The following is a 44,895-nucleotide window of genomic DNA, read 5'->3' as shown; positions in this document are numbered from 1 at the left end:
GCCGCCGGGGGGGGGGGGGGGCCCGGCCCCGGGACCCGCGCGCGCACGAAAGGCATTGGACAGGGGGCGCTGGCCAGAACTTTCGACGCAAGGGGTGCAATTAACGTGACTACTACTGACGTTACGCGAGTCGCCGCCTACCGGGAGGTGACCGACAGGAACGGACGCGTCTACCGCGTCGGCGAGACCGACGTCGACATCATGGGGCGCAAGCGCAAGTGGATGGTGATCCTGCCCTGGGTCGGCATGATGGGCATCTCCTCCGCCGAGTACGCGTTCGCGTCCGCCGAGGACACGCTCCACACCGCGCACCACTGGGCCAGTGCGCACATCTTCTGGATGATGACGGTCTGGGTGTTCTTCCAGGCCGCGGTGGCCTTCCCCGCGGGCAAGCTGCGCGAGTCCGGCAAGCTGCCGGCCCGTTTCGCAATGATGCTGGGTGCGGCCGGCACCCTGCTCGGCTACCTCTCACTGGCCTACGCGCCACATGTCGTCGTCGCCTACATCGGCTTCAGCATGTTCAGCGGCATGGGCGCGGGCATGGTGTACGCGACCTGCGTCAACATGGTCGGCAAGTGGTATCCGGAGCGCAAGGGCGGCAAGACCGGCTTCGTCAACGGCGGTTTCGCCTACGGTTCGGTGCCCTTCGTCTTCCTCTTCACCGGCTACATGGACCTGACCAACTTCCGCTGGGTGCTGGTCTCGGTCGGCGTCTTCCTCGCCCTGATGGTGGGGACGGCCGGCTTCTTCTTCAAGGACCCGCCGAAGAACTGGTGGCCCGCGGAGATCGACCCGCTCAACCCGCCGAAGGACCCGCGCGCGGCCCGCTCGATGCGGATGAACCCGCCCGCGGTGCGCCAGTACACCCCGATGGAGGCCTGGAAGACCGGCCGGGTCGCGCTGATGTGGTTCTGCCTGGCGTGCACGTCCGGCGTGAACATCTTCGGTATCGCCTTCCAGGTGGACATCGGTGAGGAGGCCGGCTTCGCGGGCGGCATCGTCGCCACGGCCATGTCACTGAAGGCCGTCGTCAACGGCACCGGCCGCGGCGTGATCGGCTGGCTGTCCGACCTGTACGGCCGCAAGCGGTGCCTGCTCGCCGTCTGCGTCATCCTGGGCCTCGCCCAGTACGGCATCCTCTGGGCGGCCGAGAGCAAGCACCTGGCGTTCTTCCTGATCTTCTCGGCGATCTCCGGCTTCGGCGGCGGCGCCATCTTCCCGATGTTCGCGGCACTCACCGCGGACTACTTCGGCGAGAACAACAACGCGTCCAACTACGGCATGGTTTACAGCGCCAAGCTGGTCTCCGGTCTCGGCGCGGGCATGGGCGCCGTGGTCGTGAGCGCCTGGGGGCACTCCGGTGCCTTCATCCTGGCCGGCTCCATCTCCCTGTTCGCCGGCTGCGTGGCCCTGTTCCTGAGCCCGCCGGGACGCGACAAGAACACGCGCGGTATCGCACCCAACCCCCAACCTCTCGGCGAGGACATGGCCTGACATGACGGCAGATCCGTACGCAGCAAACAGCTCGTCCGCACCATCCGACGCCGCACACCGTCCCTACCGCGAGGTGACCGACTCCCGGGGTCGCGTCTACCGCGTCGGCGAGTCCGACCGCGACATCCTCGGCCACTCCCGCAAGATCATGGTGTATCTCCCGTGGATCGCCATGATGGCCATCAGCGTCTTCGAATACGCGTACGGCTCCGCGGAGGACACGCTGTCCCACGCGCACGGCTGGACGCAGAGCAACACCTTCTGGATCCTCAGCGTCTGGGTGTTCTTCCAGGCCGGCATCGCCTTCCCGGCGGGCTGGCTGCGCGAGAAGGGCATCCTGACGGCCCGCTCCGCCATGTACATCGGCTCCGGCATGTGTCTGCTGGGGTTCCTCGCCCTGTCGCACATGGACAACGTCTGGCTGGCGATCCTCGGCTTCGGCGTCATCGGCGGCATCGGCGCCGGCCTGGTCTACGCGACCTGCATCAACATGGTCGGCAAATGGTTCCCCGAGCGGCGCGGCGCCCGGACCGGGTTCGTCAATGGCGGGTTCGCGTACGGATCACTGCCGTTCATCTTCATCTTCAACTACGGGTTCGACACCGCGAACTACCACCGGGTGCTGGACCTGATCGGCTGCTACATCATGATCGTCGTCCTCGGATCCGCGTTCTTCTTCAAGGACCCGCCGAAGAACTGGTGGCCCGCGGACATCGATCCCCTGTCGTACGCGGGCAGCGACAAGAGCGCGGCGAGCCTGGCCAAGAACCCGCCGGCGGTGAAGCAGTACACGCCGCGGGAGGCCGTCAGGACGGGCATGCTCCCGCTGATGTGGCTGTCCGTGGTGCTGACCGCCGGCGTGTCGATCTTCGGTATCTCCTTCCAGGTCGACTACGCCAAGGAGGTGGGTTTCGGCCCGCTGGTCGCGGCGTCGTCGATGGGTGTGATGGCGGTGATCAACGGCGTCGGGCGCGGTGTCGTGGGCTGGCTGTCGGACCGGTGGGGGCGTAAGCCGACCCTGGTGTTCGTGATCGTCGTGCTGGGTCTCGCCCAGTTCGGTGTGATCTGGGCCGGGGACCTCAGGAGCGAGTGGCTGTTCCTGTTCTTCGCGTTCCTCTCCGGATTCGGCGGAGGCGCCTTCTACCCGTTGTTCGCGGCACTCACGCCGGACTACTTCGGGGAGAACTTCAACGCGACCAACTACGGCCTCGTCTACAGCGGCAAACTGATCAGCGGCCTGTTCGGCGGCGGTCTCGGCTCCATGGTCGTCGCGGCCTGGGGCTACGACGGTGCCTACGCACTGGCCGGCGGGGTGTCGATCGTGGCGGCGGCGATCGCGCTGCTGCTGCGCCAGCCGGGGCGCACGGCGGTGCCGAGTCCGGCGCGCTGACGAGTCGTTCCCATGAGGAGGCCCTCCCCGTTTCCGGGGAGGGCCTCCTCATCGTGGTACGGCCGTCAGCACTTCTCGCGCAGCGAGTGCAGGTGCGCGCTGGAGCGGCGGGCGAAGGTGAAGGACTCGGTCGGGTTGTCGTGCTCCGCCTGCCAGTGGTGGTCGGAGCGGTGACCGCGCAGTCGTGTCACGGCGGAGATGAACTTCTTGTAGTCGATGTCGCCGTCGCCGACGTCGACCATGCGGTAGCCGTACGTGTCGGACGGGTCGCTCACGCCGTCCTTCACGTGGAAGAGCGGGTAGCGGTGCGGCTGCTTCAGGACGTAGTTCAGCGGCTCGAAGGGGGCCGGTGAGCCGTCGGGGCGCTTGGAGAAGCGGAACTGCCCCGAGTAGGCCCAGTAGATGTCCATCTCCAGGAAGACGAGGTCGGGGTCGGTCTCGGCGAGCAGCACGTCGTAGAGCCGGACCTTGGGGTTGTCCGTGGCGAAGGAGAACTCCTCGGAGTGGTTGTGCTGGTAGAACTTCATGCCGCGCGCCCTGGCCGCCGCGCCGTAGGTGTTGAACTCCTCGGCGGCGCGCTTCCAGGCGTCGACGGTGGAGCCGTAGCGGAACGGCCCGGACGCGGTGCCTATGTGCTTCAGGCCGAGGGCCTGGGCGTCGTCCAGGACCTTGGTGAGGTTCTGGGCGAAGGTGTAGGCGTTCGGGTCGTCGGAGTAGTAGCCGACGTGGCTGCCGATCGGGTTCAGACCGTGGTTCCTGGCCAGCCGCTTGAGCTGGGCGAGGGTGATCGGGCCGGCCGAGCCCTGGGTGTATCCGGCGAACTCCACCTCGTCGTAGCCGTACTTCTCCAGTTCGGCGAAGACGGGCGCGAATCCGAGGGTGGAGACCTTGTCGCGCAGGCTGTAGAGCTGGATGCCGAGGCGCCCGGGCGGCAGGACGGGACGGCCGCGGCCGTGGGAGGCCGGGGCGGGAGCGGACGCGGCGGTCGCGGGGGGGGTGGCCGCGCCGACCAGAGCGGCGGCGGTGGCGCCCGCCGCCACGCCGAGCATGCCTCGTCTGCTGAGGCGGTGGGTGAGTTCGGGGTCCGTCTGGGAAAAGCGGCTCATGCCTGGAACTCCTTGTGATCGAAGGCCGTTGTCAGTGGTGAGTGCTTCACTGGGGACCAGTCGGAAGTGACGGGCCGGTGGGACCGGCGAGCTGGTGCGCGCCGGTCGTGACCCGTCAGCCGAGACCGGCGAGTTGGAGCAGGAGTGACTTCACGTCGGTGGCCGCGACACGGTCGCCGACAGCGCGGGGGGTGGAGCAGATGAGGAGCGGACCGTCGTCGTCGCTCGCTGGAAGGCGGCCGTGGCTGCCGCGAATAGGTGACGGATCCAGGGGCACGACCGCCATGCGGTAGCGCATGCCGAGTTTCTTGCGCGCGAGCGCGGTCGCGGCCTTGACCTTGACATAGGGGTCGAGGGGATCCATGAAGAGTTCGACCGGGTCGTAGCCGGGTTTGCGGTGGATCTCGACCAGTCGCGCGAAGTCGGGCGCGCGGGCGTCGTCGAGCCAGTAGTAGTACGTGAACCAGGCGTCCGGCTCCGCCACGGCGACGAGTTCGCCGGCGCGCGGATGGTCGAGATGGTGGGCCTTCTTTCCCTCGTCGTCGAGGAGTTGCTCGATGCCGGGCAGTCCGGCGAGCGCTTCCCGCGTCGCGTCGAGGTCTTCCGGCCGGCGCACATAGACATGGGCGATCTGGTGGTCGGCGACCGCGAAGGCCCGTGACGCCATGGGGTCGAGGTACTCCATGCCGTCCTGGGTGTGCACTTCCAGCAGTCCCGCGCGCCGCAGGGCGCGGTTGATGTCGACGGGCCGGTCCGCTCGGGTGATGCCGTACTCGGAGAGCGCCACGACCGTACGGCCCTCCGCACGGGCGTCGTCCAGGAGCGGCGCCATGGCCGCGTCCAGGTCGGCGGCCGCCTTCAGCGAACGCGGGTCGTCGGGACCGAAGCGCTGCAAGTCGTAGTCGAGATGAGGGAGATAACAGAGCGTCAGGTCCGGGCGCCGGGTGCGGTTGATGTGACGGGTGGCGTCGATGATCCAGCGGCTGGAGACGAGGTCCGCGCCGGGGCCCCAGAAGTGGAAGAGAGGGAAGGTGCCGAGTTTCTCGGTGAGTTCGTCGTGCAGGGCGGGCGGCCGGGTGTAGCAGTCGGGTTCCTTGCGGCCGTCGGAGTAGTAGATCGGACGGGGGGTGACGGTGATGTCGGTGTCGGCGCCCATGGCGTACCACCAGCAGATGTTGGCGACGGTGTAGCCGGGGTGGGCGCGTCGGGCGGCGTCCCAGAGTTTGTCGCCGGCGACCAGGCCGTTGTGCTGGCGCCACAGGAGTACGTCACCGAGGTCGCGGAAGTACCAGCCGTTGCCGACGATGCCGTGTTCCGACGGGTGGGTGCCGGTGAGGAAGGTGGACTGGGCGGCGCAGGTGACGGCGGGCAGGACGGTGCCGAGCGGCGCCAGCGACCCGGACTGGGCGAGTGTCTTGAGGTGCGGCATGTGGTCGAGGAGACGGGGGGTGAGGCCGACGACGTCGAGGACCAGGAGCGGGTTGGGCCGGCCGGCGGCGGTGGTGTCCGTCGCGGGGTCGGTGGCCGGGGCTGCCGGTCCTGAGGCTTCGGTCATGGCAGCTCCTTGAGGCCGAGGTCGGTCAACAGATCGCGGGCGAGAGTGAGTTCGGCGGCGATGCCTTCGGCGAGCTGGCTGCGGGCGCGGGGCCGCAGTTCGGCCGGGAGGGCCTGCCAGGTGTAGGTCTCGACCTCCAGGTGCCGGGTGAGCGGGTGCGGGCCGCCGACGAGACGGGCGAGCGCGTCCTTGAGGACGTCGAGTGTGGAGGTGAGAGGTGCGGCGGGGGCCGCGTGGAGCGGGACGTGGAAGTGGGCGCGCCACGGGGAGGCGTCGGGGAGCGCCTCACCGTTGAGGGCCTGGCCGAGGTCGTCGGTGCCGCGCAGAGCGGCGGCGATGGGGGTCCCTCCCGCTCGATCGGAGTTGAGAGCGGGGGAGGTGCGGGTCTGGTGCAGGAAGCGGGGTTCGTCGAAGGCGGCGAGTGCCTCGCGGACATCGGGGAGGTGCGGCTGCTCGGCGTGCAGTGCGGCCGACAGCTGGGATTTGACGACGGGGACGCGGGCTTCGCTGAGGGCGTCCAGGGCGGACAGGGGATCCTCGAAGGAGGTGGCGAGGTGACAGGTGTCGACACAGATACCGATGCGGTCGTGTCCGATCGCGGCGAGCGGGGCGAGGGCGTCGGCGGTGGTCTCGACGATGCAGCCGGGCTCGGGTTCGAGGCCGACGCGGATGTCGCGTCCGGTCAACTCCGCGAGTGCGTCGAGGCGTTCGGCGAGCGTGCGCAGGGCGAGGTGGGCCGTGTCGGCGCGGCGATCGTCGTAGTCGGTGCGCCAGGCAAGCGGCAGGGTGGAAATGCTGCCCTCGGTGACGTCGTCGGGGAGGAGACCGGCGAGGACCCGGGCCAGGGCGGTGGTGTGGTCAAGGCGTTCGGGGTCGGCCCAGTCCGGCTTGTACACGCGGTACTTGACCTCCTCGGCGCCGAACCCTTCGTACGGGAAGCCGTTGAGGGTGACGACCTCGAGGCCGCGCCGGTCGAGTTCGGTGCGCAGGCCGCGCAGGGCGGACGGGTCGGTGACGAGGGCGTGGGCGGCGTCCTTGGCGAGCCACAGGCCGATCCCGAGGCGGTCGCGGCCGAGCCGTCGGCGGACGGGCTCGCAGTGGTCCCGGAGCTGGGCGAGGACGCCGTCGAGGGTCTCGGCGGGGTGGACGTTGGTGCAGTAGGCGAGGTGGACGGTGGAGCCGTCGGGGTGGCGGAAGCGCATGGCTCACGCTCCCGGGGCCGGAGCGGTGGCGGGGTCGCCCCCCTGTCCCGGTGCTCCGCCCGGCTCTTCGTCGGGGTCCTTCGGGGCGCCGCGGAGGATGGAGTTGCCCTCGTGGGTCGCGTCGGGGGCGGCGACGTCGAGATTGAGGCGGCCGCTCAGTCCGTAGAAGGCGACGGGGTTGCGCCACAGCACCAGGTCGACGTCGTCCTCGCCGAAGCCTTCCGCGAGCATCAGGTCGGCGACCTTGCGGGTCTTGAGGGGATCGCTCCTGCCCCAGTCGGCGGCGGAGTTCACCAGCACCTGCTCGGGCCCGTACTCGCGCAGGATCGCGACCATCCGCTCCTCGTCCATCTTGGTGTCGGGATAGACGGAGAAGCCGAGCCAGCAGCCGCTGTCCTTGGCCTCCTTGACGGTGGTCTCGTTGAGATGGTCGACCAGGACGCGGTCCGCGGGCAGCGCGGACTCGCGGACGACGTCGAGGGTGCGGCGCAGGCCCACCAGCTTGTCGCGGTGCGGGGTGTGGACCAGGGCCGGCAGTTCGTGGGCGGCGGCGAGCTGGAGCTGGGCGGCGAGGGCGGTGTCCTCGGCGGGGGTCATCGAGTCGTAGCCGATCTCGCCGACGGCGACGACCTGGTCCTTGAGGAGATAGCGGGGCAGTTCGTCGAGGACGGGGACACAGCGCGGGTCGTTCGCCTCCTTGGGGTTGAGGGCGAGCGTGCAGTGGTGGGCGATGCCGTGCTGCGCGGCACGGAACGGCTCCCAGCCGAGGAGGGAGTCGAAGTAGTCGAGGAAGGAGGCGGGCGAGGTGCGGGGCTGGCCGAGCCAGAAGGAGGGCTCGACGACGGCACGGACGCCGGCGGCGTACATGGCCTCGTAGTCGTCGGTGGTGCGCGAGGTCATGTGGATGTGGGGGTCGAAGAGGCGCATCAGGACTCCTTGCCGTCGGTGCCGCGGCTGCCGCGCTCGGCGGCAGGCGCGGGTGGGGTGGCCGTGGGGTCGGTCAAGGTCAGGACGCGGTACAGGTCTTCGGGCACGGAACGGCCCGCGGCGGTGCGTTCGGCGGCGTAGTCGCCGAGCATGCGGGCGAGTTCGGCGTCGTGGTGGGCGCGGCGGTCCAGGTCGGCCACCGTGTCGACGTGAACACCGGTGAACAGGCACTTCAGGACGGCGTGCCGCCATTGGTGGGAGTCGAGGTGCCGGGCGGCGTAGGGGCCGACGGCGGCGGCGAGGAGCCGGGTGTCGTTGGTGCGCAGGGCGTCCTCGACCAGCGGGAGGCCCTGCGGGCCGGACACGAGGTGGGGCAGTGCGTGCAGGACGGCGCGGCGTTCGGCTCCGGTGCCCTGGAAGTAGACCCGGCTGAGGGCGTCCGCGTCGGCCCGGGCCGCGTGCAGGATGAGGACGCGAGCGGCGTCCGCGTGGTCCGGGCCGCAGCGCCGGCCGGCCTCGGCGATGCGCAGCTCCCAGACGGATATGGGGCCGTGGGTGCCTGGGTGGGCTGCGGCCTCGTCGAGGGCTCGGTGGAGCCAGGTGCGGGCGGCCGAGCCGAGACGGGCGGCGAGCTGGGCACGCAGCTCGGGAGGTGGGGTGAGGGCGAGGTCTGTATCGGCCTCGGGGTCTGTCCGGGCTTCGGCGTCTTTCTGCGCCCCGGCTTCTGTCCGGGCTCCGGCGTCTCTCTGCGCCCCGGCATCTGTCCGGGCTTGGGCGTCTCTCTGCGCCCCGGCGTCTGTCCGGGCTCCGGCGTCTCTCTGCGCCCCGGCGTCTGTCCGGGCTCCGGCGTCTCTCTGCACCTCGGCTTCCGTCCGGGCTCCGGCGTCTCTCTGCACCTCGGCTTCGGCGCGGGGCCTGCCTTCGGCGCGGGACCCGGCCTCGGTACGGGGCCCGCCGTCGGTGCCGGACCTCGCCTCGCTGAGGGACCGTGCCTCGGTGCGGGGCCCGCCTTCTGTGAGGGGCCCGGCCTCGGCGCGAGACCCGGCCTCGGTGCGAGACCCGGCTTCCGCGCGGGACCCTGCCTCCGCGTGAGACCCGGTGTCCGGGGCGCCCGGTTCTCGGTCCGTCTGTCTCTCGTTGGGCGGGCGGCTTTCGGGGCCCGCGCCCGGGGTTGCCGGGCTGGTGCGGGGGTGGGTCATGAGGTGCTCCCTTCGGGGGTGGCGGAGGGATCGCCGAGGGGTGGGACGGGAAGGGGGGCTGCGGTGGCCGCGGCCTCGGCGCTCCGAAGGAACGGGAGGGAGCGTTCGGCGAAGTGGGGGCCCGCGTGGGAGTGGCGGGGCAGTTCGACGACGGTCAGGCCCTGGTAGCCGGCTGCGGAGAGGGCGGCGAGGACGGGCGGGAAGTCGATCTCGCCGTCTCCGAAGGGGAGGTGTTCATGGATGCCACGGCGCATGTCCTCGATCTGGACGTGGCGCAGCCAGGGGGCGGCGGCGCGGACGCAGTCGGCGGGAGAGAGGGGTTCGAGGCACTGGCAGTGGCCGATGTCGAGGGTGAGCCCGAGGTGTTCGGGGTCGCCGAGTGCACGGCGGAGGCGGTCGAAGTCGGCGAGGGTGGCGAGGAGATGACCGGGTTCGGGCTCGACGGCGAGGTGGACGCCGGAGGCGGTGGCAGCCTCCAGGACCGGGGTGAGTGCGTCGGTCAGGCGGTGCCAGGCGGTGCTCGGGTCCGTTCCCGGCGGTGTGATGCCGCTGAAGCAGTGGACGGCGTGAGCGTCGAGGTCGGCGGCGACCCGGACGGCGCGGATCAGCAGGTCGACGCGGCGTGCTCGGTCGTCCGGGTCGGGGTCCAGGAGGGAGGGGCCGTGCTTGCGGCGCGGGTCGAGCACATAGCGGGCGCCCGTCTCCACCGTGACGCTCAGGCCGAGCGCGTCCAGCCGCTGCGCGAGGCGTGCGGTGCGGGCCGCCAGGTCGGGGGCGAGCGGGTCGAGGTGCATGTGGTCGAGGGTCAGGCCGACGCCGTCGTATCCGAGGTCGGCGAGCAGGGCGAGGGCGTCGTCGAGACGCAGGTCGGCGAGGCCGTTGGTGCCGTAGCCGAAGCGGAGGGGGATGGTCGGGGCAGGTACGTCGGCGACGGGCGCGGGTTCGGCGCTGGTGCCGTGAACGGCGCCCTCGGCTCGCGGGACCCCGGCGGAGTGGCCCGGGACGGTCGTCGTCCTGCTCATGTGACGCTCACTTTTCTTCCGAACCGTCGGCCGAGTGGGGCGAGTCCCGCGATGACCAGGGCCGTGAGGCTCGCTCCGGATCGGGCGGACAGCGCCGCCTGGAGCGGGATGGTGGCGCGGATGCCGCCGCCGACGGCTCGTTGGGTGAGCTGGGGTGACGGATTGAGGGTGGCGTGGAAGTAGGGGCGGGCGGCGGTCGCGGCGTAGGCGGCGGCGAGGGCCGTCGTCAGCGCGCGGGCGGGCGGCCAGGAGGATTCGGCCGACCATGCCTGCGCAGCACGCGAGGCGGTGCCGGTCGGCCAGGCCAGCGCGGCACGCCAAGCGGCGGCGGTCGGCCAGGCCTGCGCAGCACCCCAGGCGGTGCCGGTCGGCCGGGCCTGCGCAGTTCGCGCGGTGCCGGTCGGCCGGGCCTGCGGAGCACGCGGGGCAGAGTCGGCAGGCCGGGCTCGGGGAGCATGCCAGGCGGTGGAGCCGGACGACCGCGTTCGGGTGGTCCCCGATGTGGCGCCGGGTCCGAGTCGCCGTCGGCGCGTGGCAGCGGCAGGCTCGCGGACAGCCATGCCCGGCCGGCTGGAGGCGGCTGCTCCCGGCGGGACGTCGTCCGAAGCGGTGGCCGTGGTCCCGTGCGGCGGGGTGCCGGTGGGGTGGTGCGTCAGCAGGCGGCTCAGGAGGGCCGTCGCGGTCAGGGCGGCGAGCGGTGCCAGGGGTGAACCGCCCTTCGTCTCCTGGCGGGACACCACGGTGACGGCGAGGGTGTGGGTGCCGAGCAGGGCGGCCGACGGGAGTGCGGCGCGGGTGCGGCCGGTCGTGGCCGCGGCGCCGAGGAGGAGGTCCAGGGCACGGGCCGTGGCCATGGCCGCGGGGCCGCACGGGGTGTGCTTGAGGGAGAGGTCGTAGGCCCAGACGGTGGCCGCGAGGGGCGCGGCGACGGTGAGGGCGGGGCGGCCGGCGCGGGCGGCGAGGGCCAGCCCGGCACCGGTGAGGGCGCAGGCCGCGGTGAGGGCGGCCGCGGGGCGGATCCGGCCGGACGGGAGGGGGCGGTGGGGGCGTTCGGCGGCGTCCTCCGCGCGGTCCGCCCAGTCGTTGAGGGCCATGCCGGCCTCGTAGAGACAGAGGGAGGAGCCGATGGCGAGCAGGGTGCGGGGGCTGGGCCGGGACCCGGCGGCGACGGCACCGCTCAGGGCGTCGCCGGGGACGGTGAACAGGGCGGGGAGCCGGAGCAGTTCGGCCCAGGCACGGCTACGACTCACGGCCACTCCCGGCAGCGGGCTCACGCGGATCGGCGTCCCGGACGGCGGCCTCCGTTCGGGCCCCGTGGTCACCCGTGGCCCCGGCCGTCGGCGGGTCCCCGTCACCCCCCGCCCGCCTGAGCCGCGCCCCCAACCCGAGCAGCCCCGCGTACTGCTCCCCCAGGCTCGACGGCCCCTCCCCCACCGGATCCTTGAAGTAGAAGCCGAGTTCGGAGAGCGGGCCGGTCAGGCCGGCCTCGTGGGCGCGGGCCGTGAGGCGGGCCAGGTCCAGTACGAGGGGGGCCGCGAGGGCGGAGTCGCAGCCCTGCCAGATGGTCTGGAGGATCATGCGGGTGCCGAGGAAGCCGTCGAAGGCGATGTGGTCCCAGGCGGTCTTCCAGTCGCCGAGTGCGGGGACGTCGTCGATGTGCACCTCGCCCTCGGGGACGGAGCCGAGGGTGTCGGCGAGGACGCGTTCCTTGCCGGCGTTCTTCGCGGCCGCGGCGGCCGGGTCGGCGAGGGCGGCACCGTCGCCGCCGCCCAGCAGGTTCGTACCGGACCAGGCCCGCACGTTCAGCGCGCGCTGCGCGAACATCGGGCCCAGTACGGCCCGCAGCAGGGTCTGGCCTGTCTTGCCGTCCCGGCCGGCGTAGGGCAGGCCGCTCCGTTCGGCCTCGCGGGCGGCGACCGGGTGGTGCATGCCCTCGGACGGCGTGAAGTTGACGTACGGGCAGCCCGCTCGCAAGGCCGCCAGTGCGTACAGGGTGCTGGCGGGCAGCGGGGTGCCGGGCCCGGCGGACGCGGGTTCCGTCGAGGCGACGTTGACCACGACCGTCCGCTCCAGCTCATGGCGTTGCGCGAAGTCGCGTATGTCGTCGGCGAAGGCCGTGATCAGTTCGGCCTCGCTCCTGGTGTCTCCCGGGGTGGGGCCGCCGGGCCTGATCTCCTGGTCGGCGGCGCCGAGTTCCGCCGCTACGGCGGTGGCGACGCCCGGCGGGAGGACACCGCCGGCGGTCAGGGTCTCGGCACGTTTGGGCAGGGGGCAGTCGAGGGTGTCGTGGCCGCCGAAGACGAGGTCGGTCAGGGCGGGCAGGCCGCTGTCGGCGAAGGCCGGGGTCTCGGTCACCATGCCGGTGGGCGGATGCAGCCCCGCGGTGACGGCGGCGCACCCCGTGACGACGGTGGTGGCGACGGAACCTCGGGCTCCGATCAGCCACACTCCCACACGCGGTCGGGAGAGGGACGCGGACATGGGCAGCCTCCTGGTCGTACGCGAGCCTCAAGGGGAGGGGTGGAGACGGCGGGCGGGGGTCCGGCGTCCCCCGCCCGCCGCCGTTCAGTCGCCCTGGACGGGCAGTTCCTTCAACTGGATGTTGCGGAAGGAGACCTGGTCGTCGGCGCCGTGGTTCTGCAGGCCGATGTAGCCGTCGGTCAGGCTCCGCTCGGGGTCCTTGTTGGTGAAGTCGTTGATCCTGACTCCGTTGAGGAACACCTGGAGGCGTTCGCCCTGGACCTTGATCTCGTAGGAGTTCCACTGGCCGGGCGGCCGCAGAACCTGGTCACGGGCCTTGATGTTCGCCGACTTGAACGAGTAGACGGAACCCGTGGTGCGGTCGGGCGCGTCGGTCGCGTCGATCTGGATCTCGTAGCCCTTGTTCACCGCGGACCAGGGGTCGTCGGAGGCCGGGAAGCCCACGAAGATCCCGGAGTTGTCGTCGCCCTGCATCTTCCAGTCGAGCTTGAGCGAGTACGACTTCAGCTCCTTGGCCTGGTACCAGAGCAGGCCCATGCCGCCCTCGGTCTCCAGGGCGCCGTCCTTGACGTTGAACTTGCCGGGACCGGCCTGCTTCCAGCCTTCCAGGGTCTGGCCGTTGAAGATCTTCCGGTAGTCCTTGCTCGGCTTGCAGTCCGCCTTGACCTGGCCGGTGGCGTACTGCAGGCCGCCGAGCAGATGGGCCCGGAAGGCCTCGTCGGCGTAGGACTCCTTGGTGTGGCCGCCGCCGGTGTAGAAGGACCGGCCGCCGCCGTAGCTCTGGCACCAGGCGATCGGGTGGTCGCCCTTCATGTTCCCGCCCTGGTAGGTGGTCTCGTCCAGGGTGGCGAGGACCTTGGCCTGCTCACGCGGGTTGGTGCGGTAGTTGTACCACTCGTCGGTGCGCTCCCAGGCGTCGCCGAGGTGCGCGGTGGACGGGTGGTCGTGGTCCTCGACGCGGACCGTGGCCTTCTGGATCGCCGGGTGCGAGTCGAAGTAGGCGCCGACCAGGCCGCCGTAGAACGACCAGTCGTACTCGGTGTCGGCGGCCGCGTGGATGCCCATGTATCCGCCGCCGCCGGCCACGTAGTTCTCGAACGCCTTCTGCTGCTCGGCGTTCAGCACGTCACCGGTGGTGGACAGGAAGGCCACCGCGTCGTACTTGGCGAGGTTGGCGGTGGTGAACTGCTTGGCCTCCTCGGTCGCGTCGACCGTGATGCCGGCCGGGCCGCCGAGCTCCTTCAGGGCCGCGACGCCGGCCGGGATGGAGTCGTGCCGGAAGCCTGCCGTCTTGGAGAAGACCAGGACCTTCTTGCCGCCCTTGAACGGCTCCTTGGAAAACTCGAAGTCGTCCACGTCGTACAGGGCGCCCCCGCCGCCCTTGAAGACCAGGTAGACCTCCGTGGTCTTCTTCGGCAGGGACCGCAGCGGCACGTCGACGTTCTGGAAGGTCTCCCAGCCGCCGGTGGGCGGGATGTACGCCGAGCCGTGCAGCGGTCCCTCGGGCGACCCGGTGCGCACCTCGATGAAGCCGCCCGCGCCGCCGGAGGAGGCCCGCACCGTCATCTTCTTCTGTCCGTCGAACCGGTAGGGGGTGAAGGCGATCCAGTCGCCGTCGTCGATGTTTCCGACGGTCTTGCCCCCGTTGGCGCCGGTCTTGTCGATCACCGACACGCCCGACTGGGTGGTGAAGTGCTCGCCCTGGCGGTGCAGCGGCTGGAGCACGGCGCGTGCGGTGCCGGTCAGGGCCTCCTGGCCGTTCGCCCCGCCGTCGGTGTAGCCGGCGCCGACCACGCCGTAGATGTTGGCGTTGGGGTCGTGGCCGCCGTCACCGGCGGGCGGCGTCAGGGTGCCCTCGCAGCCCATCTCGCTGGTCAGCTCGTGTGCGTGGGAGTCGTGGCCGAGGCTGTAGGCGACCTTGACCTTGGAGCAGTCGATCGTCTCCTCGGGGTCGGTGACGGTCACCTTGAAGGGCACGGGCTTGCCGAACTCGGCGAGAGCGCCGTTGCCCGGGATGTCGATCCTCACCTTGGGCTCGGTGTTGCCGACCACGATCCGGGCACTGGCGTTGCCGGTGTTGCCCTCGGGGTCCTTGGCGGTGAAGGTCGCGGTGTAGGTGCCGACCTTCTTGTACTGGTGGGTGGGGGTGAGCCCCTCGCCCTTCGTGCCGTCGCCGAAGTCCCAGCTGTAGGTGAGGTCCGGGGAGTCGGCGTCCTTGGCGGATGCGGTGAACTTGACCTTCAGGCCGGCCGCTCCGGACGTCTTGTCGGCGCTGACCTCGGCGATCGGGGAGAAGCCGTCCTCGGCGTTCTCGATCCGGTACAGCGCGGAGTGCTCGTCGCCCTGGAACCAGGAGATGCCGTAGTCGAGGACGTAGAGCGCGCCGTCGGGGCCGAACTCCATGTCCATGATCTGGGTGCCGGTCCAGGGGAAGTCGTTGATCTTCGCGACGGAGCCGTCCTCGTTCTGCTCGATCCGCTTGATCCAGCGGCGGCCGAACTCGCCGGCGAAGAAGTCGCCGTCGTAGGCCTCGGGGAACTTCACGCTGGAGTCGAGGTCGGGGTCGTAGCGGTAGACCGGGCCGCCCATCGGGGACTCGGAGCCGCTGCCGAACTCGGGCACGGAGCCGCCGTCGTAGGGGATCCAGGCGGCCTGCGCGGGCGGCAGGTCGGTGAGGCCCGTGTTGTACGGCGAGGTGTTCTTCGGGGCGGCGCAGTCGAACTTCGCGCCGGAGGTGCCCGTGGCGAAGTCGTAGTCGACGTAGGCGTCGTTGTTGCCCGTGCAGAACGGCCAGCCGAAGTTCGCGGCCTTGGTGACCTTGGCGAACTCGACCTGTCCGGCCGGGCCGCGCGTCGGCGAGGCGGCACCCGCGTCGGGGCCGTAGTCACCCACGTACACGATGCCGGTCTTGTCGTCGACGCTCATCCGGAACGGGTTGCGGAAGCCCATCGCGTAGATCTCGGGGCGGGTCTTCTCGGTGCCCGGGGCGAAGAGGTTGCCGTCCGGGACGGTGTACGAGCCGTCCTCGGCGACCTTGATGCGCAGGATCTTGCCGCGCAGGTCGTTGGTGTTGCCGGAGCTGCGGCGGGCGTCGAAGGCGGGGTTGCGGCCCTCGCGGACGTCGATCGGCGTGTAGCCGTCGGAGGCGAAGGGGTTGGTGTCGTCGCCGGTCGACAGGTAGAGGTTGCCGGCCGCGTCGAAGTCGATGTCGCCGCCGACGTGGCAGCAGGTGCCGCGGGACGCCGCGACGTCGATGACCTTCTTCTCGCTGGCCAGGTTCAGCGTTCCGTTGGCGTTGAGGACGAAGCGGGAGAGCCGGTTGACGCCGTCGAACTTCTTGAAGTCGTCGGCGGTGCCGGTCTCCGGGGCGTCACCAGCGGGGGTGTCCAGCGGCGGGGCGTAGTAGAGGTAGATCACCCGGTTGTTCTCGAAGTCCGGGTCGATGCCGACGCCCTGCAGGCCCTCCTCGTCGTGGCTGTAGACGTCGAGCTTGCCGGCGACCTTCGTGACGCCGCCCTGGTCGGTCAGGCGCAGCGTGCCGTCGCGCGAGGTGTGCAGGACGCTGCGGTCCGGGAGCACGGCGAGCGACATCGGCTCGCCCATCTCGGGTTCGCCCTTGGCGAGCGGGACCTGCTGGAACTGGCCCTCGGCGGCTGCCGGTTCGTCGTGTTCCGGGTGGCCGGGGTGGGCGCCGGCGACGGTCGCCGGGGTGCCCACCGCGAGGAGCAGGCCGGTGAACAGGGCGACGGCGGTGCGAAGGCTCGGGCGCCTCGGGGTGCGGGTGCTTCGGGATCTGCTTCTGTGCACGAAGTCCCTCCGGGAACGGGTGGGCCGTACGGGGTGGGTCGAAGACGTGCGGTGCGGGCGCCGGGGTGCGCCGTCACCCCGGAGGTGGCTGTGCCGTAAAGCGCTTGCGTGGGTCCTGAACACGTCCGTGTGTCCTGAACACTTCAGGGACGGTAACCGCGTCCGTCCGGGGCGAACACCCCTTGCGTCAGGATCGGTTGAACTTTTTCCCATCGCAGGACAAAGCAGGATTCGGGCAGGTCGGAGGGGGGACCGGCGGTGTGTCCGGTCCCCGTCCCCGACCTGCGCCGGGTGCGTGGTTCAGCTGTTGAACGCGGCGTCGAAGGACGCGCTGGGCGGCTCGAAGTCGAAGGCCTTCAACCGGGTCAGAGCCTCGGGAGCGCCCTGGAGCCGGTCCATGCCGGCGTCCTCCCACTCCACGGAGATCGGCCCCTGGTAGTCGATGGAACGCAGCATCCTGAAGACGTCCTCCCAGGGGACGTCACCGTGCCCGGCCGACACGAAGTCCCAGCCGCGACGCGGGTCGCCCCACGGCAGATGCGAGCCGAGCCGGCCGTTGCGGCCGTCGAGGCGCTTGCGGGCCTCCTTGCAGTCGACGTGGTAGATCCGGTCGCGGAAGTCCCACAGGAACCCGACCGGGTCGAGGTCCTGCCACACGAAGTGCGAGGGGTCGAAGTTGAGGCCGAAGGCGGGCCGGTGGCCGACGGCCTCCAGGGCGCGCTGGGTCGTCCAGTAGTCGTAGGCGATCTCACTGGGGTGGACCTCGTGCGCGAACCGCACGCCCTGCGCGTCGAAGACGTCCAGGATCGGGTTCCAGCGGGCCGCGAAGTCCTCGTAGCCACGCTCGATCATCGACTCCGGCGCGGGCGGGAACATCGCGACCAGATGCCAGATGGCGGAGCCGGTGAAGCCGATCACCGTGTCGACGCCGAAGGCGGCCGCGGCCCGCGCCGTGTCCTGCATACGGGCCGCGGCCCGCCGGCGGACACCCTCCGGGTCGCCGTCGCCCCACACCTCGCCCGGCAGAATGGCCTGGTGGCGTTCGTCGATGATGGCGTCACAGACGGCCTGTCCGACCAGGTGGTTGGAGATCGCCCAGCACTTGAGACCGTACTTGTCGAGGAGCTGATGCCTCGACTCCACATAGGACGGGTCGCTCAGGGCCTTGTCGACCTCGAAGTGGTCGCCCCAGCAGGCGAGTTCGAGCCCGTCGTAGCCGAAGTCGCGGGCGAGCCGGCAGACCTCCTCCAGCGGCAGGTCGGCCCACTGGCCGGTGAACAGCGTGAACGTACGCGGCATTGCGCGTCAGCCTCCTCAGGCCGCTATCGGGGTGGTTCAGACGGCGATCGGGGTGTAGACGGAGTTCTTCTCGGCGCTCTCCTCCACCGCCGCGAGCACGCGCTGCACCTGCAGCCCGTCGGCGAAGGACGGCTGCGGCCGGCGGCCCTCGGCGACGGCGAGCACCAGGTCGCGGGCCTGGTGGACGAAGGTGTGCTCGTAGCCGAGACCGTGGCCCGGCGGCCACCAGGCGTCCAGGTAGGGGTGGTCGGGCTCGGTGACGAGGATCCGGCGGAAGCCGCCGTGCGTGCCCGCTTCCCTGCCGTCGTGATAGGAGAGCTCGTTCAGCCGCTCCAGGTCGAACGCGAGGGAACCGAGCTCGCCGTTGAGCTCGATGCGCAGGGCGTTCTTGCGGCCGGTGGCGTAGCGGGTGGCCTCGAAGGAGGCGAGGGCGCCGGAGGGGAAGCGGCCGGTGAACACGGCGGCGTCGTCGACGGTGACCTGGCCGGTGCCGTGCGCGGAGACGGCGGACAGGCCGCTCGTGGGGCCGCCGGGCAGCGGCCGTTCCTTGACGAAGGTCTCCGTCAGCGCGGACACACCGCCGAGCTGCTCCCCCACCAGGTACTGCGCCAGGTCGATGATGTGCGCGCCCAGGTCGCCGAGCGCTCCCGAACCGGCGAGCTCCTTGCGCAGCCGCCAGGTCAGCGGGAACTCGGGGTCCACGAGCCAGTCCTGGAGGTAGGTCACCCGCACATGGCGCAGGGTGCCCAGGCGGCCCTCGGCGACCATGCTGCGGGCCAGCGCGGTGGCGGGCACGCGCCGGTAGTTGAAGCCGACCATCGCCAACTGGCCGCGCCCGTACGCCTCTTCGGCTGCCGCGGCCATGGCCTCGGCCTCCTCTACGGTGTTCGCGAGGGGCTTCTCGCACAGCACGTGCTTGCCGGCGGCCAGCGCGGCGAGGGCGATCTCGGCGTGGCTGTCGCCCGGTGTGCAGATGTCGACGAGGTCGATGTCGTCCCGCGCGATGAGCGCGCGCCAGTCGGTCTCCACCGACTCCCAGCCGTGCCGCTCCGCGGCCGCCTGCACGGCCGTGGCGTCCCGTCCGCAGATCGCGGTCATGACCGGGGTGCGGGGGAGGTCGAAGACACGGCCCGCGGTGCGCCAGCCCTGCGAGTGGGCGGCGCCCATGAAGGCGTAGCCGACCATGCCGACGCGCAGCGGTGGCCTGTGGGTCCCCGTGACCGGCGCTCCCGCTCCGCCGGTCGTGGCCCGTGCCTCCGCCTCGGCCTCTTCGGGCTGCTGCGGCTGTCCCATGCGATGGTCCTCCTCGTCGTCGTGCCGCGGTGGGGGGTTGCGGGGCGTCCTGCGCGGACGTGCCGGCACCTGGCGGGCTCCCGGCGGAGCCGGGGCAGTGGCCCGTCGCGGTACGGCGGGCGTCTCCCGCGCTCGCCGCCGGACGGTTCGCCGTGCCTGGGCCGTGCCGGCCTCCCGGGCCCGGCGGCCGCCCCCGTGTCCCGGCGCACCAGGGCTCCGGGCACGCGGCCCGAGTCCTGACGCGCGTGGGCTCCGGGCACGCGGCCCGCCTCCCTGCGCACATGGGCTCCGGGCACGCGGCCCGACTCCCGGCGCCGGGACCGGCCCGCTCCGCCGGACGCTCCCGGCCCTGCCCGACGGGCCCCTCAACCGCGTCGGGCAGGGAGCACCTCACTTGAAGCCGGTGGACATGTACTGGTCGACGTTCTCCTTGTCGACGACCGCCGAGTAGAGGGTGATCGAGGCGGGGATCTCGAACTCGGCCATCCCGCCGACGCCCTTGCCCTGGCCCAGCGCACGGGCCAGGTCGATGGCGGAGGCGGCCATGGTCGGCGGGTACAGCACCGTGGCCTTGAGGACACCGTCGTCCTGCTTGATGGCCTGGAAGGCGGACAGCGCGCCCGCGCCGCCGACCATCAGGAAGTCGTCGCGCCCGGCCTGCTCGATGGCGCGCAGGGCGCCCACGCCCTGGTCGTCGTCGTGGTTCCACAGGGCGTCGAACTTCGACTGGGCCTGCAGCAGTTGCGCCATCTTGGCCTGGCCGGACTCGACCGTGAACTCGGCGGCCTGGCGGGCCACCTTCTTGATGTTGGGGTAGTTCTTCAGCGCGTCGTCGAAGCCCTGGGTGCGCTGCTTGGTCAGCTCCAGGTTGTCCAGGCCGGCCAGCTCGATGACCTTGGCGTCGGCCTTGTCCTTGAGCTTCTCGCCGATGTAGTGCCCGGCGTTGAGGCCCATGCCGTAGTTGTCGCCGCCGATCCAGCAGCGGTACGCCTGCGGGGTGTTGAAGATCCGGTCGAGGTTGATGACGGGGATGCCCGCGCGCATCGCCTTGAGACCGACCTGGGTGAGCGCCTTGCCGTCGGCGGGCAGCACCACCAGGACGTCGACCTTCTTGTTGATCAGCGTCTCGATCTGGCCGATCTGCGCGGCGGTGTCGTTCGACCCCTCGGTGATCTCCAGGGTGACGTCGGAGTACTTCTTCGCCCGGCTCTTGGCGTTGTCGTTGATCGCGTTGAGCCAGCCGTGGTCGGCCTGCGGACCGGCGAAGCCGATCGTGACCTCCTTGCCGGGCTTGTCGTCGGCGGCCGGCTGGTCGTTCGCGGCCGGCTCGTCGCCGGACTCGTTGCTCGTGCAACCCACGAGGAGGGCGCCGGCACCTATGGCGGCGGTCCCGAACAGCAGCCCTCTGCGACTGGTGAGCTCTGGCATGGCGGTGAACCCTTTCCTCAGGTCGTGCTCGGGGTGGCGGTACGACCCTCAGGTCGTGCTCGCGGTACGGCGCTGGACCAGCACGGCGGCGACGATGATCGCGCCCTTGGCGATCTGCTGGACGTCGCTCTGCAGGTTGTTCAGGGCGAAGATGTTGGTGATCGTGGTGAAGATCAGGACGCCGAGCACGGAGCCGACGATGGTGCCTCGGCCGCCGGTGAGCAGGGTGCCGCCGATGATCGCGGCCGCGATGGCGTCGAGTTCGTAGAGGTTGCCGTTGGTGTTCTGGCCGGAGCCGGACAGGATGATCAGCAGGAAGGCCGCGATGCCGCAGCACAGTCCGGACAGCAGGTAGAGGTAGAGCCGCTGGCGGCGGACGTCGATGCCGGCGAGACGGGCCGCCTCCGCGTTCCCGCCGACGGCGACCGAGCGCCGTCCGAAGGTCGTGCGGTTCAGAACCAGCCAGCCGATGATCGTCACGACCGCGAACACCATGACCAGCGGCGGGATACCGAGCACATAGGCGTCGCGCTCACCGAGGTCGAGCACCGAGGGAATGGTGACGATCTGCGTCTTGCCGTCGGTGATCTGCAGGGCGAGACCACGGGCGGACGCCAGCATGGCGAGCGTCGCGATGAACGGCACCATCGAGCCGTACGCGATCAGGACTCCGTTGACCAGCCCGCATCCCACACCGACGATCACCGCCGTGAAGAGGATGCCGGCGAAGCCGTACTCCTGGGTCGCGACCGTCGTCGCCCACACCGAGGCCAGCGCGACGATCGCGCCGACGGACAGGTCGATGCCGCCGGAGATGATGACGAACGTCATGCCGACGGTGACGACACCGATCACGGAGGCCTGGGTGAGGACCAGTTGGAGGTTGCGGGTGTCCAGGAACTCGTCCGGCTTGGTGATGCCGCCGATGACGATCAGCGCGGCGAGGACGCCGAGCAGGGAGAGCGTGCGCACGTCGGCGCGGGCCATCAGGCCGCGCCAGGCGGGCGGTCCGTCGGCCGACTGCACCTTGCCGGTGCTGTCCCGCGGCGGAGAGGCGTGCTGCGTCATGACGCCGGGCTTCCTTCCATGACGAGGTCGAGTACGCGGTGTTCGTCGAGTTCTCGCGCGGGAGCCGTGTGCACGACACGGCCCTCGCGCAGCACCAGGACGCGGTCGGCGAGGCCCAGTACCTCGGGCACCTCGCTGGAGACCAGCAGCACGGCGAGGCCTTCGTCGGCCAGCCGGCGTACGACCGCGTACAGTTCCGCGCGGGCGCCGACGTCGACGCCGCGGGTGGGTTCGTCGAGCAGCAGGACCCGGCAGCCGCGCAGCAGCCAACGGGCCAGGACGGCTTTCTGCTGATTGCCGCCGGAGAGGGTGCGCACGGGCACCGACGGGTTGTCGGGCCGCAGCGACAGCTCCCGGGTGGCGGCGCGCGCCGCGCCCAGTTCAGCGGCGCGGTCGATCCAACCGCCGCGTGAGAAGCGGGACATGGAGGACACCGACACATTGCGGGTGACGGACTCCAGCATCAGCAGGGCCTGCGCCTTGCGTTCCTCGGGAGCGAGCCCGAGCCCCGCGCGCACGGCGGCGCGCACGCTGCCGGGCTTCAGCGCCCGCCCGTCGACGAGGACCTGTCCGGCGCTGGGCTTGCGCGCGCCGTAGATCGTCTCCAGGATCTCGGAGCGTCCCGAGCCCACGAGTCCGGCGAGCCCGACGATCTCCCCGGGCCGCACGCTCAGGTCCAGGGACTCGAACTCCCCGTCCCGGGCGAGTCCTCGGACCTCCAGCAGCGGCTCGCCGCCGGTGGCGTCCTTCAGAGGCCGCTCGGGGAAGACGTATTCGACGTTGCGGCCCGTCATCATCGCCACGACGTCACGTGTCGGTGTCGACTTCGCCGGGAGTCCGCCGGCCACGGCCCGCCCGTCCTTCAGCACGGTCACCCGGTCGCCGATCCGGCGGATCTCCTCCAGGCGGTGCGAGATGTAGACGACGGCGACACCCTCGGCGGTCAGATCGCCGACGATGCGGAAGAGGTTGTCGACCTCGTCCGGGTCGAGGGCGGCGGACGGCTCGTCCATCACGATCAGACGTACGTCGTGGGAGAGCGCCCGAGCCATCGAGACGATCTGCTGCTGCGCCGCCGACAGCTCCCCGACCAGCCGGCCGGGGTCGATCTCGGGATGTCCGAGTCGCTTGAGGAGCTGGGCCGTTGACGCCCGCGCGGCCTTTCCGCGTACGACGAAGCCGGCAGCGGTGGGTTCATGGCCGAGGTGGACGTTCTCGGCCACCGACAGGTGCTCGACCAGGTCGAGTTCCTGGTAGATGGTGGCGATGCCGAGACGCATCGCGGCGATCGGCGAGCGGAGGGTGACCTCCTCGCCGCGCCAGCGGATGGTGCCGGTGTCGGGCTGGTGGGCGCCGGCCAGGACCTTGATGAGGGTGGACTTGCCGGCGCCGTTCTGGCCGAGCAGGCAGTGCACTTCACGGGCCTGGACGTCGAGATCGACGCCGTCGAGGGCGCGGACTCCGGGGAACGACTTGGTGATGCCGTTCATGCTGAGCAGCGGTGGTTCTGGTGCCATGAGGTCCCCTTGGCGGGCGTGCGGGCCGGTTTCAGGGCGGGGCGAGGCAGAGCAGGGCTGGGCGGAGCGGGGTCAGGCAGAGCAGGGCAGGGCAGAGCTGAGCGCTGTGCGAGGTGCGGTACCGGTGAGCCGTACGGACTCAGTGGCTCACGCGGGTGAGAACAGGTGGTCGCTGATGAGCCGGGCCGCGCCGATGACTCCGGCGGTGGGACCCAACTCCCCCAGCACGATGGGAAGGTTGCCGGTCGCGAGCGGCAGCGACTGGCGGTAGACCTGGGTGCGGATCGCGGCGAGCAGGTTGTGGCCGAGGCCGGTCACCCCGCCGCCGATCACCACCAGGCCCGGGTTGAAGAAGCTGACGAGTCCGGCGATGACCTGGCCGACGCGGTTGCCGCCCTCGCGGATCAGGTCGAGTGCGGTGGCGTCACCGGCGGCGGCCGCGGCGGCGACGTCGACGGCGGTCAGGGTGCCGTTCGCCTCCAGCCGCGAGGCCAGTTCCTCCGACAGTCCCTGCTGGGCCGCCTCGACGGCGTCCCGGGCGAGGGCCGCCCCGCTGAAGTGGGCCTCCAGACAGCCCCGGTTGCCGCAGGCGCAGGGGCGGCCGTCGGGCACGGCCTGGATGTGCCCGATGTCGCCCGCGCTGCCGGTGACGCCGCGGTGGACGTCACCGCCCGCGACGATGCCGCAGCCGATGCCGGTGCCGATCTTGACGCAGAGGAAGTCGCCCACGGAGCGTGCGACGCCCGCGTGCTGCTCCCCCATCGCCATGAGGTTCACATCGTTGTCGACCATGACCGGGCAGCCGAGTTCCTGGCTGAGCGCCTCCCGCACGGGGAAGCCGTCCCAGCCCGGCATGATCGGCGGAGCCACCGGGACACCCTCGGGGAAGCGGACAGGACCCGGGACGCCGATGCCGGCGCCGTCGAAGCCCTCCGCGAGCCCGGTGGCCCTCAACTTCGCTGCCATGGACAGGACTTGCTCGAAGACCGCGACAGGGCCCTCGCGTACGTCCATGGGCTGGTTGAGGTGTCCGAGGATCTCCAGTTCGGGGTTGGTGACGGCGACGTCGACCGAGGTCGCGCCGATGTCGACGCCGAGGAAGCGCAGGTCGGGGTTGAGCCGGATGTTGTGCGACCGGCGGCCACCGCGCGAGGCGGCGAGTCCGTCGGCCACGGCCAGTCCCGTCTCCAGCAGACGGTCCACCTCCACGGCCAGCTTGGACCGCGAGAGGTCGATCTGATCGCCGAGCTGGGCCCGGGAGTTGGGCCCGCCGTCGCGCAGCAGCCTGAGCAGCTTGGCCTGATGACCGTTAGCGGGTCGCGCCGTCATACGTCTCACGAGCCCCTCCCCGCCTTAATCGGCCTGAGCGCGCCGGGTTTCGGCCACATCCGTGACCTGCTTTCGAGGGGAACGTAGCAGCGACCGCCGGGACTGGGAAGAACTTGAGCGGAGATTGCCGTCAACTTTCTCCACTCACAGGACAAAGGCGGGTCCGGAACCTCCCGGGAAGACACCTAGGGGCGAGTTCCGCCGCTCCCCGGCTGATCGGCGATATACACCAAGGGGCCTGCGGCAGGGCGTGGTTGGCTACTCTTGCCCTGCTGACAGCAGGTGCCTCGGGGGGAGCGCGAATGACTCAGGATTCCTCGGCCGACGAACCGACGACGACACCCCGGTCCGGCGGCTCACCCGAACCCGCAGCCGCCCCCGACCCCGGCCCCGGCCCCGGCTACGCGATGCGCCTGGCGAACGGCTCGTACGACTGGTACCACGGCGCCGCCGTCAGAGCGCGCCGCAACTTCCGGCTCTCCGAGACGCTGCTGCTCCTGGTGTCGGCCGCGATCCCGGTCTCGGCGGTCCTGTGGTCCCGGAACGCCGAGATCCCCGCCGTCCTGGGCGGCGTCGTCGTGGTGATCACCGGTCTGCGCTCGGTCTTCCACTGGCAGGACGACTACCTGCGCTTCACCGAGGCCCGCGAGGCGGTCGAGGCGGAACGCCGCCTGTACCACACGGGGGCGGAGCCGTACGCCGTCCCCGCGACCCGCGACCAGGCCCTGGCCGCCGCCGTCACCCGCATCGAACAGCGGGAGATGGGCACCTGGGTCCAGCTGGCCGGCCCCCGCGCGGACAGCACGGGGACCAATGTGACGCCTTGACCGTGACCGGCGCGATCCTGAACACCGCGCCCGGACACCACGGCGGCTACGACAGCCCGTCCCCGCTCAGGAGTTGCCCCGGGCGTGGTACGACCGTCGCGTGTGCTCCGTGTGCTCGCGCATCAGCTGGGTGGCCTGCTGTTCGTCGCGGGCGGTGATCGCGGCGATCATGCCGCGGTGCTCGATCCAGGACTGATGGCCGCGCTGGCGGGCGACCGGGGTGTAGTACCAGCGGACGCGACGGTCGACCTGGGCCGCGAGTTCGGCGAGGACGGCGTTGCCCGCGAGTTCCATGATCTTGGCGTGGAAGCGGGCGTTGAGGGCGACGGCCGCGTCCACGTCGTCCGCGGCGACGGCCTTCTCACCCTCCGCGCACAGCTGCTCCAGGGCCTTGATGCCGGCGCTGTCCGTGTGGGCCGCGGCGAGCCGGGCCGCCTCGGCCTCCAGGAGCGTGCGGACGGTGAGGAGCTGGTCGGCCTCCTCCTCCGTCGGCTCGTGCACGAACGCGCCCTGCGCGGGCCGCAGGTCCACCCAGCCCTCGGTGTTCAGCCGCTGCAGCGCCTCCCGTACCGGCTGGCGCGACACGCCGAGGTGACCTGCCAGTTCACTCTCGACCAGATGCTGGCCGGGCTGGAGGGCACGGGTCGTGATGAGTTCGAGCAGTGCCTCGTAGACACGGTCGCGCAGCGGGCCGGGCCGTTCGAGCTTGGGCACCGCACCCTGCGGCAGTCCTGTCGACAACATCGGTTCCCCTCCTGGGCGAACGCCGGGCGACTGCATCCCGTGGCCGATCGTCACTGAAAGCCAGTATCGATTGTCTTTCGTCTACAGTCTACGGCGCACAAGGGCCAGGGAAACGGGGAGTTGGCCACATCACACCCGCATCAGGGACAGCGGACGACCTGTCCGGCGTACGAGAGGTTCCCGCCGAAGCCGAACAGCAGCACCGGGTCCCCGCCGGAGATACGTCCCTGCTCCACCAGCTTGGACAGGGCCAGCGGGATGCTCGCCGCCGAGGTGTTCCCGGACTCGGAGACGTCGCGTGCGACCACCGCGTTGACCGCGCCGAGCTTCTCGGCGAGGGGCTCGATGATGCGCAGGTTGGCCTGGTGCAGGACGACCCCGGCGAGGTCCTCGGGCGCGAGGCCCGCCCGCTCGCAGGCCCGGCGGGCGATGGCGGGCAGCTGCGTCGTCGCCCAGCGGTAGACGCTCTGCCCCTCCTGCGCGAACCGCGCGGGCTGCCCCTCGATGCGTACCGCGTGCCCCATCTCGGGCACCGATCCCCACAGCACGGGTCCGATGCCGGCTTCCCGGGACGCCTCCACGACGGCCGCGCCGGCGCCGTCCCCGACCAGCACACAGGTCGTGCGGTCGCTCCAGTCCGTCACGTCGGACATCTTGTCGGCGCCGATCACCAGCGCCCGCGTCGCGGCCCCCGCCCGCACGGCGTGGTCGGCGGTGGCCAGGGCGTGGGTGAAGCCGGCGCACACGACGTTGATGTCCATCGCGGCGGGCGACGGGATGCCGAGCCTGGCGGCGACCCGCGCGGCCATGTTCGGGGACCGGTCGATGGCGGTGGAGGTCGCGACCAGGACCAGGTCGATGTCAGCGGGCGTGAGGCCCGCCGCCGCGAGCGCCTTGGCGGCGGCGTGACCGGCGAGCTCGTCGACGGGTTCGTCGGGCCCGGCGATGTGGCGCGTACGGATGCCCACCCGAGATGTGATCCACTCGTCACTGGTGTCGACCATGCCCGCCAGATCCTCGTTGGTGAGAATCCTGGCGGGCTGATAGTGGCCGACTGCGGCAATGCGCGAGCCGTTCATCGTTGGTGATCCCCTCGAACCTCGGGTAGCGGGATTCACCAGTCTGATCAGTGACTCACGGGTACGACGGCACGTGATGCCACAGGAAACGGGCGCCCGTCTTGTCAGCTTCCATCAGGCCCTCGGACGCCCGAACAACTCCCGAACACCTACCCGGTGAACAGCTGCGTCGCCTTCTGCACGAGTTCGTAGAGCCCGTAGGCGAGGGGCACACCCACCCACACCCAGGCGAAGGCGATCAGTCCGCGCCGGTCGGGCGGCGGGTTACTGCTGTCGCTGGACATCCGCGGCCTCCTTCTCCGTCTGCGCCGGCACGGGGATGTGATGGCGGGGGTCGACGGGCCGCACGAGTTCGTTGGCGACGAAGCCGACGACGAGCAGCCCGATCATGATGAACAGGGACGTCGTGTACAGGGACGAGCCGCTCTTGCCCGCCTCCTCCTGCCGGTCGGCGATCCAGTTCACGATCAGCGGGCCGAGGACGCCGGCCGTGGACCAGGCGGTGAGCAGCCGACCGTGGATGGCGCCGACCTGGTAGGTCCCGAAGAGGTCCTTCAGATAGGCGGGGATCGTCGCGAAGCCGCCGCCGTAGAAGGACAGGATCACCAGCGCGCACAAGATGAACAGCGGCTTGGAGGAGTCGCCGGCCAGCGCGATCAGGCCGTACATCAGCGCGCCCGCGCCCAGGTAGAGCCGGTAGACGTTCTTGCGTCCGATCAGGTCGGAGGTCGAGGACCAGCCGATCCGGCCCGCCATGTTGGCGGCGGACAGCAGCGCGACGAATCCGGCCGCGGCCGACGCGGACACCGGTGTGGAGGTGTTCGCGAAGAAGTCCGTGATCATCGGCGCGGCCTTCTCCAGGATGCCGATGCCCGCGGTCACGTTCATGCAGAGCACGACCCACAGACACCAGAACTGCGGTGTGCGCACGGCGTTGCGGGCGGACACCTGCGGCCCCTCGAAGACGCCGGGCGCGTCGCCGACCGGCTTCTCGGTGCGCGGCACCCGGACCAGCAGCACACCGAGCAGCATGAAGACGGCGTACGACAGCCCGTGCACCAGGAACGCCAGGGCGATCCCGGAGCTGTCGCTGCCGAACGACTCCAGCATCTGCGCCGACCAGGGCGAGGCGATGAGCGCGCCGCCGCCGAAGCCCATGATCGCGATGCCGGTGGCCATGCCGGGCCGGTCGGGGAACCACTTGATCAGCGTGGAGACCGGTGAGATGTAGCCGATGCCGAGGCCGATGCCGCCGACGAAGCCGTAGCCGAGGACGATCAGCCAGTACTGCTCGGTGGCCGCGCCCAGCGCGGAGAGCAGGAAGCCGGAGGAGAAGCAGATCAGCGCGACCGTCATGGCCCAGCGCGGGCCGTTGCGCTCCACCAGCGTGCCGCCGAAGGCGGCGGACAGGCCGAGCATGACGATGCCGAGCTGAAACGGCAGGGCGCTCTGGGTGCCGCTGAGGCCGAGCGCGGATTCGAGCGGTGGCTTGAACACGCTCCAGGCGTAGGCCTGGCCGATGGACAGATGTACCGAGAGAGCGGCGGGCGGAACCAGCCAGCGGCTCCATCCCGGGGGCGCGAGCGGTGGACTCATGATCCCGAACGGTAGGGACGGGCAAGTCCGTTGAGAAGTCGGCACGTCGACCGTATGCGGTGAGCGGTATGCAGGGCGCGACGAACGGTCGAACACTGTCCGGAAGGTCGCGACGGGGGCCGGGCGCAAAGCCTTGGCGAAGGCCGTGCGCGACCCCTTGCTGACCCCTTATCCATACTGTAGACAATATTCCGTCGACAGGATTCGGCCCCCAGTACCTCCGGCCGGTCCGAGAACTTCCCAGCCACCTCCGCGGTACTCCCTCGACCGAACGGAGCGTTCCGAAGTGAAAGTTGCAGTCCTCGGCGCCGGTGCCATCGGCGCCTACGTCGGAGCCGCGCTGCATCGCGCGGGTGCCGACGTGCACCTGATAGCCCGTGGACCGCATCTCGCGGCCATGAGGCAGCACGGAGTGCGCGTGCTCAGCCCGCGCGGTGACTTCACCGCCCGCGCCCACGCCACCGACGACCCGGCCGAGGTCGGCCCGGTCGACTTCGTCTTCCTGGGCCTGAAGGCCAACTCGTACGCGGCGTGCGGGCCGCTGATCGAACCCCTGCTGCACGACACGACGGCCGTCGTGGCCGCGCAGAACGGCATCCCCTGGTGGTACTTCCACCGGCACGGCGGACCTCACGACGGCCACCGCGTCGAGAGCGTGGACCCCGGCGGCGCGGTCAGCGCGGTGCTCGCGCCCGAACGGGCCGTCGGCTGCGTGGTCTACGCCGCGACCGAACTCGAAGGCCCCGGTGTCGTACGGCACCTCGAAGGCACCCGGTTCTCCATCGGCGAGCCGGACCGCAGTGTGTCCAAGCGCTGTCTGGACCTCAGCGAGGCCATGATCGCCGGCGGTCTGAAGTGCCCGGTCGAACCCGACCTGCGCAACGACATCTGGCTCAAGCTGCTCGGCAACATCTCCTTCAACCCGATCAGCGCGCTGGCCCGCGCCACCATGCGGCAGATGTGCCTGCACGGCGGCACCCGCAAGGTCATCGAGATCATGATGACCGAGACGCTCTCGGTCGCCGAGGCCCTCGGCTGCGAGGTCGGCATCTCCATCGAACGCCGGCTCGCGGGCGCCGAGAAGGTCGGCGACCACCGCACCTCCACGCTCCAGGACCTGGAGCGCGGCAAACCGCTCGAACTCGACGTTCTCCTCGCGGCGGTCGTCGAGTTGGCGGAGATCACCGGCGTGGAGGTGCCCACCCTGCGCACCGTGCACGCCATCTCGGACCTGCTCGCGCTGAGGAGCGCCGCATGAGGACGCCGACTGAGAGGCGCCGTATGAGGAGTGTCGTATGAGGAAGCGGCAACCGAAGAACTACACCCGGCTGACCACCCCGCTCGTCCGCGACTCCCGCGACGAGCCGTTCCGGCCGGCCACCTGGGAGGAGGCCCTCGACCGGGCGGCCGCCGGGCTGGCCCGCAACCGGAGCGCCTTCGGCATGTTCTCCTGCGCCCGGGCCACCAACGAGATGAACTACGTGGCGCAGAAGTTCGCCCGCGTGGTCATGGGCACGAACAACGTCGACTCCTGCAACCGGACCTGCCACGCCCCCAGCGTGGCGGGTCTGTCGGCGGCCTTCGGCTCCGGCGGCGGTACCTCCTCCTACGAGGAGATCGAGCACACCGACGTCATCGTGATGTGGGGCTCCAACGCCCGCTTCGCGCACCCGATCTTCTTCCAGCACGTGCTGAAGGGCATCAGGAACGGCGCCCGGATGTACGCCGTCGACCCGCGCCGCACCTCCACCGCCGAGTGGGCGGAGAGCTGGATGGGGCTGAACGTCGGCACCGACATCCCGATGGCGCACGCGATCGGCCGCGAGATCATCCACGCGGGCCTGGCGAACGAGGCGTTCATCGAGCGGGCGACGAGCGGTTTCGAGGAGTACAAGGCGCTGGTCGAGCCCTGGACGCTGTCGCTGGCCGAGAAGGTGACGGGCGTACCGGCCGCCGCCATCAAGGAACTCGCGCACGCCTACGCCCGCGCCGAGCGCGCCCAGCTGTGCTGGACCCTCGGCATCACCGAGCACCACAACGGCACCGACAACGTCCGGGCCCTGATCAACCTGTCCCTGCTGACCGGGCATGTCGGCCGGTTCGGCAGCGGCTTGCAGCCCCTGCGCGGCCAGAACAACGTGCAGGGCGGCGGCGACATGGGCGCGATCCCCAACCGGCTGCCCGGCTTCCAGGACATCCTCGACCCGGACACCCGCCTGAAGTTCGAGTCGGCCTGGGACACCGTCATCCAGCCCCACTACGGCCTCAACCTGACCGAGATGTTCGAAGCGATGGAGGACGGCGACCTCAAGGCCGTCTACTGCATCGGCGAGAACCCGGCGCAGTCGGAGGCGGACAGCGAGCAGGCCGTACGCCGCATGCGGCAGCTGGACTTCCTCGTCGTCCAGGACATCTTCCTGACGAAGACGGCCGAACTCGCCGACGTCGTCCTCCCCGCCACCGCCGGCTGGGCCGAGACCGACGGCACCACCACCAACAGCGAGCGCCGGGTCCAGCGCGTACGCCGGGCGGTCACCCCGCCGGGCGAGGCCCGCGAGGACATCGACATCATCTGCGAGCTGGCGGGCCGGCTCGGCCACGACTGGAAGTACGCCGACTCCGAGGCCGTCTGGAACGAGCTGCGCTCGGTCTCCCCGGACCACTACGGGATGACGTACCACCGCCTGGAGGAGCACCAGGGCATCCAGTGGCCGTGTCCGAGCACCGACCGGCTCGAACCGAGCTATCTGCACGGCCGGTTGTGGGAGACCGACCCGGCGGAGCGCGGCGTGCCGGCGCCGTTCGGGCTCGTCCAGCACGATCCGCCGGTCGACCTGACCGACGAGGAGTACCCGGTGCGGCTCACCACCGGACGGCGGCTCGACTCGTACAACACCGGCGTGCAGAGCGGCAGTTTCGCCTCTCCGCTGCGGCGCGGCGAGTACGTCGAGATCAGCCCCGAGGACGCCGAGCGGTACGGGGTCGTCGTCGGCGAGGAGGTCCAGGTGACCTCGCGGCGCGGCTCGGTCGTCGCGCCGGTGTGGGTCGACACCGCGCTGCGGCCCGGGCTCGCCTTCATGACCATGCACTTTCCCGACGAGGTGGACACCAACCAGCTGACGATCGAGGCGAACTGCCCGATCGCGGGGACGGCGGAGTTCAAGGCGTCGGCGATCCGGATCGAGAAGCTCCCCGTCGCGACCATCGTGAGGTGACGTAAGTGGACCTGCACTTCGGTGACAGCAAACCGACGGACGACGAACGGGCCGCCGTCGACGCCCTGCTCGGACCTCCGGAGTCCTCCTGGGAGGGCGCCGACCGGTCCGACGCCGACCTCAGGTGGGCCAGGGGCGGCCGCGAGGCCCGGGACCGCCGCGACCTGCTGTTGCCGGGGCTGCACGCGATCAACGACCGGATCGGCTGGATCAGCGAGGGTGCCCTCGACTACCTGTGCCGGCGGCTGACGGTGCCGCCGGCGGAGGCGTACGGCGTCGCCACGTTCTACGCCATGTTCTCGGTCAAGCCGCGCCCCGCGACCGTGCTCCACGTGTGCACGGACATCGCCTGCGCGGCGGCCGGCGCGAGCGAGCTGTGCGCCGGGATCGAGGCGCGGCTCGGGCTCGGCAGCGGGGTGTCGGTCGAGCGCAGCCCGTGTCTGGGCCTGTGCGAACGGGCACCGGCGGCGCTCGCGATCAAGGCCGGCGATCCGGTGCGTACGGCGGTGGCGGCGCCGGCGACCGTGCACGACGCGGTCCTCGCCGCGAGCGCCCCGGACTCGGCGCCCGAGGAGCCGGCGGCCGCGATGGCCGTACCGCAGGCGGGCGGCGACGAGCTGGTGCTGCTGCGGCGCGTAGGTGTCGTGGACCCCTTGAGTCTCGACGACTACCGGGCCAACGGCGGGTACAGCGCCCTGCGCCGGGCCTTCGCGCTCGGTCCCGCCGGAGTGATCCGTGAGGTCACCGACTCCGGCCTGGTCGGGCGCGGCGGCGCCGCCTTCCCCACCGGCCGCAAATGGCAGGCCACGGCGTCGCAGCCCGACCACCCGCACTACCTCGTCTGCAACGCCGACGAGTCGGAGCCGGGCACCTTCAAGGACCGCGTGCTCATGGAGGGCGACCCGTACGCGCTGGTCGAGTCGATGACGATCGCGGCGTACGCGACCGGCGCCCACAAGGGCTACCTCTATCTGCGCGGCGAGTACCCGCGTGCCCTGCACCGCATGGAACACGCCATCGCGCAGGCACGCGCGCGGGGCTTCCTCGGCGACGACGTCCTCGGTCAGGGCTACGCCTTCGACATCGAGATCAGGCGGGGCGCCGGGGCGTACATCTGCGGCGAGGAGACGGCCCTGTTCAACTCCATCGAGGGCTACCGGGGCGAGCCGCGCTCGAAGCCGCCGTTCCCGGTGGAGAAGGGCCTGTTCGGCAAGCCGACGGTGGAGAACAACGTCGAGACGCTGGTCAACGTGCTGCCGATCCTGACCATGGGAGCCGAGGCGTACGCGGCGATCGGGACCGAGCGGTCCACCGGGCCGAAGCTGTTCTGCGTGTCCGGGAGCGTCGCGCGGCCCGGGATCTACGAGCTGCCGTTCGGCGCGACGCTCGGTGAGCTGCTGGAGCTGGCCGGGGTCCGCGAGGGGCTGCGGGCGGTGCTGCTGGGCGGCGCCGCGGGCGGCTTCGTACGGCCGGACGAGATGGGCATCCCGCTCACCTTCGAGGGCACGCGGGAGGCCGGCACGACGCTCGGCTCGGGTGTCGTCATGGCCTTCGACGACACCGTTCCGCTGCCCCGGCTGCTGTTGCGCATCGCCGAGTTCTTCCGTGACGAGTCGTGCGGGCAGTGTGTGCCCTGCCGGGTCGGCACGGTCCGGCAGGAGGAGGCGCTGCACCGGATCGTGGAGCGTACGGGTGCGGCGGCCGCCGATGACATCGCCCTGCTCAGGGAGGTCGGCCGCGCCATGCGGGACGCCTCCATCTGCGGTCTGGGACAGACCGCGTGGAACGCCGTGGAATCCGCCATCGACCGACTGGGGGCGTACGAATGACCGTGACACCGCTGGGGATTCCGCGCCGGCTGCTGGAGTTCACCATCGACGGGGAGCCGGTGCGCGCCCCCGAGGGGTCGACCGTCCTGGACGCCTGCCGGGCTGCCGGGAAGGACGTGCCGACGCTGTGCGAAGGGGACACGCTCAGGCCGAAGAACGCCTGCCGGGTCTGTGTCGTCGAGGTCGAGGGCTCGCGCACCCTCGTCCCGGCCTGCTCCCGCAAGGCCGAGCCCGGCATGGAGGTCAGGACCGACACGGAGCGCGCGCGGCACAGCCGCAAGATCGTCCTGGAGCTCCTCGCCTCCTCGGTGGACCTGTCGACGACCCCGCGGGTCGCCGAGTGGCTCAAGGAGTACGAGGCCAAGCCGGACCGCTTCGGCCCGGACGCGGCCCGGCTGAACGAGGAGCCGAGGGTCGACAACGATCTGTACGTGCGGGACTACGACAAGTGCATCCTCTGTTACAAGTGCGTCGACGCGTGCGGGGACCAGTGGCAGAACAGCTTCGCGATCTCGGTCGCCGGTCGCGGCTTCGACGCGCGTATCGCGGTGGAGCACGACGCCCCGCTGACCGATTCGGCGTGTGTGTACTGCGGCAACTGCATCGAGGTCTGCCCCACGGGCGCTCTGTCGTTCAAGTCGGAGTTCGACATGCGGGCGGCGGGTACGTGGGACGAGACCGAACAGACCGAGACGACCACCGTGTGCGCCTACTGCGGTGTGGGCTGCAACCTCACGCTCCACGTGCAGGACAATGAGATCGTGAAGGTCACCTCGCCGCACGACAACCCGGTGACCCACGGCAACCTCTGCATCAAGGGCCGTTTCGGCTATCAGCACGTACAGAACCGGGACTGAGAGACACATGGGACGAGTCACGGAACGACGCAAGGTCATCCGGATCCGGGACGGGGCGGTCTCCAGCCGCCCGGACACGCTCGTGGCCGAGGAACCGCTGGAGATCCGCCTCAACGGCAAGCCGCTGGCGATCACCATGCGCACCCCCGGCGACGACTTCGCGCTGGCGGCCGGCTTCCTGGTGAGCGAGGGCGTGCTGGCCGAGGGCTCCGACCTGCAGAACATCGTGTACTGCGCGGGCGCCACGGTGGACGGCTCGAACACGTACAACGTGGTGGACGTGAGGACCGCGCCGGGGGTGGCCATCCCCGACATCACCCTGGAACGGAACGTGTACACGACGTCGTCCTGCGGGCTGTGCGGAAAGGCGTCCCTGGACGCCGTCCGTACGACGGCCCGCTGGCCGATAGCCGACACTCCCCCGGTCCGGCTCGATCCCGAACTGCTCGCGAGCCTCCCCGACCGGCTGCGCGCGGCCCAGCGGGTCTTCGACCGGACCGGGGGCCTGCACGCGGCGGCCCTGTTCACCGAGGACGGTGAGCTCCTGGACATCCGGGAGGACGTGGGCCGGCACAACGCGGTCGACAAGCTGGTCGGCCGTGCCCTGCAGAACGACGGCCTGCCGCTGTCCCGGACGATCCTGCTGGTCTCGGGGCGGGCCAGTTTCGAGCTGGCGCAGAAGGCGGTGATGGCGGGCATCCCGGTGCTCGCCGCGGTCTCGGCGCCGTCCTCGCTGGCCGTGGATCTGGCCGCGGAGGCCGGGCTGACACTGGTCGGCTTTCTGCGGGGCAGCTCCATGAACGTGTACGCGGGCGAACACCGGCTCGCCCTGCGGACCGCGGCCGCCCAGGCCTGACCGGCTCCCCGCGACACGGCGGCGGGGCCCCGAACCGGCGGGGAGCGCCCCCTGCGCCGTTACTGGGGCCCCGCTGTTTTCATGACCGGGCCGGCGGCTCAGCCGCTCGTGAAGGACACGTCCGCGGCCCGCACCACCGAGCCCAGCCTCGGGAAGTCCAGCCGTACCGATGCCTCGTGCTCGGCCGCCGTGAACGCCGTCATCGCGTCCTCGACGAAGACGAGGTCGTAGCGCAGGTCGGCGGCGGCGCGGGCGGTGGACTCGACGCCGAGGTTGGTGGCGATGCCACCGAACACCAGCGTGCCGATGCCCCGTTCGCGGAGCCGGTCGTGCAGGCCCGTGTCCTGGAAGCCGCCGATCGTCCGCTTCACGATCTCGAGGTCGCCCTCCTGCCGCAGGCCCGCCGCCAGACCGCTGCCGGGCGGCTGCTCGGCGACGCCGGTACGTTCCACGCGGACCAGGACGACGGTCGCTCCCGAGGCGCGGAAGGAGGCCGCCAAGTGCTGGGAGGTGCTGAGGACTTCGGTGCCCTTGCGGGGCTCCAGGGGCAGCGCGACGATGCGGTCCATCAGGTCGACCAGCACGAGTGCGGTGTGTGCGGGCCTGAGATCGAGGGGTGCGGTCATGACGGAACGTTATCCGCCGTCAGCTCTGCGTACCGGAAATCCGGATCAACAGGTCCGTGAATCGTTCCCGTTCGGCGGGTGAGGGCGGGGCGAGAAGCGCGCCGTTGGCCTGGCGGGCGGCCTTTTCGCAGCGGCGCGCGCCCTCGTCCGTGAGGGAGATTGCGTTCTTGCGCCGGTCCCGGCGGGCCCCTGTCCCTCGAAGCGGCCCCCGTCCCGCGGGCCGGCCCCGGCGAGCCGCTCGTCCGCTGCGAGGCGATCGGCGTCACGCTCTCCGTCGTCCGCAAGGTCACCGAGGCGCCCGAGCCGGCCCCGCTGGGCGGCGAGAGCGCCGGCGAGGTCGCGGCCACGGGGCCCGGCGCCGACCGTTTCCGCGTCGGCGATCGTATGACGGGGCTGTGCTTCGGGCACGGGTACGCCGGCTACGCCCTCCTGCACGAGGGCATGACCTCCCCGGTGCCGGACACCGCCGTCGGGCCGGTCACCCTCGTCCGCAGCGGCCTGGTGGCGCTCGGCGTGCTGGCGGCCGCCCGGCCCGAGCGGGGCGAGGCCGCGGCGCCGACGACGTGGTCACGTACGGACAGGAGCACTGGGTCGATCCCGTCGACCACCTCCTCGACGCCGTCGGCGGCGACATGCCGAACCACGCCCTCGCGGCGCTCACGCCCGGCGGGCGACTTGTGGCCTACAGTTCGGATGGTGGGACGATTCGGGCATATGACCTTCTTGTCGGCGCCGAGTCCGTCATCGGATTCCGGCTGGCACGGATCGCTCGCGGAGAGCCGGAGTTGTACGAGCGATGGCGGCAGGAGCTGTGGAGGCTGTTTGAAGAGGGGGCCGTCAAGCCCGTCATGCATGGGGAGTTCGTGCTGGAGGAGGCCGCCGCGGCACATGCGGCCGTCGAGTCACGGGTCAACCGAGGGAAAGTAGTACTCCATCCGTGACGTGACACGTGCACGGTTCTTGTGATGAATGCGATAGCCCAACTAACGTCTGTGATGCGCACTTTGGACGTGGGATGTCCGAATGTTCAGATGCCTGGACGCATGACCAGACGATGAAGGGCGGGCCGCACCATGCCGTCAAGAGTTCGCGCACGTCTCAGAGCTGCCCTCGTCGCGGCCGTCGCCACCTCGGCGACGGCCGCGACGTTAGGTCCCGCACAGTCCCAACCGGCGAAGACCGTCCCGTCGTTCGAGCAACAGGTCCTCTTCAAGGCGTCCCAGGATCCCGGGTACGCCTGCTTCCGCATTCCCGCGATCGTGAAGACCAAGGACGGCACGCTGCTGGCGTTCGCCGAGGGGCGGGTGCTCAACTGCGGGGACGCCGCCGACATCGACATCGTGCTCAAGCGGTCCACCGACGGCGGACGCACCTGGGGCCCGCTCCAGGTCGTCAACGAGGGCAACGGCGACACCCACGGCAACCCGGCACCCATCGTGGACCAGGAGACCGGGCGCATCCTGCTCGCGGAGACGTACAACACGGGGCGTACGGACAGCGGCAGTTGCTCGGTCCCGTGTGACCGCACCCCGCATCTCCAGTACAGCGACGACGACGGGCGGACCTGGTCCCAGCCGCGCGATCTGAGCCCTCAGATACTGCCCGCGAACTGGAACTCCTGGTACGCCACCGGTCCCGTGCACGGCATCCAGCTCACCAAGGGCAAGTACGCGGGCCGGCTCGTGTTCGGCGTCAACACCGAGACCTGGAACGGCAGTCGGGTCACCGACAACCACGCCGCCCTCATCCTCAGCGACGACGGCGGCGACCACTGGCGGGTCGGCGCGACGGACTCCTGGCCCATCTCCGCCGCCGACGGCACCTTCCGCCAGAAGCCGTCCGAGGTGACGCTCACCGAGCGCGCCGACGGCAAGATCCTCATCAGCGGCCGGGAACAGGACGGCACCGACCTCGGCCACCGCTCACAGACCTTCAGCAGCGACGGCGGCGACAGCTTCACGGGGCCCTTCCGCGACCAGCCGGACCTGTACACGCCTCAGGTGCAGGGCGCCACGGTGCGGTTCGGCGACCGGATACTGCTGTCAGCGCCCGGCGACCCGGACCGCCGGCGGACCATGATGATCCGCACTTCCTACGACAACGGCGACACCTGGGAGAGCGTGGACCGCGGCAAGGTCGTCACCACGGACTGGTCCGGGTACTCGGACATGGCGGAGATCGACGCGTCCACGGTGGGCCTGATGTACGAGGGCGGAGCCGTCGACGCGCGGGACGAGATCCGGTTCGCCCGGTTCAACGAGGAGTGGCTCGGGCCCCGGCGCGGCCCCGACCCGACCACCCCCGACCTCGCCATCGGCGCACCCCGTGCGACCGTCCTGGGCGGCCCCGCGAAGACGGACGGCGTGCTCGGCTCAGCCCTGCAGTTCGACGGCCGCGACGACGCCGTACGCCTGCCGTACCGTTCACAACTACCGCTCGGTGACGGTGAGTTCACGGTGTCGCTGTTCTTCCGCTACTCCGCGACGAGCGGCGAGCAGCCGTTCCTGTGGATGGGCGGGATCGGCAGCACCCAGCCGCAGATCTGGCTGCGCGGCGAACCCGACAACGACCGGGTACGCGCCCTGATCACCACGCGGGTGGGGTTCGGGACCGTGCACACCTCGTCGGTGTGGGCGGGCGGTGCCGCCAACGACGGCAAGTGGCACCATCTCGCGCTGCGGCGCGGCGGCGGACGGCTGACGCTGTTCCTCGACGGCCGGGCGGTCAGCACCACGGACGTGCCCGGCTCGGTCAGCCGGAACTCGCCCTTCGGTGTGCACGTCGGTCAGCGCATGGACAGCCGCGCCTTCCTCACCGGCACGCTCGACGACGTACGGGTGTGGAACCGGGCGCTCGGCGAGGAGGAGCTCAGCGCGGCGGCGGCGCAGTCCGCCTCCCGCAAGAAGGTGAACACCCGCGACACCGTCCTGTGGCTGCCCATGGACCAAGCGGGCTGAGGCCACTAACGTCCCGGGCGTGCCCGACGACGCACGAGCACGACAGCGCACCGGAACCGGCCTCGGACTCCTGCTGGCCCTGGTTCTCGGGGCCGTGCTGCTCACCGCCCTCCCGGACGACGGCGATCGGGAGGGCGGTGCCGCGTGCGCGCCGCACTCGGTGGCGTCCTGGTCGGCACACCGGGACCTGACCGCCGAGTTCGCCCGCTACGGCGACGACCCGTCCCGCACCGACGACTGGACCGGCGGCGACGGCACGCACTCGGTGCGGCTGCCCGACGGCCGTGTGCTGTGGCTGTTCTCCGACACCTACCTCGGGCAGGTGCACGCGCCGCCCAACCCGTTCGGCGAGTCCTTCACCTGGCGGGAGGCGTCCGCTCCCCTCGTGCGCAACTCGGCGGTCGTCATGCGCGACGGACGCCTGCAGAGCACACTCCCCGCGCCGCTGTTCCCCGACCCCGCCCCGAACCAGTGGCGCTGGCCGGTCGGGGCGCGTGTCGAGCCCCGCTCCCCCGGCTCGTCGGAGCAGGTGCTGCGCGTGCTGCTGTGGGTGCGTACGGCCGGGCAGTCGCCGTGGATCTTCGGGGTGCCGACCGCGACCGAGGTGGCCACGCTCTCGCTGCCCGGTCTGCGGGTCGAGTCGGTCGTGAAGGTCCTCGATCAGCAGTTGGTGCCGGATCCCTCGCGGCGGGTGCTGTTCGGGACGACCCTGGTCGAGGAGGAGGGATGGACGTACGTCTTCGGCGGCGACGACGGCCAGGCTGCCTCCCGTGCGGTCTCGCACGCCTATGTCGCGCGGGTGCCGAAGGGACGGCTCGCCGAGCCGGATGCCTGGCGGTACTGGGACGGCTCCGCGTGGGCGAGGGCGGGGCCGCGGTTCGGGCCGGTGCTGGGGGACGGGCAGCGCACCGGGGTCGGGAGCGCGTTCTCGGTGGCGCGGGTGGGCGGGACGTACGTGCTGTTCACCATGGCCGCCGGCACCGACGGGCTGACGAGTGTGACGTCGTACTGGGCCTGCTCCCCCGTCGGCCCGTGGCGCGGGCCGACGAAGGACTTCAGCCCGTCGCTGCCGCCGGGCGGGCAGGTCGCCGCCTACAACCCGCAGGTGCACCCCGAACTGAGCGGCGACGGGCGTCTGGTGCTGAGCTACGACGTCAACTGGCTGGACACCGCCGGCGCGGCGGCGCAGCTCAACCGGAACGTGTCCCTGTACCGACCGCGGTTCGTGACGCTGCGGGCGGCGCCGACACGGTGATGGCCGCCTCGGCGTCGTGGGCCCGGCGCTTGGCGATGACCGCGCACACCATCAGCTGCATCTGGTGGAAGAGCATCAGCGGCAGCACGGCCAGCGAGGCGTGCGCGCCGAACAGGACGCTCGCCATGGGCAGCCCTGCGGCCAGCGACTTCTTCGAGCCGGCGAACTGGATCGCGATGCGGTCCGCCCTCTCGAAGCGCAGGGCCTTCGCGCCGTACCAGGTCAGGGCGAGCATCACGGCCAGCAGCACCGCCTCGACGGCGAGCAGGCCGCCGAGCCTGAGCGGGCTGACCTGGTGCCAGATGCCCTGGACCATGCCCTCGCTGAACGCGGTGTAGACGACCAGCAGGATCGAGCCGCGGTCGACGAGCCCGAGGACCTTCTTGTGCCGGGCGACGAAGCCGCCGATCCACCGGCGCGTCAGCTGCCCGGCGGCGAACGGCACCAGCAGTTGCAGCACGATCTCGACCAGCGAGTCGGCCGAGAAACCGGCGCCGCTGCCGAGGACGGCCGCCGCGAGCAGCGGGGTGACGACGATGCCGACGAGGGAGGAGAAGGAGCCGGCACAGATCGCCGCCGGCACGTTGCCGCGGGCCATCGAGGTGAAGGCGATCGACGACTGGATCGTCGACGGGACGAGGGTGAGGAAGAGCAGGCCCTGGTAGAGCGGCTCGTTCAGCAGCACCGGGACGAAACCGCGGGCGGCCAGGCCGAGCAGCGGGAAGACGAGGAAGGTGCAGGCCAGGACGGTGACATGGAGCCGCCAGTGCTTCACCCCGTCCAGCGCCTCACGGGTGGACAGCCGGGCGCCGTAGAGGAAGAAGAGGAAGGCGATCGCTGCCGTGGAGGCACCGGATGCCACATCGGAGGCCGCCCCGCGCGCCGGGAACAGGGCGGCGAGACCCACGGTCCCGAGCAGCAGCAGGATGTACGGGTCGATCGGCATCCAACGCGGCCATCGCAGGCGTTTCACTGTGCTCCACTACTTCGCTGTCGCTTCGCTGAACTTCCGGTTGCGGGCACGGACGTGCCCTCCCCATCGTCCTCCGGCGATCAGCGATCGGGAATCCGGCATACCACTCTGACTGTCATCACGTTCCGCGATAGCCGCGGGTAGTCTGACGGTGTGTACGACCCCTCCCACCTTCGCACGTTCCTCGCGGTGGCCCAGACGCTCAGCTTCACGCAGGCCGCCCGGCGCCTGGGGCTGCGGCAGTCGACCGTGAGCCAGCATGTCCGACGGCTGGAGGACGCCACCGGCCGGCCGCTGTTCACCCGGGACACCCACTCCGTGGAGCTGACCGAGGACGGCGAGGCGATGCTCGGGTTCGCCCGCCGGATCCTGGAGGTGCACGAGCAGGCGACGTCGTTCTTCACCGGTACCCGGTTGCGCGGCCGGCTGCGGTTCGGCGCGTCCGAGGACTTCGTGCTGACCCGGCTGCCGGAGATCCTGGAGGGCTTCCGCTACGAACACCCCGAGGTCGACCTGGAGCTGACGGTCGAGCTCTCGGGCACCCTGCACGAGCAGCTGGCCGCCGGGAAACTGGACCTCGTGCTGGCCAAGCGGCGCCCCGAGGAGCCACGGGGCGAACTGGTCTGGCACGACCGGCTGGTGTGGATCGGCACGGAGCGGCTGCGCCTGGAGCCGGACCGTCCGGTGCCGTTGATCGTCTATCCGCCCCCGGGGATCACCCGGGCGCTGGCCATGGAGGCGCTGGAGCGGGCGGGGCGGGACTGGCGGATCGTGTGCACCAGCGGCAGCCTGAACGGGCTGATCGCGGCGGCGCGCGCCGGGCTCGGAGTGATGGCGCACTCCCGGGGGCTGATTCCGCCGGGGCTGGTGCGGATGCCGGAGCGGTCGGGGCTGCCGGAACTGGGGCGGGTCGACTTCGTGCTGGTGCACGGGTCTCGGCGGACGGCCGCGCAGGGGGCGGCGGACGCGCTCGCGGCGGCGATCCTGGCGGGCGGGGACCGGTTGCACCGGCGTTGAGCGATCCGTGGAAGGACCGTGGCCGGCTGCGGGTGCGTGCGGGCCGATCGCGCCCACGCGGCGGCAGCCGCAGATCCAGTACGGCCCCGCGCCCCTGAAGGGGCGCTTCAGCGCGGCGGATGCTGATAGGTCAGCTGCTTGACTCGCCGCAGGAACGGTGACGCCTCCACGTGCTGGACGCCCTCCAGGCGGCCGATCGGGCCGCTCAGATAGCCGTACAGGTCCGCGCTGTTGCGTACGACGGCCGTCGCCAGGATGTTGCAGGGCCCGGCCGTCGCCGCCGCGTGGGCGATCTCGGGGTGGGTGGCGAGCGCCTCGCCGACCGAGGTCAGGGCGGCCGGGGTGGTCGTGATCCACAGGAGCGCGGCGAACGGATAGCCGAAGGTCTCCGACAGGTACTCCACGTCGATGTACACCGCCCCGGACGCCAGCAGCGCGGCGAGCCGGCGCTTGACCGCGGACTCCGAGCGGCCGGTGGCGCGCTGGAGCTCGGGGTAGGTGGCGCGTCCGTCGCGTTCGAGGACCGTGATCAGCGGCTCGTCGTCGGGGTCGATACGGGCCGGACCGGGCTCGGGGACCGGCTCGGGGCGCAGTGCCTCGACCTGCTCCTCGGTCAGGGCCCAGAACTTGCGCAGCCAGCCGCTCGGGCCGCCGTAGAAGCGGTGCAGGATCTGGTGGGCCCGGATCTCCAGGACGCGCGGGGTGCGCGGGAGCTTGCCGAGCAGGAGGTCGTCGCGGTCGCCGGGGCTGCGCGGCCGGGTGCCGAAGATGACCTCGGTGCCGCCGGAGGCGATGCCGATCCAGCTGGTGTCGTCCCGTTTCGCCAGGGCCTGGGCGATGGCCTGGGCGCTGTCCGGCACGCAGCGCAGCCGCATCGTCCAGTGGTCCTGGCCGAGGCGTTCCGGGTCGCGGACGGCGACCACCCTGAGGCCGGCCTCGGCGCACAGCCGGCGGTAGCGGCGGGCGACGGTCTGGTCGGAGACGCCGAGCACCTCGGCGATGCGGGCGAAGGACGCCCGGCCGTTCACCTCCAGCGCGTACAGCAGCTGAAGGTCGAGCCGGTCGAAGACGTCGGATTCCATCTCCATGGCCGCTCCCCCTGTCGGATTCCGGCGATCCGCCACCCGGCACGGCCGTGATCGACCGCGCGCGGCCCATCGTACGGACACGTACGCGGCTCGCGTACGTGTCTACCATTCGGAGGGGAATCAGTCATGCGCACATGGGGGCCGCTCACGGCCGTCTGCCTGGGCACGTTCATGTTGTTGCTGGACGTGACGATCGCGATCGTCGCGCTGCCGGACATGGCGCGGGCGCTGGACGCCTCGCTCAGTGATCTTCAGTGGGTGATGGACGGGTACGCGCTGGCACTGGCCGCGCTGCTGCTCGGCATAGGGGCCGCTGCCGACGTGCTCGGGCGCAGGCGCGTCCACGTGGTGGGCGTCGTGGTGTTCGCGGCGGCCTCGCTGCTGTGCGGCCTCGCGACCGGGCCGGGGATGCTGGTCGCCGCCCGGGGGCTGCAGGGGATCGGGGCGGCGGCCATGTTCGCCACGACGCTGCCGCTGCTCGGCTCCGTCTACCAGGGCAAGCGGCGCTCGGTCGCGCTCGGTGTGTGGGGCGCGGTCAGCGGGGCGGCGGCCGCGGTGGGGCCGATCGCCGGCGGGCTGCTCACCGACGGTCCGGGCTGGCGGTGGATCTTCTACGTCAATCTGCCGGTGAGCGTGGCCGCGGTGTGGGTGACGCTGCGGGTGGTACCGGAGTCGCGGGGTGCGCGGGGCCGTCGTATCGACTGGGCGGGCACGGTGACGTTCGCGGCGTTCGCGGGCGCGGTGACGTACGGGGCCGTACGGGCCGGGAGCCACGGGTGGGGCGAGTCGGGGACCCTGCTGTGGTTCGCGGGGGCGGCGCTGGCGCTGGTCTGCCTCGTCCTGGTGGAGCGGCGGGTCGCCGATCCGCTGCTGGATCCGCGGCTGTTCCTGCGGCCCGCGTTCTCCGGTGTGATGGCGGGTTCGCTCGCCTTCAACGCGGCGGCGTTCGCGGCCATGGCGTACACCTCGATCTGGCTGCAGACCCTGCTCGGGATGAGCCCGGTGCGCGGCGGTGCGGTGTTCCTGTGGCTGTCGCTCGCGTCGTTCGTGGTCGCGGCGGTCGGCGGGCGGCTGCTGCACGGGGTGTCGGCGCGGCTCACCATCGGGATCGGGCTGCTGCTGATCGGCGCGGGCCAGTTCTGCATGGCGTTCCTGGACGCCGGGTCGAGCGCGAACGCCCTGATACCGGGGCTGGTGCTGGTCGGCGTCGGGACGGGGCTGGTGTCCCCCGGCATCGCGGGCGCCGCGCTGGCCTCCGTGCCGCCGGAGCGCTCCGGCATGGCGGGCGGTGCGGTGAACACCTTCCGGCAGCTGGGGTACGCCCTCGGTATCGCCCTGTACGGCACGGTGCTGACCTCGCGGATGCGGGACTCGCTGCCGGACGAGGCGGCCCACGCCCTGGCGGGCGGCGGCGCGGGCGCGCTGCGGGGCGGCTTCGGCGAGGAGACCTTGCGGACCGCCTTCGCGGACGGGCTGAACGCGGTGGCCGTGGCGGCGGGCACCACGGGAGTGGTGGCCGGCCTGCTGGTGCTCGCCCTGGTCAGGCGGCCGGCCGTGACGCGGACCTCAGTGACGCCTGGGGCTCCTCGTACGCTGACAGAGGAGACGCCCGTACGCAGGGGATGACATGATCGACAGGGCCCTTGCCCGGTAATCGGGTCGTACAGATTCGGTGGAGATTACGGGCCCGAAACTTACTCAACCGTCAGTTTTCTGTCCGACCCTTCCCCATGTGAGCGCATTTTCCTGCGCTGACCTGTGCGTACCTGAGCACCGCTCGGCTTTCCACCCCCTCCCGCCCTCTCGGCGGGTGGGGTAGCTTTCACGGCGCTGAGCGGAGCTTTTCAGCCGAGGCATTC

At 71.1% G+C, this 44,895-nt stretch carries 34 protein-coding genes and 2 pseudogenes; 13 read left to right on the top strand and 23 right to left on the bottom strand.

Features of this window, described 5'->3' with window-relative positions; all coding sequences use genetic code 11:
* Positions 1 to 105: 105 nt before the first annotated feature.
* Both ACGFW6_RS44290 and ACGFW6_RS44285 read left to right on the top strand, forming a co-directional pair.
* Positions 106 to 1,494 carry an OFA family MFS transporter gene (locus tag ACGFW6_RS44290; protein ID WP_393523250.1) on the top strand — a complete coding sequence of 463 codons (1,389 nt, stop codon included), beginning with the start codon at positions 106 to 108 and terminating at the stop codon, positions 1,492 to 1,494.
* A gap of 1 nt (position 1,495) precedes the next feature.
* A complete protein-coding gene (locus tag ACGFW6_RS44285; protein ID WP_393523247.1) occupies positions 1,496 to 2,884 on the top strand; it encodes an OFA family MFS transporter in 1,389 nt (462 codons plus the stop codon).
* A 65-nt stretch (positions 2,885 to 2,949) separates the two neighbouring features.
* On the opposite strand, the gene ACGFW6_RS44280 is transcribed toward ACGFW6_RS44285, so the two are convergent.
* The 15 genes from ACGFW6_RS44280 to ACGFW6_RS44210 all read right to left on the bottom strand — a co-directional run bounded on the left by ACGFW6_RS44280 (position 2,950) and on the right by ACGFW6_RS44210 (position 24,117).
* On the bottom strand, positions 2,950 to 3,990 hold the full coding sequence (locus ACGFW6_RS44280) for a sugar phosphate isomerase/epimerase family protein (RefSeq protein WP_393523245.1): 1,041 nt from the start codon (positions 3,988 to 3,990) through the stop codon (positions 2,950 to 2,952).
* A gap of 115 nt (positions 3,991 to 4,105) precedes the next feature.
* Positions 4,106 to 5,545 carry an alkaline phosphatase family protein gene (locus ACGFW6_RS44275; RefSeq protein ID WP_393523242.1) on the bottom strand — a complete coding sequence of 480 codons (1,440 nt, stop codon included), beginning with the start codon at positions 5,543 to 5,545 and terminating at the stop codon, positions 4,106 to 4,108.
* Entirely contained in the window at positions 5,542 to 6,747 is a 1,206-nt protein-coding gene (eboE, locus tag ACGFW6_RS44270; protein ID WP_393523239.1) for a metabolite traffic protein EboE, read from the bottom strand. The genes ACGFW6_RS44275 and eboE overlap by 4 nt, the downstream gene beginning before the upstream one ends.
* A 3-nt stretch (positions 6,748 to 6,750) precedes the next feature.
* Entirely contained in the window at positions 6,751 to 7,674 is a 924-nt protein-coding gene (locus tag ACGFW6_RS44265) for a TatD family hydrolase (protein ID WP_393523236.1), read from the bottom strand.
* Complete coding sequence (locus tag ACGFW6_RS44260; RefSeq protein WP_393523233.1) at positions 7,674 to 8,534, bottom strand: EboA domain-containing protein; 861 nt, start codon at positions 8,532 to 8,534, stop codon at positions 7,674 to 7,676. The genes ACGFW6_RS44265 and ACGFW6_RS44260 overlap by 1 nt, the downstream gene beginning before the upstream one ends.
* A 335-nt stretch (positions 8,535 to 8,869) precedes the next feature.
* Positions 8,870 to 9,895: a sugar phosphate isomerase/epimerase family protein gene (locus ACGFW6_RS44255; RefSeq protein ID WP_393523231.1), complete on the bottom strand. Its 1,026-nt coding sequence runs from the start codon at positions 9,893 to 9,895 to the stop codon at positions 8,870 to 8,872.
* A complete protein-coding gene (locus ACGFW6_RS44250) occupies positions 9,892 to 11,145 on the bottom strand; it encodes an SCO3242 family prenyltransferase (RefSeq protein ID WP_393523228.1) in 1,254 nt (417 codons plus the stop codon). The genes ACGFW6_RS44255 and ACGFW6_RS44250 overlap by 4 nt, the downstream gene beginning before the upstream one ends.
* Positions 11,135 to 12,376, bottom strand: coding sequence for an inositol-3-phosphate synthase (locus tag ACGFW6_RS44245; protein WP_393523225.1), 1,242 nt, complete (start codon positions 12,374 to 12,376; stop codon positions 11,135 to 11,137). The genes ACGFW6_RS44250 and ACGFW6_RS44245 overlap by 11 nt, the downstream gene beginning before the upstream one ends.
* An 84-nt stretch (positions 12,377 to 12,460) precedes the next feature.
* Positions 12,461 to 16,183 carry a ThuA domain-containing protein gene (locus ACGFW6_RS44240; RefSeq protein ID WP_393523222.1) on the bottom strand — a complete coding sequence of 1,241 codons (3,723 nt, stop codon included), beginning with the start codon at positions 16,181 to 16,183 and terminating at the stop codon, positions 12,461 to 12,463.
* A 300-nt stretch (positions 16,184 to 16,483) separates the two neighbouring features.
* Positions 16,484 to 17,482: a sugar phosphate isomerase/epimerase family protein gene (locus ACGFW6_RS44235; protein WP_393523219.1), complete on the bottom strand. Its 999-nt coding sequence runs from the start codon at positions 17,480 to 17,482 to the stop codon at positions 16,484 to 16,486.
* Positions 17,483 to 17,518: 36 nt separating this feature from the next.
* Positions 17,519 to 18,775 carry a Gfo/Idh/MocA family protein gene (locus tag ACGFW6_RS44230; protein WP_393523217.1) on the bottom strand — a complete coding sequence of 419 codons (1,257 nt, stop codon included), beginning with the start codon at positions 18,773 to 18,775 and terminating at the stop codon, positions 17,519 to 17,521.
* Positions 18,776 to 19,165: 390 nt separating this feature from the next.
* On the bottom strand, positions 19,166 to 20,203 hold the full coding sequence (locus ACGFW6_RS44225; protein ID WP_393523214.1) for a substrate-binding domain-containing protein: 1,038 nt from the start codon (positions 20,201 to 20,203) through the stop codon (positions 19,166 to 19,168).
* Between the two features lie 48 nt (positions 20,204 to 20,251).
* Positions 20,252 to 21,271: an ABC transporter permease gene (locus tag ACGFW6_RS44220; protein ID WP_393523211.1), complete on the bottom strand. Its 1,020-nt coding sequence runs from the start codon at positions 21,269 to 21,271 to the stop codon at positions 20,252 to 20,254.
* A complete protein-coding gene (locus ACGFW6_RS44215; protein ID WP_393523208.1) occupies positions 21,268 to 22,788 on the bottom strand; it encodes a sugar ABC transporter ATP-binding protein in 1,521 nt (506 codons plus the stop codon). Before ACGFW6_RS44215 ends, ACGFW6_RS44220 begins: the two co-directional genes overlap by 4 nt.
* A 147-nt stretch (positions 22,789 to 22,935) precedes the next feature.
* Positions 22,936 to 24,117 carry an ROK family protein gene (locus ACGFW6_RS44210; protein WP_380848399.1) on the bottom strand — a complete coding sequence of 394 codons (1,182 nt, stop codon included), beginning with the start codon at positions 24,115 to 24,117 and terminating at the stop codon, positions 22,936 to 22,938.
* 302 nt (positions 24,118 to 24,419) lie between these two features.
* Here ACGFW6_RS44210 and ACGFW6_RS44205 point away from each other — a divergent pair, with 302 nt between their 5' ends.
* Positions 24,420 to 24,944, top strand: coding sequence for a DUF4231 domain-containing protein (locus tag ACGFW6_RS44205; protein ID WP_393523205.1), 525 nt, complete (start codon positions 24,420 to 24,422; stop codon positions 24,942 to 24,944).
* 66 nt (positions 24,945 to 25,010) lie between these two features.
* On the opposite strand, the gene ACGFW6_RS44200 is transcribed toward ACGFW6_RS44205, so the two are convergent.
* The 4 genes from ACGFW6_RS44200 to ACGFW6_RS44185 all read right to left on the bottom strand — a co-directional run bounded on the left by ACGFW6_RS44200 (position 25,011) and on the right by ACGFW6_RS44185 (position 28,363).
* Complete coding sequence (locus ACGFW6_RS44200; RefSeq protein ID WP_393523202.1) at positions 25,011 to 25,688, bottom strand: GntR family transcriptional regulator; 678 nt, start codon at positions 25,686 to 25,688, stop codon at positions 25,011 to 25,013.
* Between the two features lie 140 nt (positions 25,689 to 25,828).
* Positions 25,829 to 26,767: a beta-ketoacyl-ACP synthase III gene (locus tag ACGFW6_RS44195; protein WP_393523199.1), complete on the bottom strand. Its 939-nt coding sequence runs from the start codon at positions 26,765 to 26,767 to the stop codon at positions 25,829 to 25,831.
* Positions 26,768 to 26,916: 149 nt separating this feature from the next.
* The gene (locus tag ACGFW6_RS44190) at positions 26,917 to 27,051 is read right to left on the bottom strand and encodes a hypothetical protein (RefSeq protein ID WP_393523196.1); all 135 of its coding nucleotides are present in this window, start codon (positions 27,049 to 27,051) and stop codon (positions 26,917 to 26,919) included.
* A complete protein-coding gene (locus tag ACGFW6_RS44185) occupies positions 27,032 to 28,363 on the bottom strand; it encodes an OFA family MFS transporter (RefSeq protein ID WP_393523194.1) in 1,332 nt (443 codons plus the stop codon). Before ACGFW6_RS44185 ends, ACGFW6_RS44190 begins: the two co-directional genes overlap by 20 nt.
* 286 nt (positions 28,364 to 28,649) lie before the next feature.
* Between ACGFW6_RS44185 and ACGFW6_RS44180 the strand changes: the two genes are divergently transcribed.
* The 5 genes from ACGFW6_RS44180 to fdhD are packed head-to-tail and all read left to right on the top strand — an operon-like array spanning position 28,650 to position 35,120.
* Complete coding sequence (locus ACGFW6_RS44180; RefSeq protein WP_393523191.1) at positions 28,650 to 29,621, top strand: 2-dehydropantoate 2-reductase; 972 nt, start codon at positions 28,650 to 28,652, stop codon at positions 29,619 to 29,621.
* 37 nt (positions 29,622 to 29,658) lie between these two features.
* Entirely contained in the window at positions 29,659 to 31,578 is a 1,920-nt protein-coding gene (locus ACGFW6_RS44175) for a molybdopterin oxidoreductase family protein (protein WP_393523188.1), read from the top strand.
* 5 nt (positions 31,579 to 31,583) lie between these two features.
* The gene (locus ACGFW6_RS44170; protein ID WP_393523185.1) at positions 31,584 to 33,407 is read left to right on the top strand and encodes an NAD(P)H-dependent oxidoreductase subunit E; all 1,824 of its coding nucleotides are present in this window, start codon (positions 31,584 to 31,586) and stop codon (positions 33,405 to 33,407) included.
* Positions 33,404 to 34,264: a 2Fe-2S iron-sulfur cluster-binding protein gene (locus tag ACGFW6_RS44165; RefSeq protein WP_393523183.1), complete on the top strand. Its 861-nt coding sequence runs from the start codon at positions 33,404 to 33,406 to the stop codon at positions 34,262 to 34,264. Before ACGFW6_RS44170 ends, ACGFW6_RS44165 begins: the two co-directional genes overlap by 4 nt.
* 7 nt (positions 34,265 to 34,271) lie before the next feature.
* A complete protein-coding gene (gene fdhD / locus ACGFW6_RS44160) occupies positions 34,272 to 35,120 on the top strand; it encodes a formate dehydrogenase accessory sulfurtransferase FdhD (protein ID WP_393523181.1) in 849 nt (282 codons plus the stop codon).
* Positions 35,121 to 35,218: 98 nt separating this feature from the next.
* Here the strand turns inward: fdhD and ACGFW6_RS44155 are convergent, their stop codons facing one another.
* On the bottom strand, positions 35,219 to 35,746 hold the full coding sequence (locus ACGFW6_RS44155; RefSeq protein WP_393523178.1) for an isochorismatase family protein: 528 nt from the start codon (positions 35,744 to 35,746) through the stop codon (positions 35,219 to 35,221).
* A gap of 19 nt (positions 35,747 to 35,765) precedes the next feature.
* Positions 35,766 to 35,927, bottom strand: a pseudogene (locus ACGFW6_RS44150) (MarR family transcriptional regulator); the annotation flags it as partial.
* Here ACGFW6_RS44150 and ACGFW6_RS44145 point away from each other — a divergent pair.
* The 3 genes and pseudogenes from ACGFW6_RS44145 to ACGFW6_RS44135 all read left to right on the top strand — a co-directional run bounded on the left by ACGFW6_RS44145 (position 35,906) and on the right by ACGFW6_RS44135 (position 39,958).
* Positions 35,906 to 36,687, top strand: a pseudogene (locus ACGFW6_RS44145) (zinc-binding dehydrogenase). The pseudogenes ACGFW6_RS44150 and ACGFW6_RS44145 overlap by 22 nt on opposite strands.
* A gap of 132 nt (positions 36,688 to 36,819) precedes the next feature.
* Entirely contained in the window at positions 36,820 to 38,703 is a 1,884-nt protein-coding gene (locus ACGFW6_RS44140) for an exo-alpha-sialidase (protein WP_393523175.1), read from the top strand.
* Between the two features lie 19 nt (positions 38,704 to 38,722).
* On the top strand, positions 38,723 to 39,958 hold the full coding sequence (locus ACGFW6_RS44135) for a DUF4185 domain-containing protein (RefSeq protein ID WP_393523172.1): 1,236 nt from the start codon (positions 38,723 to 38,725) through the stop codon (positions 39,956 to 39,958).
* Here ACGFW6_RS44135 and ACGFW6_RS44130 read toward each other — a convergent pair.
* Positions 39,894 to 40,904: a bile acid:sodium symporter family protein gene (locus ACGFW6_RS44130; RefSeq protein WP_393523169.1), complete on the bottom strand. Its 1,011-nt coding sequence runs from the start codon at positions 40,902 to 40,904 to the stop codon at positions 39,894 to 39,896. The genes ACGFW6_RS44135 and ACGFW6_RS44130 overlap by 65 nt on opposite strands.
* Positions 40,905 to 41,084: 180 nt before the next feature.
* Between ACGFW6_RS44130 and ACGFW6_RS44125 the strand changes: the two genes are divergently transcribed.
* Entirely contained in the window at positions 41,085 to 41,948 is an 864-nt protein-coding gene (locus ACGFW6_RS44125; protein WP_393523166.1) for a LysR substrate-binding domain-containing protein, read from the top strand.
* A gap of 107 nt (positions 41,949 to 42,055) precedes the next feature.
* On the opposite strand, the gene ACGFW6_RS44120 is transcribed toward ACGFW6_RS44125, so the two are convergent.
* Positions 42,056 to 43,036: an Lrp/AsnC family transcriptional regulator gene (locus tag ACGFW6_RS44120; RefSeq protein WP_393523163.1), complete on the bottom strand. Its 981-nt coding sequence runs from the start codon at positions 43,034 to 43,036 to the stop codon at positions 42,056 to 42,058.
* A gap of 126 nt (positions 43,037 to 43,162) precedes the next feature.
* Here ACGFW6_RS44120 and ACGFW6_RS44115 point away from each other — a divergent pair, with 126 nt between their 5' ends.
* A complete protein-coding gene (locus ACGFW6_RS44115; protein ID WP_393523160.1) occupies positions 43,163 to 44,662 on the top strand; it encodes an MFS transporter in 1,500 nt (499 codons plus the stop codon).
* Positions 44,663 to 44,895: the final 233 nt, after the last annotated feature.

It is taken from the genome of Streptomyces sp. Y7 (genome assembly GCF_043195415.1).
Taxonomy (GTDB): domain Bacteria; phylum Actinomycetota; class Actinomycetes; order Streptomycetales; family Streptomycetaceae; genus Streptomyces.
This window is presented reverse-complemented; position numbering and strand designations above follow the sequence as displayed.

Coding starts and splice junctions, on each gene's coding strand:
- ACGFW6_RS44285 (WP_393523247.1), top strand. CDS start 1,496: ATGACGGCAGATCCGTACGCAGCAAACAGCTCGTCCGCACCATCCGAC.
- ACGFW6_RS44280 (WP_393523245.1), bottom strand. CDS start 3,990: ATGAGCCGCTTTTCCCAGACGGACCCCGAACTCACCCACCGCCTCAGC.
- ACGFW6_RS44275 (WP_393523242.1), bottom strand. CDS start 5,545: ATGACCGAAGCCTCAGGACCGGCAGCCCCGGCCACCGACCCCGCGACG.
- eboE (WP_393523239.1), bottom strand. CDS start 6,747: ATGCGCTTCCGCCACCCCGACGGCTCCACCGTCCACCTCGCCTACTGC.
- ACGFW6_RS44265 (WP_393523236.1), bottom strand. CDS start 7,674: ATGCGCCTCTTCGACCCCCACATCCACATGACCTCGCGCACCACCGAC.
- ACGFW6_RS44255 (WP_393523231.1), bottom strand. CDS start 9,895: ATGAGCAGGACGACGACCGTCCCGGGCCACTCCGCCGGGGTCCCGCGA.
- ACGFW6_RS44245 (WP_393523225.1), bottom strand. CDS start 12,376: ATGTCCGCGTCCCTCTCCCGACCGCGTGTGGGAGTGTGGCTGATCGGA.
- ACGFW6_RS44235 (WP_393523219.1), bottom strand. CDS start 17,482: ATGCCGCGTACGTTCACGCTGTTCACCGGCCAGTGGGCCGACCTGCCG.
- ACGFW6_RS44230 (WP_393523217.1), bottom strand. CDS start 18,775: ATGGGACAGCCGCAGCAGCCCGAAGAGGCCGAGGCGGAGGCACGGGCC.
- ACGFW6_RS44225 (WP_393523214.1), bottom strand. CDS start 20,203: ATGCCAGAGCTCACCAGTCGCAGAGGGCTGCTGTTCGGGACCGCCGCC.
- ACGFW6_RS44220 (WP_393523211.1), bottom strand. CDS start 21,271: ATGACGCAGCACGCCTCTCCGCCGCGGGACAGCACCGGCAAGGTGCAG.
- ACGFW6_RS44215 (WP_393523208.1), bottom strand. CDS start 22,788: ATGGCACCAGAACCACCGCTGCTCAGCATGAACGGCATCACCAAGTCG.
- ACGFW6_RS44210 (WP_380848399.1), bottom strand. CDS start 24,117: ATGACGGCGCGACCCGCTAACGGTCATCAGGCCAAGCTGCTCAGGCTG.
- ACGFW6_RS44205 (WP_393523205.1), top strand. CDS start 24,420: ATGACTCAGGATTCCTCGGCCGACGAACCGACGACGACACCCCGGTCC.
- ACGFW6_RS44200 (WP_393523202.1), bottom strand. CDS start 25,688: ATGTTGTCGACAGGACTGCCGCAGGGTGCGGTGCCCAAGCTCGAACGG.
- ACGFW6_RS44195 (WP_393523199.1), bottom strand. CDS start 26,767: ATGAACGGCTCGCGCATTGCCGCAGTCGGCCACTATCAGCCCGCCAGG.
- ACGFW6_RS44190 (WP_393523196.1), bottom strand. CDS start 27,051: ATGTCCAGCGACAGCAGTAACCCGCCGCCCGACCGGCGCGGACTGATC.
- ACGFW6_RS44185 (WP_393523194.1), bottom strand. CDS start 28,363: ATGAGTCCACCGCTCGCGCCCCCGGGATGGAGCCGCTGGCTGGTTCCG.
- ACGFW6_RS44175 (WP_393523188.1), top strand. CDS start 29,659: ATGAGGAAGCGGCAACCGAAGAACTACACCCGGCTGACCACCCCGCTC.
- ACGFW6_RS44165 (WP_393523183.1), top strand. CDS start 33,404: ATGACCGTGACACCGCTGGGGATTCCGCGCCGGCTGCTGGAGTTCACC.
- fdhD (WP_393523181.1), top strand. CDS start 34,272: ATGGGACGAGTCACGGAACGACGCAAGGTCATCCGGATCCGGGACGGG.
- ACGFW6_RS44155 (WP_393523178.1), bottom strand. CDS start 35,746: ATGACCGCACCCCTCGATCTCAGGCCCGCACACACCGCACTCGTGCTG.
- ACGFW6_RS44140 (WP_393523175.1), top strand. CDS start 36,820: ATGCCGTCAAGAGTTCGCGCACGTCTCAGAGCTGCCCTCGTCGCGGCC.
- ACGFW6_RS44130 (WP_393523169.1), bottom strand. CDS start 40,904: ATGCCGATCGACCCGTACATCCTGCTGCTGCTCGGGACCGTGGGTCTC.
- ACGFW6_RS44120 (WP_393523163.1), bottom strand. CDS start 43,036: ATGGAGATGGAATCCGACGTCTTCGACCGGCTCGACCTTCAGCTGCTG.
- ACGFW6_RS44115 (WP_393523160.1), top strand. CDS start 43,163: ATGCGCACATGGGGGCCGCTCACGGCCGTCTGCCTGGGCACGTTCATG.